Annotated in this window: 54 protein-coding genes and 1 pseudogene (1 of these 55 only partly in view); 33 read left to right on the top strand and 22 right to left on the bottom strand. The window is 54.3% G+C overall.

Features of this window, described 5'->3' with window-relative positions; translation table 11 throughout:
- The 4 genes from ACQ4N7_RS22815 to ACQ4N7_RS22800 all read left to right on the top strand — a co-directional run.
- Positions 1-458 carry the 3' portion of a strawberry notch C-terminal domain-containing protein gene (locus ACQ4N7_RS22815; protein WP_430713747.1) on the top strand. The gene continues 6,214 nt to the left of window position 1, outside the view, so the window shows 458 of its 6,672 coding nt (coding positions 6,215-6,672); the start codon falls outside the window, past its left edge; it ends in the stop codon at positions 456-458.
- On the top strand, positions 455-757 hold the full coding sequence (locus ACQ4N7_RS22810) for a hypothetical protein (protein WP_146152602.1): 303 nt from the start codon (positions 455-457) through the stop codon (positions 755-757). Before ACQ4N7_RS22815 ends, ACQ4N7_RS22810 begins: the two co-directional genes overlap by 4 nt.
- On the top strand, positions 729-2,255 hold the full coding sequence (locus ACQ4N7_RS22805; protein ID WP_106869167.1) for a bifunctional DNA primase/polymerase: 1,527 nt from the start codon (positions 729-731) through the stop codon (positions 2,253-2,255). The genes ACQ4N7_RS22810 and ACQ4N7_RS22805 overlap by 29 nt, the downstream gene beginning before the upstream one ends.
- 189 nt (positions 2,256-2,444) lie before the next feature.
- On the top strand, positions 2,445-3,044 hold the full coding sequence (locus tag ACQ4N7_RS22800; RefSeq protein WP_106869166.1) for a Uma2 family endonuclease: 600 nt from the start codon (positions 2,445-2,447) through the stop codon (positions 3,042-3,044).
- Between the two features lie 14 nt (positions 3,045-3,058).
- Here the strand turns inward: ACQ4N7_RS22800 and mobF are convergent, their stop codons facing one another.
- A complete protein-coding gene (mobF, locus tag ACQ4N7_RS22795) occupies positions 3,059-5,752 on the bottom strand; it encodes a MobF family relaxase (RefSeq protein ID WP_106869165.1) in 2,694 nt (897 codons plus the stop codon).
- 10 nt (positions 5,753-5,762) lie between these two features.
- Positions 5,763-6,080: a hypothetical protein gene (locus ACQ4N7_RS22790; protein WP_146153069.1), complete on the bottom strand. Its 318-nt coding sequence runs from the start codon at positions 6,078-6,080 to the stop codon at positions 5,763-5,765.
- 615 nt (positions 6,081-6,695) lie between these two features.
- Here ACQ4N7_RS22790 and ACQ4N7_RS22785 point away from each other — a divergent pair.
- The 4 genes from ACQ4N7_RS22785 (at position 6,696) to ACQ4N7_RS22770 (ending at position 9,496) form a co-directional block, all read left to right on the top strand.
- On the top strand, positions 6,696-7,829 hold the full coding sequence (locus ACQ4N7_RS22785) for a ParM/StbA family protein (protein ID WP_430713746.1): 1,134 nt from the start codon (positions 6,696-6,698) through the stop codon (positions 7,827-7,829).
- Between the two features lie 44 nt (positions 7,830-7,873).
- Complete coding sequence (locus ACQ4N7_RS22780; RefSeq protein WP_106869162.1) at positions 7,874-8,362, top strand: hypothetical protein; 489 nt, start codon at positions 7,874-7,876, stop codon at positions 8,360-8,362.
- Entirely contained in the window at positions 8,359-8,742 is a 384-nt protein-coding gene (locus ACQ4N7_RS22775) for a hypothetical protein (protein ID WP_106869161.1), read from the top strand. Before ACQ4N7_RS22780 ends, ACQ4N7_RS22775 begins: the two co-directional genes overlap by 4 nt.
- A 505-nt stretch (positions 8,743-9,247) precedes the next feature.
- A complete protein-coding gene (locus tag ACQ4N7_RS22770) occupies positions 9,248-9,496 on the top strand; it encodes a hypothetical protein (protein ID WP_106869160.1) in 249 nt (82 codons plus the stop codon).
- 67 nt (positions 9,497-9,563) lie between these two features.
- Here ACQ4N7_RS22770 and ACQ4N7_RS22765 read toward each other — a convergent pair whose 3' ends face one another.
- Entirely contained in the window at positions 9,564-9,875 is a 312-nt protein-coding gene (locus ACQ4N7_RS22765; RefSeq protein ID WP_106869159.1) for a hypothetical protein, read from the bottom strand.
- A 219-nt stretch (positions 9,876-10,094) separates the two neighbouring features.
- Between ACQ4N7_RS22765 and ACQ4N7_RS22760 the strand changes: the two are divergent.
- From ACQ4N7_RS22760 to ACQ4N7_RS22725, 8 genes and pseudogenes are all read left to right on the top strand, one after another.
- Positions 10,095-10,916: pseudogene (locus ACQ4N7_RS22760) on the top strand (MauE/DoxX family redox-associated membrane protein).
- A 308-nt stretch (positions 10,917-11,224) separates the two neighbouring features.
- A complete protein-coding gene (locus ACQ4N7_RS22755; RefSeq protein ID WP_275335470.1) occupies positions 11,225-11,818 on the top strand; it encodes a DUF3105 domain-containing protein in 594 nt (197 codons plus the stop codon).
- 20 nt (positions 11,819-11,838) lie between these two features.
- On the top strand, positions 11,839-12,531 hold the full coding sequence (gene rppA, locus ACQ4N7_RS22750; RefSeq protein WP_106870316.1) for a two-component system response regulator RppA: 693 nt from the start codon (positions 11,839-11,841) through the stop codon (positions 12,529-12,531).
- Positions 12,500-13,888, top strand: coding sequence for a two-component system sensor histidine kinase RppB (gene rppB, locus ACQ4N7_RS22745; protein WP_106870314.1), 1,389 nt, complete (start codon positions 12,500-12,502; stop codon positions 13,886-13,888). Before rppA ends, rppB begins: the two co-directional genes overlap by 32 nt.
- Before the next feature lie 326 nt (positions 13,889-14,214).
- On the top strand, positions 14,215-16,242 hold the full coding sequence (locus tag ACQ4N7_RS22740) for a heavy metal translocating P-type ATPase (protein WP_106870313.1): 2,028 nt from the start codon (positions 14,215-14,217) through the stop codon (positions 16,240-16,242).
- Between the two features lie 27 nt (positions 16,243-16,269).
- Positions 16,270-16,500, top strand: a complete 231-nt coding sequence (locus tag ACQ4N7_RS22735) for a heavy-metal-associated domain-containing protein (RefSeq protein WP_106870311.1) — start codon at positions 16,270-16,272, stop codon at positions 16,498-16,500.
- A 56-nt stretch (positions 16,501-16,556) separates the two neighbouring features.
- Positions 16,557-16,793, top strand: a complete 237-nt coding sequence (locus tag ACQ4N7_RS22730; RefSeq protein ID WP_106870309.1) for a DUF2933 domain-containing protein — start codon at positions 16,557-16,559, stop codon at positions 16,791-16,793.
- Positions 16,790-17,455 carry a methyltransferase family protein gene (locus ACQ4N7_RS22725; protein WP_106870307.1) on the top strand — a complete coding sequence of 222 codons (666 nt, stop codon included), beginning with the start codon at positions 16,790-16,792 and terminating at the stop codon, positions 17,453-17,455. Before ACQ4N7_RS22730 ends, ACQ4N7_RS22725 begins: the two co-directional genes overlap by 4 nt.
- Before the next feature lie 77 nt (positions 17,456-17,532).
- Here ACQ4N7_RS22725 and ACQ4N7_RS22720 read toward each other — a convergent pair whose 3' ends face one another.
- Both ACQ4N7_RS22720 and ACQ4N7_RS22715 read right to left on the bottom strand, forming a co-directional pair.
- Complete coding sequence (locus ACQ4N7_RS22720; protein ID WP_106870305.1) at positions 17,533-18,054, bottom strand: DUF305 domain-containing protein; 522 nt, start codon at positions 18,052-18,054, stop codon at positions 17,533-17,535.
- A gap of 305 nt (positions 18,055-18,359) precedes the next feature.
- Positions 18,360-18,704, bottom strand: a complete 345-nt coding sequence (locus tag ACQ4N7_RS22715; RefSeq protein WP_106870304.1) for a four-helix bundle copper-binding protein — start codon at positions 18,702-18,704, stop codon at positions 18,360-18,362.
- A 468-nt stretch (positions 18,705-19,172) separates the two neighbouring features.
- Between ACQ4N7_RS22715 and ACQ4N7_RS22710 the strand changes: the two genes are divergently transcribed.
- Entirely contained in the window at positions 19,173-20,675 is a 1,503-nt protein-coding gene (locus ACQ4N7_RS22710; RefSeq protein WP_106870302.1) for a multicopper oxidase family protein, read from the top strand.
- A gap of 157 nt (positions 20,676-20,832) precedes the next feature.
- On the opposite strand, the gene ACQ4N7_RS22705 is transcribed toward ACQ4N7_RS22710, so the two are convergent.
- The 3 genes from ACQ4N7_RS22705 to ACQ4N7_RS22695 form a co-directional block, all read right to left on the bottom strand.
- On the bottom strand, positions 20,833-21,321 hold the full coding sequence (locus ACQ4N7_RS22705) for a hypothetical protein (protein ID WP_106873486.1): 489 nt from the start codon (positions 21,319-21,321) through the stop codon (positions 20,833-20,835).
- Positions 21,322-21,393: 72 nt separating this feature from the next.
- Positions 21,394-24,528 carry an efflux RND transporter permease subunit gene (locus ACQ4N7_RS22700; protein ID WP_430713745.1) on the bottom strand — a complete coding sequence of 1,045 codons (3,135 nt, stop codon included), beginning with the start codon at positions 24,526-24,528 and terminating at the stop codon, positions 21,394-21,396.
- A 102-nt stretch (positions 24,529-24,630) separates the two neighbouring features.
- The gene (locus ACQ4N7_RS22695) at positions 24,631-26,277 is read right to left on the bottom strand and encodes an efflux RND transporter periplasmic adaptor subunit (protein ID WP_106869421.1); all 1,647 of its coding nucleotides are present in this window, start codon (positions 26,275-26,277) and stop codon (positions 24,631-24,633) included.
- A gap of 342 nt (positions 26,278-26,619) precedes the next feature.
- Between ACQ4N7_RS22695 and ACQ4N7_RS22690 the strand changes: the two genes are divergently transcribed.
- Complete coding sequence (locus ACQ4N7_RS22690) at positions 26,620-26,847, top strand: hypothetical protein (protein WP_146152627.1); 228 nt, start codon at positions 26,620-26,622, stop codon at positions 26,845-26,847.
- Between the two features lie 185 nt (positions 26,848-27,032).
- On the opposite strand, the gene ACQ4N7_RS22685 is transcribed toward ACQ4N7_RS22690, so the two are convergent.
- The 5 genes from ACQ4N7_RS22685 to ACQ4N7_RS22665 all read right to left on the bottom strand — a co-directional run bounded on the left by ACQ4N7_RS22685 (position 27,033) and on the right by ACQ4N7_RS22665 (position 30,866).
- Entirely contained in the window at positions 27,033-28,397 is a 1,365-nt protein-coding gene (locus ACQ4N7_RS22685; protein WP_430713744.1) for a TolC family protein, read from the bottom strand.
- A 96-nt stretch (positions 28,398-28,493) separates the two neighbouring features.
- Complete coding sequence (locus ACQ4N7_RS22680) at positions 28,494-29,222, bottom strand: response regulator transcription factor (RefSeq protein ID WP_106869414.1); 729 nt, start codon at positions 29,220-29,222, stop codon at positions 28,494-28,496.
- Positions 29,223-29,645: 423 nt separating this feature from the next.
- Positions 29,646-30,311, bottom strand: coding sequence for a DUF305 domain-containing protein (locus ACQ4N7_RS22675; protein ID WP_106869412.1), 666 nt, complete (start codon positions 30,309-30,311; stop codon positions 29,646-29,648).
- A 93-nt stretch (positions 30,312-30,404) separates the two neighbouring features.
- Positions 30,405-30,581, bottom strand: coding sequence for a MerR family transcriptional regulator (locus ACQ4N7_RS22670; protein ID WP_430713743.1), 177 nt, complete (start codon positions 30,579-30,581; stop codon positions 30,405-30,407).
- Between the two features lie 6 nt (positions 30,582-30,587).
- On the bottom strand, positions 30,588-30,866 hold the full coding sequence (locus ACQ4N7_RS22665) for a thioredoxin family protein (protein WP_106869410.1): 279 nt from the start codon (positions 30,864-30,866) through the stop codon (positions 30,588-30,590).
- 174 nt (positions 30,867-31,040) lie between these two features.
- Here ACQ4N7_RS22665 and ACQ4N7_RS22660 point away from each other — a divergent pair, with 174 nt between their 5' ends.
- From ACQ4N7_RS22660 to ACQ4N7_RS22635, 6 genes are all read left to right on the top strand, one after another.
- Positions 31,041-31,400, top strand: a complete 360-nt coding sequence (locus ACQ4N7_RS22660; protein ID WP_430713742.1) for a hypothetical protein — start codon at positions 31,041-31,043, stop codon at positions 31,398-31,400.
- Positions 31,401-31,514: 114 nt separating this feature from the next.
- Positions 31,515-32,582 carry a multicopper oxidase domain-containing protein gene (locus tag ACQ4N7_RS22655; RefSeq protein WP_106869406.1) on the top strand — a complete coding sequence of 356 codons (1,068 nt, stop codon included), beginning with the start codon at positions 31,515-31,517 and terminating at the stop codon, positions 32,580-32,582.
- Positions 32,579-33,736, top strand: coding sequence for a ZIP family metal transporter (locus ACQ4N7_RS22650; RefSeq protein WP_106869404.1), 1,158 nt, complete (start codon positions 32,579-32,581; stop codon positions 33,734-33,736). The genes ACQ4N7_RS22655 and ACQ4N7_RS22650 overlap by 4 nt, the downstream gene beginning before the upstream one ends.
- 438 nt (positions 33,737-34,174) lie before the next feature.
- Entirely contained in the window at positions 34,175-34,615 is a 441-nt protein-coding gene (locus ACQ4N7_RS22645) for a MerR family transcriptional regulator (RefSeq protein ID WP_106869271.1), read from the top strand.
- 812 nt (positions 34,616-35,427) lie between these two features.
- The gene (locus ACQ4N7_RS22640) at positions 35,428-36,378 is read left to right on the top strand and encodes an arsenic resistance protein (protein WP_106869269.1); all 951 of its coding nucleotides are present in this window, start codon (positions 35,428-35,430) and stop codon (positions 36,376-36,378) included.
- A gap of 305 nt (positions 36,379-36,683) precedes the next feature.
- Positions 36,684-37,313 carry a ZIP family metal transporter gene (locus ACQ4N7_RS22635; RefSeq protein ID WP_430713741.1) on the top strand — a complete coding sequence of 210 codons (630 nt, stop codon included), beginning with the start codon at positions 36,684-36,686 and terminating at the stop codon, positions 37,311-37,313.
- Positions 37,314-37,330: 17 nt separating this feature from the next.
- Here ACQ4N7_RS22635 and ACQ4N7_RS22630 read toward each other — a convergent pair whose 3' ends face one another.
- Complete coding sequence (locus ACQ4N7_RS22630) at positions 37,331-38,818, bottom strand: N-acetylmuramoyl-L-alanine amidase (RefSeq protein ID WP_106903109.1); 1,488 nt, start codon at positions 38,816-38,818, stop codon at positions 37,331-37,333.
- Positions 38,819-39,117: 299 nt separating this feature from the next.
- On the opposite strand from ACQ4N7_RS22630, the gene ACQ4N7_RS22625 reads away from it, so the two are divergent.
- Together ACQ4N7_RS22625 and ACQ4N7_RS22620 are read left to right on the top strand one after the other, a co-directional pair.
- Positions 39,118-39,906: a tetratricopeptide repeat protein gene (locus tag ACQ4N7_RS22625; RefSeq protein ID WP_106869266.1), complete on the top strand. Its 789-nt coding sequence runs from the start codon at positions 39,118-39,120 to the stop codon at positions 39,904-39,906.
- Between the two features lie 83 nt (positions 39,907-39,989).
- Complete coding sequence (locus ACQ4N7_RS22620; RefSeq protein WP_106869265.1) at positions 39,990-40,382, top strand: ArsR/SmtB family transcription factor; 393 nt, start codon at positions 39,990-39,992, stop codon at positions 40,380-40,382.
- A gap of 33 nt (positions 40,383-40,415) precedes the next feature.
- Here ACQ4N7_RS22620 and ACQ4N7_RS22615 read toward each other — a convergent pair whose 3' ends face one another.
- On the bottom strand, positions 40,416-41,258 hold the full coding sequence (locus ACQ4N7_RS22615; RefSeq protein WP_106869264.1) for a CPBP family intramembrane glutamic endopeptidase: 843 nt from the start codon (positions 41,256-41,258) through the stop codon (positions 40,416-40,418).
- Positions 41,259-41,273: 15 nt separating this feature from the next.
- A complete protein-coding gene (locus tag ACQ4N7_RS22610; RefSeq protein WP_275335442.1) occupies positions 41,274-41,888 on the bottom strand; it encodes a M23 family metallopeptidase in 615 nt (204 codons plus the stop codon).
- A gap of 181 nt (positions 41,889-42,069) precedes the next feature.
- Between ACQ4N7_RS22610 and ACQ4N7_RS22605 the strand changes: the two genes are divergently transcribed.
- The 6 genes from ACQ4N7_RS22605 to ACQ4N7_RS22580 all read left to right on the top strand — a co-directional run bounded on the left by ACQ4N7_RS22605 (position 42,070) and on the right by ACQ4N7_RS22580 (position 50,223).
- A complete protein-coding gene (locus tag ACQ4N7_RS22605; RefSeq protein ID WP_106869262.1) occupies positions 42,070-44,055 on the top strand; it encodes a heavy metal translocating P-type ATPase in 1,986 nt (661 codons plus the stop codon).
- Between the two features lie 351 nt (positions 44,056-44,406).
- The gene (locus tag ACQ4N7_RS22600) at positions 44,407-45,069 is read left to right on the top strand and encodes a hypothetical protein (protein ID WP_106869261.1); all 663 of its coding nucleotides are present in this window, start codon (positions 44,407-44,409) and stop codon (positions 45,067-45,069) included.
- 4 nt (positions 45,070-45,073) lie between these two features.
- Positions 45,074-45,994 (top strand): vitamin K epoxide reductase family protein, encoded by a 921-nt coding sequence (locus tag ACQ4N7_RS22595; RefSeq protein WP_106903110.1) that lies wholly within the window; start codon positions 45,074-45,076, stop codon positions 45,992-45,994.
- A gap of 16 nt (positions 45,995-46,010) precedes the next feature.
- Entirely contained in the window at positions 46,011-47,114 is a 1,104-nt protein-coding gene (locus ACQ4N7_RS22590; RefSeq protein WP_275335438.1) for a tetratricopeptide repeat protein, read from the top strand.
- A 641-nt stretch (positions 47,115-47,755) separates the two neighbouring features.
- On the top strand, positions 47,756-48,406 hold the full coding sequence (locus ACQ4N7_RS22585) for a M23 family metallopeptidase (RefSeq protein ID WP_275335436.1): 651 nt from the start codon (positions 47,756-47,758) through the stop codon (positions 48,404-48,406).
- 53 nt (positions 48,407-48,459) lie between these two features.
- Complete coding sequence (locus ACQ4N7_RS22580; protein WP_106866903.1) at positions 48,460-50,223, top strand: peptidoglycan D,D-transpeptidase FtsI family protein; 1,764 nt, start codon at positions 48,460-48,462, stop codon at positions 50,221-50,223.
- Positions 50,224-50,318: 95 nt separating this feature from the next.
- On the opposite strand, the gene ACQ4N7_RS22575 is transcribed toward ACQ4N7_RS22580, so the two are convergent.
- Entirely contained in the window at positions 50,319-50,864 is a 546-nt protein-coding gene (locus tag ACQ4N7_RS22575; RefSeq protein ID WP_275335432.1) for a hypothetical protein, read from the bottom strand.
- A gap of 15 nt (positions 50,865-50,879) precedes the next feature.
- Positions 50,880-51,422 carry a hypothetical protein gene (locus tag ACQ4N7_RS22570; RefSeq protein WP_275335431.1) on the bottom strand — a complete coding sequence of 181 codons (543 nt, stop codon included), beginning with the start codon at positions 51,420-51,422 and terminating at the stop codon, positions 50,880-50,882.
- 759 nt (positions 51,423-52,181) lie between these two features.
- Here ACQ4N7_RS22570 and ACQ4N7_RS22565 point away from each other — a divergent pair.
- Positions 52,182-52,490, top strand: a complete 309-nt coding sequence (locus tag ACQ4N7_RS22565; RefSeq protein WP_430713740.1) for a hypothetical protein — start codon at positions 52,182-52,184, stop codon at positions 52,488-52,490.
- Positions 52,491-52,949: 459 nt separating this feature from the next.
- Here ACQ4N7_RS22565 and blaOXA read toward each other — a convergent pair whose 3' ends face one another.
- The 4 genes from blaOXA to ACQ4N7_RS22545 form a co-directional block, all read right to left on the bottom strand.
- On the bottom strand, positions 52,950-53,864 hold the full coding sequence (gene blaOXA / locus ACQ4N7_RS22560) for a class D beta-lactamase (RefSeq protein WP_430713739.1): 915 nt from the start codon (positions 53,862-53,864) through the stop codon (positions 52,950-52,952).
- Positions 53,865-53,945: 81 nt separating this feature from the next.
- A complete protein-coding gene (locus tag ACQ4N7_RS22555) occupies positions 53,946-54,347 on the bottom strand; it encodes a RidA family protein (protein ID WP_430713738.1) in 402 nt (133 codons plus the stop codon).
- Positions 54,348-54,490: 143 nt separating this feature from the next.
- Positions 54,491-55,327, bottom strand: coding sequence for an alpha/beta fold hydrolase (locus ACQ4N7_RS22550; protein WP_430713737.1), 837 nt, complete (start codon positions 55,325-55,327; stop codon positions 54,491-54,493).
- Between the two features lie 116 nt (positions 55,328-55,443).
- Complete coding sequence (locus tag ACQ4N7_RS22545) at positions 55,444-56,337, bottom strand: AraC family transcriptional regulator (RefSeq protein ID WP_430713736.1); 894 nt, start codon at positions 56,335-56,337, stop codon at positions 55,444-55,446.
- Positions 56,338-57,045 lie beyond the last annotated feature (708 nt).

Genomic DNA, 57,045 nt, shown 5'->3' with positions numbered 1-57,045 from the left:
GGGACTGGTACCGCGCGGCCCGCGATTTAGGCCATGACCCGCTGCATCTAGAGCAGATCAAGCAGTTAGGCCTCTCAGCCAAACAAGCCAACGGCAACGGTTTTGGCCTCGCGCCAAATCTACAGCAGGCGATGGCTCAAGATCTGGCTCAATATCAGGCGTTGCAGCAGCGGGGAGAATATGTGGCCCAGGCTTCTCAAAAAATCTTGTCGGCGATCGGGCAGACCCGAGGCTCCCATACTCAATTTCGCGGCAAGGTTTATGAATTGAAGCAGACCGCCGACCGGCTGACCGTCCGCAGGGTGACACCTCACCCCCAGACCATTTTGGAAATGGCCCAGGGAAAAATTCAGCGCACGGTGGTGACGGCTGAAGACTGTCAGCGATTTCAGCGATTTGTGCAGCGCCTAGAATCAGACCGTGTGCCCACCCCGACCTCAGCAGGACTTGAACGATGATGACCCTGGCCCCCTTACCCGCCGACTACCGCCCCCAGTCCATCGTAATTTTGTGTGATGGGCAAAAGGCCGTGCATGTGGAGGGCAACGAAATGCAGCTCGATGTGGAGTGGACGGCGGAGCGCGAACCCGATCACCTGGAGATGTTTTGGGATGGGGTGTTGGTCTATGCCCTGGTGAACCAGAAACTCACGGTCAACCGCCTGGAACTGGTCACGGGCACTGTCCACCCCATGGAATGGATCTTTCAAACCCCAGAGGGTCAAGCCGATGAACCCCGCCCTTTGCGCCACATTTGATTGGCTGAGATCGCAGGGGCTGCCGCCGCTGCCCGTGGCTCCAGCCCAAGATCCGACGCGCTACCCGGCCCGCGATCGCGATGGCAGCCTTAAGCGCGATAAAGACGAGGCTCTGGTGCCCGCCTTCACCGGCAAGAACCCCAGCTATGTGGATAGTCATGGAATTCCCCATCTGATCCGGCATACCCAGTATCAAAATCGGCTGCCGACTCAGGCTGAGCTTCAGACCTGGTTCGCTAACCCTGACAACGGCATTGGCACCCTAGGTGGTTGGCACAACATCGTTTGGATTGATGTGGATGTGAAGCAGTTTGAGTCGCAGCAGGCCTGCGATCAGCGGATCGCCGATTGGCTGAGCCAATACCCGCTCTTACAGCAGACCTTTACTGAACGTACCCATAGCGGTGGCTGGCGGCTGGCAGTGCGAGTCCACGAAAAGACATTCACCAACTTTTCCCTGTATGGGGTGGGTGGTCACCACATGGGGGAGGCGCTGGGACAGGGGCGCTTCACGGTGCTTTCGCCGACGGTTGGCCCCAGTGGCAAGGCCTATGTCAATGTGCAGCGGGTACCGCCGGTTTGGGTGGAGCAGTTGGATGCGATCGGGCTGTACCCGGTGAGTGGTCGAAGAGAGCAGAGGCCATCCCGCCAGTCTCGACCACTAATTCAGCCACAGCCTGCTCAAGCAGGAGTCCTGCGGCTGGGGGATCTGGCCACGGCGAAGGCCCAGGCGGTGCTGCATGGAGATAGTCCGTTGGAATCGCGATCGCATTCGCTAACCTATGCCCTGCGTGAGTTCTATGGGTGGGAGAACTGGGCTGCCCAGAATCGGATACCGATTAGCGGCAATGCGGAAGAGCTGGCGCGAGCGGCAGGAGCTGCGCTAGGGATTGACGCTGAGCGGGTGGAGCGAATTATTGGGAGCATTTCTGACCCAGGCAGTTGCGCCCCAGCGGCGGTTTTTGCGGGGGGCGAGACCAGTGCTTGGAAGCGGGTGTGGAAGTTAGACCGAGGAGTCTATGAAGAGCTATGTCCTGACGCTACCAAGCAGGCTATCAAGGTTACAGCCAAAAGGAACCATCGCGTTCTGACCGTGGGCAAACCTCAAAAGAGGCAAAACGCTGTCATCAAGGCTTCAGCAGCCCATCAGTCCGAAATCTCAGCAGATCAGATTCAAACATTCGTGCGCCAGGCCCGAGAAATTCTGGTCCATGCCCACCAGCTAGGACAAGGGAAGGTGACTGGTAAGGGCTCAGCAGTAGATCCCAAATTTTGGGTACAGGGGCAAATTTATCAAATCGCCGCTGAGGGGCCGCAGCTGACTATAGAGGCACGTGGCCGGGGCGCTATTTTGCAGGCTAAGGGTGATACTGTCACCTTGGAAAACTTGACTGTAGTTGATCTGAAGCGGTTTCAGGCTGAGATGTTGAGGCTTCAGCAACGCCATCGCCATTATGCAACGGCTCCAGTGATTTCTCGCCAAGGTCAGGAGCGCTGAGTCTGCATTATTGATTGGTTAAGCAAGCCATGAACGTCTGCCGTAGGTTGACCTGGATCTCTGAAGATTTGGTTGTTTGGGTCAGGTTAACTAAAAGCTTTTATGCGGGGGGTAGCCTGGGCAGGCCAGGGATTAGGTAAAGTCATGCAGCGCGTTAGGATGAGAGCAACGTCTCCGGGGATAAAGGCTATGACCCAGGCTAAGGTAAAGCTCGCTTCCTTTGAAGAGTATCTTGCCTACAGTGATGAGACGCCGCTAGAGGGGCGTTTTGAATTAGTGCGTGGGGAGTTAGTCGAATTGCCACCCGAGTCAGAACCGAATAATTGGCTGGCTAACTACCTGCAATTTCTGCTGGTCGCGGCCAACGTCGCTCCCCTTCGATTAATCAAAATCCATGCGTTAGAACTGCAAGTGCCGGTCTTGCAACCGAGCGATGCGGCCAACCGCTACCCCGACCTGGTGGTTCTCCGTCCCGAGCATCTGGAACTAACCCAGAGGCGGTTAACGCTCACCCGCAACATGCCGCCGCCTCGCTTGGTGGTTGAGATTGTCAGTCCTGGCAAAACCAATCGAGACCGCGATTATGTCTCCAAACGGGGTCAGTACGCAGCACTTGGAGTGCCGGAGTACTGGCTAGTTGACCCCGCAGCCCAAACCGTCATGGTGCTGTCGCTAGCCGGTGAGACCTATCAAGAGGTTGGAGTGTTTGGGTTGCAGAGGGCTATTGCCTCAGTCGAGTTTCCAGATCTAACTCTAAAAGCAAGCCAGATTTTTGAGGCTGATCGATAGCTTCGGCCAATTCCCTATCGTTCAAAGCCTCTATTTTGTCTGTTGGAACGGCTGTCATGCATTGTGTGAGACAGGTTTGCCTGTTGACTGGCCATAGCAACTAAATTGTCCAAATTGGTCGGTAGCGGCAAATCAGCGGGCTGAGAGCGTCCACTACTGATACCCGTAACATCTCCAGGGTTTTCCTTCGCCCTAGATCGCTCCACCCGCTCAATCAGCCGATCCAAATCTTCTGAGGCATACAGTCGTAAATCCTGCTTTACCCGGCTCACCGCCACATAAAAGCTCTCCCGCGCCACATGGCGATCCAGCGCCCCAATCACCCGCTCCGCCGACTTGCCCTGAGCCGAATAGGTGGTGCTGACCAGCGCGTAATCCAGATGCGCCAGCTCCGAACTCTCGAAGCACCCTGCCTCTCTCCGCCCCCAACGAATTATTACCTGTCCATCCTCCATGCCCACCACCTCAAACTCCTGGCCATTGCGCCGCCCCAGGGCATGGTCATTGCGCGTCCACCGCAGGCGATCCCCTACCGCAATCTCCATCTCCTCCACCTCATAAACCGACTTCCGCTGAATCTGAGCTGGATCCACCTGCAACGCCGCCCCCGATTGCCCCCGCAGCATCAGCCCATTACTGTGACTATCCGTCGCCAGCACCTCGTAGCGCTGCCCCTTCTCCAACCCCAGTCGCTTGTAGCTGGCCTGGGGAATCAGCACATTCCCCGGCTGAAAATGGTGGGCATAACTCGCCTGGGTCTCCGTCAAATCCCTCGCCTTCAGCCGCTTCACCGTCAGGCTCTGGCCCAGAGTTCCTTCTACCTTCAGTCCCTCCCGCACTAGATGGGTGATCATGAGCCGCTCTTGGTTGGTGCCCGCCAGCAGCAGGGTCTTCTTTCTCTCATCTGGAGCCAATGCCAGATAGTCACGGGCGATCGCCGCCGCCCTCGCCTCCTGACTACTCACTTGCTGAATGTAGGGCTTCAGATGCTGCACCCCCGCCGCAATCTCCCCAGCGGCAATCAAGTCAACACCCACCTTAATCTGCTGATTCTTCTGCCGAAGTGATTGGGTAAGGTAGGCCGTTGCCATCCCCGCCTGCTGCAAACTCTTGAACGGGTTCCCCGCCTCCACTGCCGACAGTTGCCGGGTATCTCCCACCAAAACCACTCGCGCCTGCTGCACCTGGGCTTTGGTCACAAGGGCCAAAGCATCCTTCGCACTCAAGAGCCCGGCCTCGTCCACGACCCAAATCTCAGGCTGAGCCGGGTTGGGTTCCACTGGTTGAGCACACAGCAACGCCGCGACTGTTTCCACCGGCTGAATTTGGGCCGAGTCGCCCAACGACTTCGCTGCTTCCGCACTGGGGGCAAAGCCCCGGACAGTGTAGCCCTGGGACTCCGCAATCTGGCGAAACTGATTTAGGGCGTAGCTCTTCCCCGCCCCGGCCACCCCTTGCCAGGCGGTGACGCGATCACGGGTGGTGGTCGCCAACATCACCCCCTGCACCTGCCCCTCGGTCAGACCCTGATCGCGCAGATGTGCTTCCACTAAGTTTGGTGAGGCGATCGCCCCCACATCTCCTCGGCCATCCAATACCGTGCGAATGGTGTCTAGCTCCCGCAGCACCGCCGTCTGAGTGGTCAGCCGCTGATCATGGGTGTGAATTACCTCCGGATCGGTATCCAAGGTCTGTTGCACGTCATCAAAACACTGCTGCCCCAGATGGTTTTCCAGGGCAAACCGCTCTACCTGCTCGCGATGGAACACCGCCTCCCGCTCGGCGCAGTGGGTGAGCCCGGCTTGGGTGGCTCGCTTTGGCTGGCTTTGCCAATCTATTGGTTGGGTTTGGGGGTGCTCCAGCTTCAGCGCCTGGGCCTGCTGCTGCCAGTAGGTGCGCAGCTCTTCTCTGGGAATTTCCTTCCCCTTGGGCGCACGGGTCATCAGGGTTGCCAGCTCCCGCGCCTGGGCCGTCGCATTCTCCTCCACCGCCGCCAGAATCTGCTCCCGCCGTTTGGAGAATGCCTGGAGGTCTTCGGCTTGATACCCCCGGAGTTCAAACTGTCCATTTGCCCTGGGCTCAATGCCATAGCCCAGGCGCTGCACTTCCACCGCCAGCTCGTTTTGGTAAATCATCCCCAACAGCTTCTGCTGCTTGAAGAGGATGTCATTGTGGAGCGCCTGCCAACGGCCATTGTTCAACTGCGTGGCATTGATCACCACGCAATGCGTGTGCAGCTGCGGATCCTTCTCGCGGGAGGTGTCGTGGTGGAACTGGGCGACGATCAGGTTGCCGGTGCCAACTGCCTGCCGCCCCTCCGGCGTCCGCACCCGCGTTTGGGCATAGCGCTCTTCGATGATGGCCAGGGTGCGCACCACCGCTGTGCGATGGGCCTGCTCGATCGCCTCATTTCCCCCAACCAGAGCCGCCAAGCTGATGCTCTTCGGCGCACTAAAGGTCAAATCTAGCCCGGCTCGATGACGCTCTGGGTCAATCTTTCGACCCGATAGGGTTTGGTGCCCTTGGGGATGAGAACCATGAAGCAGGTTTTTGAAGTCGCCTCCCTGCACCTGGCCCGCTAGCCCCAGGCTTTTCGCCCCCTGGCCCCACCAACCAGAGTGGGCCTGGTTCTCTTCGCTGGTGTAGTAGTTCTCGGCGGTGTAGTAAGTTTCGCCCTGGTTGGCGCTGATTACCGTCAGGCTGAGCATGACTGACCTCCTATCCTTCCACCAAGCCCTGACGCTTGCGGATTTCCTGAATCAGCGCCTTGCGATTTTCCACTGCCTGCGGCCCCCGAGCATTGGCCTGCTCTAAGGCAATGGTCTCTAGCAAAATCTGGAGCCCCTGGAACTGCACTTGCAGCAGCTCTATCCGAGTCTTCAGGTCATCCACCTGCCGTTCCAGTTCGCGGCGCTGCTGACCATCGCGCATCATCAGGCGAATGATGCTGGCGGCAGGTAGCCCCAGCCGATTGGCCTCTTTTTCGACAATCGCCGCTTCTTCGAGGGGCAGCGAGACGCTAAATCCTTTACCCATGAGCTTTTCCGTGAATTCGTCAGTGAGTCGAAAACGACCGGCCATTGGCTCCTATGCCTGGAGCCCCTGATAATGCTGGGTTTCAGCAACCCCCTGGCCCAGGGCTGGGCGTGGTGTGTGAAACGCGGAGCTACGAAACGCAGTGGAGTGGCGTAGCCCCCAGGGCAGCCCCTCATGCTTTTGCCGAGGCATTCCCTGGGGAGAATACAAGGGGCAATACTCTCTGTTTTAGCCCACAGAAAATGTCAGTTCTGTTCAGCCTGGCGAGCTGCAAAGTTTGTTTTTATTCATCACTTAAATGATTGATTTTCGTCTCCCATAGAAAGGCCTCAACCAGCCAGTCGTTATTAAGTCGTTATCAAGTCGTGAATGATTGGGTGATTCCAGGCTTGTCTTGGATTCTGGATAGACAAGTCGTTATCAAGTCGTGAATAAGTCGTGAATGAAATTCACCAGTCATCAAAACGATGATGGATTTTGCTGAAGATGACAATTCAGTCGTTATTAAGTCGTGAATAAAAACGACAGCTCAGAATACAAATATCGATCAACCAGCTTGAAGGCATTCTTGCATCTTCAAGATGTTGATGAAACGCTGTCATTGGCATTCAAACTATGACCCAAATCATCCAGACCTACATCGACATGGGCAGCTCCGCCACCAAGTGCCTCTACTGGCAAAGCCAGCCCTACCTGCTGCACCTCGATCCGCAAGTGGCTCGATTGAACCCCGCTCGGCTTGACCGGCTGATGCTGGGCGGGCTGACCAGCCAGGAACCGGAGGACAGTGCCTATGTGATGGTGGGCAATAGTGCCTATGCGATTGGGGCTTTGGCGATCGCCCAAAAAGGTGACTCAGGCCTGGCTCTGCCCAAGCGCGATCGCGCCGTCTACAAAATCTTGGCTACCTTGGGGGTGATCGCAGAAAAGACTCTGACAGCTCAGGACTCCGACAGCTCGGGCTGTGAGTTCACCGCTCAACTTGGTCTGCTGCTGCCGCTGGAAGAATATTGGCAAGACCGCAAGGAGTTGAAGGCTCAGATTGTGGGAGTGATCTCAGACTTCAGTTTTCGGGGTCGGACTTTGTTTGGACAGCTAGAGCGCATTGAGATGCAACCAGAGGGGGGCGGGCTTTACCTGGCCAAGGGGTTACAGCTGGCCAGAGCTGGGGTGGGCATTCGCGACTCCACTGTCGTTGTCCTCATGTTTGGCCACCGCAATCTCTCTATCCTCACGTTCGAGAAGGGCAGCACGCCCCAGGAAACCAACAGCACTTCCCAAGGGCCAGGGTTTGTGGAATACCTGAAGCAGTGTGCCACCGAGCTGCCGGGGGTCGCTCCCGATAACCCAGCTCTACTAGAAGCGGTTTTGCAGGGCCACCCCACTTTCCATGTCCCAGGCCGTAAGGAAGCTCTCGATCTGACCAGAGCCTGTAGCTATGCCCGTGAGTTTTATCTGGATCGGGTGAACCAGTTTCTGGTGGAGTGGCTGCCCTCGGCTGAAGTAGAGGTAATTGTCGGCGGGGGTGCTGCCTATTTCATTCGGCCAGAACTGGAGCAGTTTTTTGACCAGCGCGGGCTTGTCCAGCAGATTACCTGGGCCGAGGCCCTGCGACAGGAGATGACCGATGTACTGCGGGGCCAGGATGGCACGGCTGAACCCGACTTGATCACCAGCGTCCGCTGGGCCGATGTCTATGGGTTGTTCAAGACGTTTATGTACAGCGCCAAGCCAACCCAAACTCGCTAGCATCGCGGCCATCTCAAGCACACCCAAGACAAGGAATCAGAGGAATGACCCAAACGTCAGAAACAAAGGCCCGGATTCAGTACTCCAGCCGAGATGAGTTGGATGTGGCGGTGATCGGTTATTGCCGTGGGCGATCGCGCCATGACCTCCATGCCCGGATGCGATCGGCGCTCAATGGCTGCTATGGGCCGTTTGCCATGGCAGCGGTTCAGGCTTCCCAGGATGAAATCCAGCGGCAGGCTCTACGATCAATTCAGCAGTTGACGTCCCAGATTCTAGAGATCAAAGAGCGGTTTCTGCCAGAGCTGAAGGGTCTTGATGCTCCGATAATGCCGCCCAGGGAAACACTCATAGGGGGCGATGCACACCCACGCCACTTACCATCAGCCAAGGGATCTACGGCATCCACCCCAACAGCACCCATCAAAACCCTGCCCAACTCAGGGCCGGTGGATCAGCCCCTGCGGGAGTTCTTGGGTGATGATGCCGCCATCATGGCGGGGCTCAACCCTTTCATCAATGACTTAACGTGACTCCGCCGCGCCCCAGAACACCTATCCCCATTGACCGCCAAACCCAGGAGCAGATTGCGGGGACGGCGGTGCTGCTCCTGGAGCGGTTTTGCCGCGACCAAGCTCGGGGGCAGCGGGTGTTTGAGGGCAAGCAGTTCTACACAATTGTGGAGCGGGGGCACGACCTGAATATTGAGTTCCGGGGCGATGCTCATCACCTGCCAGAGACGATTCTGACATTGCGATCGCACCAGCAGGGTGGACAGACATTCTACAAAATTGACGCCTGGCTGACCCAGGCAGATGTGCAGCGGTTTGCCCTGATTCGGCAGGAGCTATACAAAGATATGGGGAATAGCCAAATGCCCTCAAGGCAAACGAACGGATCAGTTCTAAATTGACGTATCATGACATAAAAGTTGTCACCCGTGCATAATCACGTTCTTGCCATGATAGCCGCTCAAACCCCAACCAGACGACACTGGGAACTGTTCAAGGCTTACAAGGCTAGGATTTCGAGACAAATGGGGCCGGAAGAGTTCCTTGAGTACTGGGTGGTCACCTACGACGAATTAGCGGAATTATGTGGGCGCTCTAAGAGCACTGTGGCCCACTGGTTCTCGCAAGGAGAGCATCGCCGTGAGCCATCCGAAGCAGATAAGCGACGGCTGTCCGAAGTTCATGCTCTCTGGAGCCAGTTTGAGAATGAGCCGTCCCACCTCCGGGAGATTTGGGAGCGAAAGCGGAAGCGAAAACGGGATTGAATGTTGTCGCCAGTGCATTATTTTGTTGCCCTCAGGGCAACTTCAAAAGTATCGTGGTCTTAAAGCAACTCAAGCCGCTGGGCAGAGGTAAAACGCTCAGTACCCTTAATGCCATTTAGTACTCCTCACATGGTGAATCACAATGACCCAACCTCCGGCAAACTATCCACAGGATCCCCGCTCTCCGCTTTTTCCCATTGCGATAGAAGATGTCCCGTCTGGGCGAGAGCCGTTACGCCATCTGCTGATTGGCTCCCCGAGGGGTGTTACTAGCACCATCCATAATCTCTATGGGCTCGGCTATGCCGAAGTAGGAATATGGAGTCCACTCTTACCAACCCCTAATCCTGGGGAGGTCATGTCTATTCTGACTCGGTATATTCTTCCTTGAGAAAGCACGTCAATTAAAGGAAGCACTCCTGCTAATTGTTGTTCAATACTCAGTCAAGGCGTGTTCGTTAGTCCACCAAATGCTGGGCTAAAAACGGCAGCAAAATAGCTAGTGCTTCCTCCGAATATTCTTCCCCCAGGCCCAAAGAACCCGGTGCCATGGCAGACTCCACTCCAGGCATAGCGCTCAGCATCTCCATCTCGGCTTCAGACTTAGGGGGGCTTTGTTGTGCGACGATGACCAGCTTAGATGTCGCCACCGCCTGCACCAAATCTAGCCCGTCGGCGCGCTGCTGCACCGGATCTAAGCCACCGGTTACGAAAGCAGCCGAGGCAAATCGGGCTCCTTTAGCCTGGGTAGCTTGGTGCTTGGCCTCCATCAGTTCCGGAGTGATGTGGGCGGCACAGCAATCGCTAGCCCCGCCGGTTTTGCAAAAGCAATCACTGGCATATCCTAAACCCTACAGCTACTAAAGAGTCGAGGGACTAAAAACACCTCCACCTTTCTGCATCCTACCCCTTGACCCTCCAGTGAACTGGAGGTTTTAGCATAAACGCATTCAACATTTTGATGCTTTTAAGCCAAACGAGGTGAACCGATGACCACTACTCTTTCGACCCCAGCCGGAAAACAAATCGAACTCCAAGCTCCGGTCAAGCTTTACCGCATGTCGATGCCTGAACACGAATGTCCTTGGGGACTGCGGGCAGTGAATTTGCTCAACGAGAAAGGGATTGCCTTCGAAGATATCAAGCTAACCTCTCCAGAAGACGTGGCGGCGTTTAAGGCCTAGTATAACGTAGCAACGACGCCTCAAATCTTTTTTGGCGATCGCCGTATTGGCGGTTATACCGACCTGGCTGCTTACCTAGAAGTAGACGCTGAAAAGGCTGACTACTCGTATACCCCTGTCGCCGCTCTGTTTTCCACTGCCGGGCTGATGGCTTTGGCTACTTCCCTTGGCTTCCCTGGCTTCATGGGTATCTCTCTATCCATGCTGGCCTCGCTTAAGCTGATGGATCTCAACGCCTTTGCTGAAAGTTTTGCCAAGTATGACCTGGTGACGCGACGATTTAAGCCCTACGGCAAGGTCTATCCCTTTGCGGAGTTGGCGATTGGCTTAGGGTTTCTTTCGGGAGTTGCGCCTCTCGCGACGGGAATTGGTTCCCTGGTTGTTGGAGTCAGTGGGGCCATCTCAGTATTCAAAGCTGTCTATGTTGACAAAATGGCATTGAATTGTGCCTGTGTTGGCGGCAATTCTAAAGCGCCATTGGGTGTGGTGAGCTTTACCGAAAACGCCATCATGGCGCTCATGGGTGCAACGCTGATTTTCTCAGCGGTGGGCGCTCGTGAGGTTGAGCCGCAAGCCGTCCTGTCTCCTCATGACACGGTGATCGTAAAGGTTCAGGAGATCGAGTAGGCGGTGCGTTGGTGCCGCCTGCCAGAATGGGGCTCGCTCTCAATTTCACTTCTATTTCATGATTGTACGTCAAGCTAGTGAGCTGGATGAACGCAGATCTACGACTCACTAGCTAAACCCATTTGACTGTGGAGGTATAGATGAATCATTGGTTGCTGACACAAAAGCTTGACACTGCGAGGATCGCGGTTCCCGGCATGCCCATTGGCTCTCCCAGTATGGCGTCTGGTGATGTTGTCGAGTCTTATACCGTCTCTCTCACTTAATCTGGTGAAAGTGTCCCTTTCGCAGAGCACTCCTGATTAGCTATGGTCGAACGTTCTAAGTCTAGACGCCGTAAGGCTCAAAGCTCTAATATTCTCGCTATCGTGCTTGGCCCAATTGGCATCGCGGTGCTGATGGTAGCGGTAATTGGCACGCTCTGGTATCGCAATCGGCCTGAGCAAGTCGCCTTCGAACCCAATACCACCCTTGGCGAATCTGCCCTGGCGGCGGTACAAACCTTTCCTGACCAGGGGCGCAATCACGTCACCCCCGGCCAGCCTGTGAACTACGACAGCGACTTCCCCACCTCTGGCCCCCATGACCCCAACCCCGTAATGCCGGGAGTCTACACCGAAGCGCAGCGCCCTGAACAACTGGTGCATGCGCTAGAGCATGGCAATATCGTAATTTATTACGACCAGCCCACAGCCGAGGCGATGACAACCTTGAAGAGCTGGGCCGACCAGTTTTCTGGCCCCTGGGAGGGAATTGTCGTAGTGCCCAAAGCGGGGCTGGGTGGAGAAATTGTCCTGACGGCCTGGACGAAGAAGCTGGCTATGCCAGAATTCTCTCCTCAGGCTGCGGCCGCGTTTGTGGATGAATACCGGGGGCGTGGGCCAGAGAATCCGGTGCGTTGACCTGTTATGAGCAACTGCCTGTGCGTATTTTGCTGGTGGAAGATGAACCCGACCTGGGGCGAGCGATTAAGCGCACGCTCACGCAAGAAGCCTACGTGGTGGACTGGGTGCAGTCTGGGGATGAAGCGCTGGTCTATCTGGAGAGCAGCAGTGTCACCTACGGACTGGGAGTGCTGGACTGGATGCTGCCAGGGCGATCGGGGCTGGAGATCTGTCGCTGGCTACGATCGCGGCAGAATGCTCTGCCGGTGCTGATGCTGACCGCCAACGATCGCATCGAAGACCGGATTGCGGGGCTCGACGCCGGGGCCGACGACTACTTAGTCAAACCCTTCAGCATGGCTGAACTGCTGGCCCGGCTGCGGGCCTTGAGACGACGCCCCGCTGACTTCAAACCAGCTCAGATTCAGGTTGGGCCACTGACGCTCGATTGCGATCGCAGAATAGCCCTGCTGCACAGTGACACCGCCGCTGAACAGACCGTTGAACTGACCCAAAAAGAGTTTCAGCTCCTGCAATATTTGATGGAGCACCCCAACCAAATTCTCACCCAGGAGCAGGTGCTCAACCAGCTGTGGGAATTTGGCTCTGAACCCATCAGCAACGTGGTGGCGGCCCAGGTGCGGCTGCTGCGTCGTAAGCTGGGGCAGTATGGCTATGACGCTATGATCGAAACCGTCTATGGCATGGGATACCGGTTCAAAACTGAATAGACTGTTTCGTCGCAGCCGCTGGCAGCTCACCGGTTGGTATACCGGCGTCATGGCCGTGGTATTGGCGATCAGCGCGGTGGGCATGTATGAAGCCATTGCCCATGCCCATCGGGTGGCAGCCGATCGAGAGCTGAAGTCGGTAGCCGAAGCCGTTCACGATTCCCTGGAAAAATCGCTCACGACCAACGGTCAGCTTAAAAGCGATCCATCTGATCTGCTGCCCAACCTTTGCCTCACCGGAGACCCCTGTCTCGCCCCCTTTGAGCACAGTGGCAACCACTATCACCCCGATGACCTCTATTCCAGCAATTACTATATTCAGGTGCTAGACATTGAGGGCGCTGTCATTACTACGGCTGGCAACTACCCTCCAGGTCTGTCCAACTCTGACCCCTCATCCATCTGGCAAACCCGGCGCGATCGCTCAGGTCAGCCCTACCGACAGGTGAGTTTGCCCCTGTACGCGTTAGACAATCAACAACCCTTGGGCCAGGTAGTGGTGGGTCGCTCCCTCAGCGACTTTGCCACCTACCTGGCAACGATTCGCTGGAATATGGCCCTGGCGCTACCGATCGCGATGGCGCTGATTGCTGGAGCTGGGTGGTGGCTGGCGGGGGTAGCGCTGGAGCCTGTACGCATGTCTTACCGCAACATTCAGCAGTTTACAGCCGATGCTGCCCACGAGCTGAGAACTCCTCTCTCTGCCGTTCAGGCCACTACCGAGTCAGTGATTCGACTGCCGCACATCTCCGATGCCGAGGCCCGCGATACGCTCCAAGTGATTGCCCGTCAGAATCACCGGCTGGCTCGCTTGGTCAGTGATTTGCTACTGCTGTCTCGGCTCGATATTCAAACCTCAGCGCCGGGTGTGGCCTGCTGCCTACAAGATCTCCTGGCCGACATTGAGGAAGAGATGGCGGCTTTGGCGATCGCCAAGGGCATTGACCTACTGCTCGATCAGCCTGCAACCCCGCCCTTAGTGGTAATTGGTCACGAAGAGCAGCTCCACCGCCTGGTGCTAAATTTGGTCAGCAATGCTCTACAGCACACCCCTGCCAACGGCAAAGTCGTTATCCGCCTCAGAGCCTTGGATAAGTACGTCCTGATTACGGTAGAAGACACCGGGGTGGGCATTCACCCCGACGATCAGTCGCGAATTTTCGATCGCTTTTACCGCATTGAAAAAGATCGATCGCGCCAGAGCGGTGGAGCGGGGCTGGGTCTGTCGATCGCGCTGGCGATCGCCCAGGCCCACGGCGGCAGCATTCACGTCAAAAGTGCCGTCTCAAAGGGCAGCACCTTTACTATTAAGCTTCCCCTAGCCAGTGCGGGCATGCCCCTAGGCCAGCTTCGCTAGGTTATGCCTCGACCGCATTATTGTGGTGATTTTTCTGCGCTCTCAAGTTAGCCTTCTCTGCCTTCTCTGGCTATTGAGTCGGAGGGATGTTAGGCATCGCCAGGATCTAAAGAAGTAATACTTTTCATCCTGGTTTCATATTCATTCGTCAGGCTATAGCTATACCAAGTTCAGATCGAGATCTGTGGTTTTCCTACAGACAAAGCTTCATTTCTGAGCTGGGCTGAGCTTTGCAAAGGGATTCCATCTTTCTATTCAATAAGGAAAAAGGCCTAGGCACTTCTAATTGATGGCGTATCGCACAATCGAGTATAGAGAGACACAAAATGGCCCACGATCATACGCATCACTCTAAAACACATCATGTCCATGTAGGCCATAGCTCTTCTTCTGTCCATGATAAGCATGCTGGTCATAGCCCTGAGATTTTCCGCAGACGGTTTTTTGTCTGCCTGGTGCTGACCCTACCAGTTCTGTATTTTTCGCCTTCTTTTCAGCAGTGGTTTGGCTATCAGGCCATTCGGTTTACTGGCTCTGAATTAGTGAGCCCTCTTTTAAGTGTTGTGATCTATGGCTATGGCGGCTGGGTATTTTTAAAGGGTGCCTGGATTGAGCTACAGAGCAAAATCGGGATGATGACCCTGGTTGCTTTAGCCATTACAGTTGCATTTGTCTACAGTGTGGCTGTTTCTTTTGGGTTAGAGGGTGAGCCATTCTACTGGGAGCTAGCTACCTTAGTCACCATCATGTTGCTAGGCCATTGGATAGAAATGGCTTCGGTGCAAGGGGCTAGCCGCGCCCTAGAGCACCTAGCAAATCTGGTGCCAACAACAGCCCATCGTTTTAGGGCAGGCAAGATCGAGGAGGTTTTAGTCGAGAGTTTGCAGCCTAGCGATACCATTCTCGTCAAACCTGGCGAACAAATCCCGATTGATGGCGAGGTGATTGAAGGAGCCTCTAGCATTAACGAAGCATTTTTGACTGGCGAGTCTCGTCCTGTCATCAAACAGGTCGGAGATGAAGCTGTAGGTGGCTCTGTCAATGGCGAAGGGGCACTCACCTTAAAAATCATTCGGACAGGCGATCAGACGACGCTGAGCCAAATCATGCGTCTGGTAGAAGAGGCACAGTCATCGCGAAGCCGATATCAGGCTCTAGCGGATCAACTGGCCTATTGGCTGACCTTGACTGCGATCGGAGTCGGCGTACTGACCTTTGTCGTTTGGCTGTCGGTAGGCCCATCATTGACTTTTGCGATTAATCGGGCCGTAACCGTACTCGTTATCACCTGTCCCCATGCCTTAGGCTTGGCCATTCCCCTAGTAATTGTCAATGCCACGTCCCTATCGGCAAAGCATGGCATCTTAGTGCGGAACCGTGAAGCGTTTGAGCGGGCACGTCAGATTCAGGTGATCGCCTTCGATAAAACGGGTACCTTAACCGAGGGTAAATTTGGGGTTCGCCATATTTTCACAGACGCTGTGGATGAACCAAATGCGCTGGCGATCGCAGCCTCACTAGAAACCTTTTCAGAGCATCCGCTAGGAGCAGCCATTGTGCGGGAAGCAGAAGCCAAGCAAACCAAGTTGCCTGGTGGCACGGACTTTCGAGCGGTGGCTGGCAAAGGGGTCGAGGGTACAGTAAACGGACGTCGCTATCGGGTTGGGCGACCTGAGTGGGCCGAAGAACTGGCGCTATCGGTAGCAGACTCGCTACAGGCCGGGCTAGTGACCATTGAGCAGCGTGGAGAAAGCGCGATCGCGCTGATGGACGACAAGCAGCTTCTGGCACTGTTTGGGCTAGCCGATAAAGTCCGTGCTCAATCTCTCCGGGCGATCGAGCAGCTACAGGCCATGGGATTGGAGGTTGTCATGATCACAGGCGATGCTGAAGCCGTCGCTAAATCAGTGGCCGATGAGTTGGGCATTGATCGCTACTATGCCCGAGTCTTACCGCAAGATAAGGCATCTCTCATCCGCAAACTGAAATCAGAAAAGCCCGTTGCGTTTGTCGGCGATGGCATCAATGATGCACCAGCCATGCTTGAAGCCAACTTAGCTCTCGCCATTGGGGCTGGCACCAACGTTGCGATTGAATCTGCCGATCTGGTCTTAATCAAGAGCGATCCAATCGATGCAACCTATGCTTTAAAGCTGGCCAAAGCAACTTACGGCAAGATGATCCAAAACTTGTTTTGGGCAACCGGCTACAACGTAGTTGGCATTCCGCTTGCAGCTGGAATCGCCTATCCCTTTGGCATTTTGCTAACCCCAGCCGTAGGGGCAATTTTCATGAGCGTTTCAACTGTCGTAGTGTCTATCAATGCGATGTTACTACGCCGAGTCAAATTATAAATGCATTGTTTACTAAGGTGAATATTTATGCATATTAGCACGCTCGAAATAGAAGGAATGATGTGCAGTGGATGTGGCGAAATTATTGAGAGGGCAGCCAAAAAAATTCCTGGCATTGAAAAATGCACAGTCGAGTTTTCCAAAAGTCAGGCTACGGTTGTTTACGATCCTCAATTGGTGACCATGGAAACTGTGCAGAGGGCTCTGGCAGGGGCTGGATATAGTACCCAAGTTGTAGAGAATTCTTCTGTCGCTTGAGTCGATCAATATGCCGAACGACTGAAAATCAAATTAAGTGAGGCAATAATAAACCTATGACCAACGACTCTTCGACAAGTTTTCGGTGGCAATCTCCGTCTGGGATTGCGCTGCTAGTATTTTTAGGAATTGCCGCGTTCTTTCTATTCACCGAGCATCTCGCTCACATTATTCCTGTGTTGCCGTGGCTGTTTCTATTGGCCTGCCCCTTAATGCATGTTTTTATGCACGGTAGCCCCGGAGGACATCACGGGCATAGCCGTCACAATTTGCCTCAAGGAGATGAGAAATGAATAACGCTCCTGCCTATGGCCTTTGGTCGTTAGTGATGATTAATTCTCTAGTGTTCATCATTTTTGCGGTTAGCTTTACGAAGCCAAAGAGTGCTCGTGATTGGCGATCGTTTGGGGTATTTTCTGCCTTCATCGTCGCGCTTTTCACCGAAATGTATGGCATTCCTGTCACCGTCTATCTGCTTTCAGGCTGGCTACAGAGCCGCTATCCTAGCTTAGACCCTCTATCCCACGATGCCGGACATCTCTGGTGGACAATTTTAGGACTCGGAGGCAACCCTCACTTTAATCCCATTCACCTGCTTAGCAATTTAGTAGTTTTGAGTGGGTTCATCCTGTTATCTTCTGCTTGGAGAGTACTCTATGGGGCGCAGCAAAACCATCAGCTTGCGATCACCGGCCCCTACTCAAGGTTGCGACATCCTCAATATGATGCATTTGTCTTGATCATGTTTGGCTTCTTGCTGCAATGGCCCACTATTCTCACGCTGCCGATGTTTCCCTTTTTAGTCTGGATGTATGTCCGTTTAGCCCATCAAGAAGAGCGTGAAGCCTTGACGGAATTTGGCGAGGAATATGCTCAGTATGCGGCCAGGGTACCTGCCTTTTTCCCACATTTTGGTGCCGCTGACAGGCAAGGTGAAGACTTCCCACATGTGTAATTACAGGAGTAACCATTATGGAAGGCAACAACATGGATCGTAAGACATGGCTATCTGGTTCAGTGGGCTTAATCGTTCTATTCGGGAGCTGCTGTGAAGTCTGGCAACGGTCTTGCTTCTAACTCAGCTTGTGCAGTAACCAAACCGTTGTCTCGAATGTCAGAAATTAGCCATTCCATCTCGTTGATCTCTCGGCGCTGGGCCTCGATGATGCTATCGGCCAGTTCGCGCACCCGCAGATCTTGGATCTGGGCTCGCTCGCTGGTCAAGATGGCAATTGAGTGGTGAGGAATCATACCTTCCATGTAGTCTACATCGCTCACCGTTACCTGACTGCGCACCAACCAGAGGGCCGCTCCGAACAATACAATGGCGCTCACGTAGATGGCTACATTGGCGCTGCGGCTTTTATACATGTGCAGCATGTACGACAGCATGATTACCATCATCGCGGCTCCCATAATCAGGGCCATGAATACCCGCGTTTCGCTAAACCAGGCGTGATCGAGAATTTGATAGGAGTGCAGATACATCAAGAAAAACATCACCACAATTGAGGTGCCAATCATGGCGAAGAACCGGACGTAAGCACCTCTCATTCCGGAGTCGTGATCGGCGTTAGTATGGCTTCCCATGGCCTGCTCTTTACTTGTCATCGGTTTTCCCTAAACTCAACATGTCGAAACGTGAAACTTTACAGGTCAAAACATTTTGAACTAGCCGCAGATCAATATACCGTCGAGGCCAGCCCTACAAGCCGCTGATTAGGCACCAGAGAACCGTCGCAGCCATAGTCGCAACCCCATCCCTTCGTCGCTAACGGCAGACGTCAAGAACGAGGTAGGGGATGGGGCAAAACTCTGGGGTAGAACTCCAACCACTGAGCAGTTAGATCACCGAGCAGTTAGGCCCTTGCCATCGCCGCCTCAGCAATTTGACGATAGGTAGCTGCCGCCTCACGGCAGGCTTGGGCACACTTCTTGCAGTGTTCGGCGTCGTGCTTCTCACATTCGCTGGCGCAGGTGTCACAGATTTCTGCACAGGCTTTTGCCATAGGCGCAATAAAGTAAGATCCTCGCACCATGAAAGTGGCCAAGGTGCGGCAGCTGTCGCCGGTATCTAAGCACATACGAGCGCATTTCATCATGCTGGGGTTGCCCATACAGGCTTCAGCGCAGTGCTCACACTCCACAGCGCAGGCCATAGCTTTGTCAAAACTAGACTGGTAGTTTTCGCGATTTAGCAGCATAGGAGTACCTTGGTTTTGTCATAGAAGTAGCCTAGTTGAAGCTATTGCTATCTTCACCTCTCTCAGGTACTAAGGTTAACTTCCTCCCAATGAAATAGGTTGATTTCATCCTGATTTCATCAGTTGGTGATAATGGGTTTTCAGACTGACGGTTATTGTTTTATGCGGTCTCAATTTCATTGGTGGTTCATCTTCCAGTCGTAGCATAACTGCTGTAGCGTTAACTGTTGTTTCACCGCCTTGACTCTACAGTTCACTGAAGTCTCTATCGTCATAGTTAGTAAAGAATTAGCTTTTTTAAGCCAATAGTCCGGACATTTGTCTGGGCAAGCGCTGAAACCCTTAATCTCTCATTGACTAGACCACTGTGGAAGAGGGCTGAAACTCCCATTCTGCCGTTGGCTCCCAAAAACTGTCCGGAGTGTTGTTAAGCAGCCACCTGAGTGAGTTATTGAAAGTTGAGTATCTATGCGCTCTATCAAACGACGAGAGTTTTTGGGTCTGGGGGCAGGAGCCACGGCAGCTATCCTGCTCTCTCAGTGTTCTAAAACACTACAAGGTTCTACTGCCAGCCCTGCGCTGCTGCAAGGGCGCGTTGTCAACAGCCAGGGAGGATTACTGAGCCTTGATTTGGAGGCAGGGGTTCAGCCGGTTTTGGTGGGCGATCTCAGAGCTAACCTCCTGACCTTCAACGGTCAACTGCCTGGCCCCCGGCTAGAGGCCAAACCGGGTGATACGGTGCAGATTCGCTTTGCCAACCGACTTAATCAACCCACCAACCTGCACTACCACGGGCTGCACGTTACCCCCCAGGGCAATGCTGACAATGTCTTTCTAAGCGTGCCTCCAGGGGAGCGTTTGACCTACGAGTTTACCCTTCCCGCCGATCATCCAGCGGGCACGTTTTGGTACCATCCCCATCACCACGGCCACGTGGCTGAACAGCTGTTTGGCGGGCTGGCCGGGCTGTTTATTATCCGGGGCGAGCTAGACGAGATTCCTGAAATCAAAGCCGCTCAAGAAGCCTTTATGGTGTTTCAAGATTTTGATGTTACCAACACCGGGGCGATCGCCGCTCCCGATATGATGGCCCGCATGATGGGCCGCGAAGGCCCGCTGATCACCATCAACGGGCAGCTCAACCCTGAGCTGTCCTTGGCCCAGGGCGGGCTGCTGCGGCTGAGGCTGTTAAATGCGTCTCCGTCTCGATTTTATCGTTTGCAGCTAGAGGGCCATAGCCTACAGCTGATAGCAACAGATGGGGGTGCGATCGCCGCCCCCGTCGAACTCTCCGAACTGCTGCTAGCTCCTGGCGAACGGGCGGAGGTACTGGTACAGGGCAACCGCGAACCGGGTCAGTACCGCCTACTCAATCTCCCCTACGATCGCGGCGGCATAATGATGATGGGGGACGGTGGCATGGGCGACATGAACCACAGCATGGAGGGCGGTGGCATGGGTGGCATGATGCACCAGGGCAGCTCCGCCTCTCCCCAAACCCTAGCGACGGTGACCTATCGTGGTTCGGTCGCCGCCCTGCCGCTGCCCCAGCGATTGGGCACAGTCGAGCTATTGCCCAACCCAACCCTCAGCCGTCGCATTGAACTCGATATGGCTATGGGGTCGGGGATGTCTATGGCATTCCTATTCAACGGCAAAACCTTTGATGCCCAGCGCATCGACATCAACCCCAAACTCAATACTGTCGAAGAATGGGAACTGGTCAACATCGATTCTGACCGGATGGATCACCCCTTTCACTTACATGTCAACCCGTTTCAAGTCATTAGCCGCAACGGACAGCCTGAACCTTATCAGGCTTGGAAAGACACGGTACTGGTGAAAGGTAACGAAACCGTGCGCATCCGCATTCCGTTCCGCACATTCACAGGTAAAACGGTTTACCACTGTCATATCCTCGACCACGAAGATTTGGGCATGATGGGCACTGTGAATATTCAGCCCGCTTAGGCGCTATCAGCAACGCTATTAATCTAGCTTTATAAAGCTAGATTAATAGCGTAGTCTAAAACTCTTACTCGTTTACTTCCAAATCCAAGTCAGGTGATTAGCCGGTCGTCCCGATTACAATCTGCTTGATATCGGGTTGATTGAATATAGGTGGGCGCTACTTGGCAAAGGTAAACCGTCCATTCACCTTTTCACCGCCGATATCAGACAAAATGGCTACGTTATAGTCTCCTGCGGCGGTGACAGGTACCATGGCTGTGTAGTGTGCACCATCGGCGTCATAGCTCAACTCGATAGACTCTTGGGTGCCGTCGGGAGCCTGAATTTGGGCCATGACCTTGGCATCGGCGATCGCCTCGTGAGTATCGCCCTTTTGTAAAAAGAAATCTAGGTGAACTCCGGTCGGTTCATTGGCCGTAATCAGCTCTAGGTGGTAGGGGCCAGACTCAACCACTTGTCCCCCTTGGGAAGACTGCATTTCAGCGGAGGGGTCGGGAGCCGTTTGAGCTTCCGCAGCGGGTGCTTCGGCAACAGCCTCTGTGTCGGCGGGAGCGCTGCTTTGCTCTTCACTGCTGCCACAGGCTCCCAGGGTTAGAGCCAGGCCAAAGGCTACTACAGTATAGGTCAGAGTTTTTTGGACGGTCATAACGGTATTCCTTATAGAGAGAAGACAGAAGGTTGCTCAGAGGCAGCCTTGGGGCTGCGGATCGAAACACTGTTACTGCACCAAAGCAGTATCTCGGGGCTCGGGTTCAAACTCGTTAGACGTCAGAGGGTTCGCTACCTTGGGAACCAAATGCCGCCCAAACAAAGAGTAGAGCGCTGGCAGCACCAGCAGGGTCAGCGCCGTTGAGGTAAACAGGCCACCCAATACGACTACAGCTAGGGGCTGCAAAATTTCCTTGCCCGCGCCGCTGCCCAGCACCAGGGGCACCATACCCAGGGCTGAGGTGAGGGCTGTCATGAGAATAGCCACCAGCCGCTCTGAGGAGCCTTCAACGATTACCTGGCGCAGGGGCATGCCCTGGGCCAGTTTGGTGTTGTAGTTGTCAACCAGCAGCAGGCCGTTGCGGGTGGCTACCCCAAACAAGGTAATAAAGCCGACCAGCGACGCCACTGACACCACACCGCCACCCAGGGCAATGGAGGCAATGCCCCCTACCAGTGCCAGGGGCAGATTGACCATAATCATCACCATGCCCAGCACTGATTTAACCGCAAAGTACATCAGCACCGAGATGACAACGATCGCCAGTCCGCCAAACACCAGCAGGTTGCGGCTGGCCCGCTGCTCTGACTCAAACTGCCCACCGTACTGAATGTAGTACCCTGACGGCAGCGCTACAGAGGCGCTAACGCGATCTTGAATCGCGTCTATCACCGAGCCCAAGTCGCGCCCCGCGACGTTGGCCGACACCACAATTAAGCGAGAGACATTTTCGCGGTTGATGGTGTTTGGCCCGGTGCCGTAGTCAATGCGGGCCACCTGAGCCAGGGGAATTTTCTGGCCCACTGGGGTATCGATCAGCAGGTTACTGATCGCCTCTAGGTTGTTGCGGGCGTCATCTTTGAGCCAAACCAGCAGGTCAAACAGCTGCTGCTGCTCTAGCACCTGGGAGACTACGCGCCCATTGAGTGCCGTTTCGACCACGCCCGCAATTTGCCCTACAGTGAGGCCATAGCGGGCGGCTGCGGGCCGATCGAACTGAATCTGCACCTGTCGAATGGGCACCTGGGGTTCCAGTTGCAGATCTACCAGGCCATCGATATCGCGAATGGCGGCTTCCACATCGCTGCCGATAGTGCGCAGTTGGTCGAGGTCGGGGCCAAAGATTTTGATGGCGATCGCACTTCTCACCCCCGACAGCACCTCGTCCATACGGTGCGTAATAAATCCGCCCACGCTGGGTGCAATGCCGGGAATGCGGGCAAACTCTTCGCGAATGGTTTCGATCGATGCCTCGCGATCGCGCAATCCCTCTTGGCTCAGCTCCACATCTAGGTGGCCCAAGTTGACCCCACCCGCGTCGGCATCCCCCGGCGCTCTCCCCGCCCGCAGCTGCACCGTCGCAAAACGGGGGTCGTCTTTCAGCGCCTCTTGCATCGCTAAACCCGCCTCGTTGGTGGCCGCTAGAGACGACCCTGGATATAGCAGCATTGCATTTACCAGCGATGGCTCCTGAAACTCGGGTAAAAACACCCGCCCCAGACTCGAAAACACCACCAGCGACGCCACCAAAGCCGCCATCGCAATAGCCAACACCAGTTTGGCGCGGGCCATGACAAACCGCAACGCCGGTCGATACAGCCGCTGAGAAGACCTGCTAACCCAGGTTTCATCACTTGGCAGCGGGCAGCGGGCCAGCAAGATGGCGCATAGCGCTGGAGAGAGCGTCATGGCCACCAGGGTAGAGGCAAAAATCGATACCAGGTAGGCCACCCCCATGGGGGCAAAAATTCGGCCCTCTACTCCGGTTAGGCTAAAAATAGGGGCAAACACCACCGCAATAATGACGGTGGAAAAAATAACGCTTACCCGCACCTCGACCGATGTGTCGTAGACCACCTTAAACGGGTGTTCTGGGGTGCCTGCCAGCTGGTTTTTGCGCAGCCCGCGATAGGCGTTCTCCATATCCACAATCGAGTCATCGACCACTGAGCCAATGGCGACCGCCAACCCGCCCAGGGTCATGGTGTTGATGCCCTGGCCAAAGGCATTGAGAATGATCATGCCCACCAAAATCGACAGCGGAATGGCGCTCAGCGTAATCACCGCCGTGCGCCAGTTCATCAAGAACAGCAGCAAAATAACCGAGACGATAATAATGCCGTCTCGCAGGGAACCCAGCACGTTTTCGACCGAGGCCTCAATGAAGTTCTCCTGCCGAAAGGTTTCGGTGACAACAACATCCTCAGGTAGAGCTGCTTTGAGTTCTTCCATGGCGGCTTCTACCGCCCGCGTGACGGTGGGGGTATCGTTGAGGGGTTGCTTGTTGACCACCATCACCACCGCCCGCTGGCCCCCCACACTGCCGTCGCCCCGCTGAAGCGCGGCTCCAATGCGCACATCAGCGACATCTTGCAGCTTGACGGGGCGGCCATCTCGGGCGGCTACCACCGACTCTTGCAGTTGCTCAAGCGAGTCGAGACGACCTACACCGCGAATAATCAGCTCCTGGTCGGGAGTGTTGAGGAATCCACCTGCGGCATTGACGTTGGCCGCCTCAGCGGCTTCGGCCACCTCTTGCAGCGAAACGTCAAAGGCCACCAGCCGCTCTGGGTCAACCAGCACCTGGTACTGCCGCACGTCGCCGCCGTAGGCAATCACCTGAGAAATACCGGGCACCGCCAGCAGCCGGTTAATCACATCGCGATCCACCAGTCGCCGCACCTCCATCAGGGGGGTGGTTTCCGCCGTAAAGGCGTACATTAAAATCGTGCCGATGGGTGACGAAATCGGCGAAATTTGGGGAATGCCTACCCCCTCCGGGAGCCTCTCCTGCACCTGCTGAAGGCGCTCTGTGACCAGCTGCCGCGCCTGGTAAACGTCGGTACCCCACCGAAAAATCACCCTTACGACCGAAATGCTGACTGCTGAAGACGATCGCACCGTTTCAACTCCAGGGGTGCCGTTGACGGCACTCTCAATCGGTAAGGTAATGAGTGACTCAACCTCTTCGGGGGCGAGTCCGGGCGCTTCGGTTTGAATTTCTACCTGGGGCGGCGCAAAGTCAGGAAACACGTCCAGCGGCATTTGGGTGAGGTTGTAGATCCCCAGAAACGTCACCACGATCGCCCCGATAACCACCAGCCACCGCTGGGCGATCGACCACTTGAGAATGTTATCTAGCATTGTTGTTGTTCAAAAGTTGGCAGAGTAGGTTAGCTCACCATAACCGTCGTAGGGTGGGCAATGCCCGCCATCTGGAAAGCGTCTTTCCAGACATCCTCATAGCTACTTATGTGAGGGCTCTCCCTCTTCGACCAAAGGAGCAGCAAGGGATGGTCCAGTGCCATAGCGAGGATGCCCTTGTGATGAGGGCGAAACCGCCTCGTCACCGATCGTCAGAGCGTAGGCCGGGCGCTGTCGCCTGGCCCACCAAATTCCGGCAGCAAAGGTGGTCATGGCGATCGCACCACTACCCAACCCCATCGCCCACCAGGGAACGCTTGGAGCTGCGACCGCCTCAACGGGTGCGGCAGTTTCCTCTGTTGCCTCAGCACTCCCGCCCCGCAACGACTGAGCATAGAGCTGATTAGCCCGCTGGGTGACAATTTCATCGCCCTCAAATAGGCCGCTCAGCACTTCGACCTGATCGCCCGCCGTTCGCCCCAGGGTGACATCAACCGGCTCAAAGGCGTTGCCGTTGCGCACAAACACCAGGGTTTGGCTGCTGGCTTCGACCACTGCCGATTGAGGAATGGCCATCACCGCTTCTGAAGTGCTCTCGGTTAAGACTTCTAGGGACGCAAACATACCAGGCTTGAGGGTGCCTTGAGCATTGTCGAGTTCTGCCTGTACGGGCACGACCCGCGTTTCACCATCGACCACCGAACCTATCGTGGTAATTTGGCCCTCAAAAATTTGATCGGGCAGGCTGGCCACGGTAATTCGCACCCGCTGGCCGGGGGAGACCTGAGGGAGGTCTTTTTCAAAAATGTTGGCGGTGGCTAGCACCGTGCGGTTGTCCACAATGGTCATCAGCACGGCTCCGGCATCCTGGGCAGATTCCCCCAGGGTTACATCGCGATCGGCAATGGTGCCTGCGATCGGCGCTTTGATGGTGATAGTGCCGTCTGGGTTAGCCGTGGCCCCGAGCTGCTGTAGCCGGGTTTGGTAGGTCTGTGAGCTGAGCTGAGAGCGGGAGCGGGCAACGTTGAGGGCGGTCTGGGCCTGCGCCACTCCTGTGCGAGCACTGAGAACCTCTAACTGGCTTTCGGCCTCTGCCAAAGCCCGCTTGGCATCCGCCAAACCCGCCTCAGAGGCCAGCAGTTCGCGGCGGGCGATCGCCCCTTCCGCCGCCAGTTCTGCGTCGCGATCGTACTGCTCTTGGGCTACTCGAACATCCGTCCGGGCCGCTTCAATGGCCCTCAGGGCAATCTGCTGCTGTTGCTGGTAGCTCTGTCGGGCTAGCTGCAAATCGGCCTCGGCCTGCTGTACGTCTCCCTGGCGCTCAGCAGAGTTTTCGAGGGCGGTCACCCGCAATTCGGCCAGCTCGCCGCTGGTAATCACCGCTAGCGCCTGACCTGCCTCTACCTGCTGCCCCGGCTCCACTAGCAGCTTGGTTACCGTACCGCCGACTGGGTTCGTTACAGTCACCTGTCGCCCCGGCGAGGCTTCAATTTGCCCCGTTGCCTTCACCCCAAAGGCCAAAACCTGACGCTTGACCGGCTCTACGATCAAACCAATACGGTCAGCGACTTCTGCATCGACGGCAATGCCCGCTGGGTGCGTTCCCGCTCCGCCCCCTTGAAACTCATCTCCGTGACCGCCATGGGCCAAGGCAGCGCCCGCAGGAGTTAGTAACAGTATCAGCAAAGCAAGCCGGGGGAGCGATCGCCCCCTGGCCACAATACACAAGCGATCGGAGATAGCTGTCATAGGCGTGCCCTTGAACCACTCAGTTACAGTCTACGGAGAAAAATGCCATCAGCCCCCCAAACATCCCACAGAAAAATGAAATCGGGATGAAATTGGTTAGCTTTAATTGAGAAATCAATAATTCGCCCAGAAAAAATCCCCCATAAGGCTGAGCTGAATTGCGCTAAGCATTACATCTAACAAAAACTATTTGGAATAAAAATCGGGCTGCTGAATTCACTCAAAAAGCTAAAGATTTCGCAAAATTTCTAGGTGATAAAATGCACTCTAATTTTTCTAATGAAAATTTCATTCTTAGCTTAGGCAACTATCAGGAAATAGCCCGATCATCAAGCTACTATAGTGAAAGATCCGCAACCAAGCGCGGATGTAATGGTACTCATGGAGAAAATGATGAAGAAGTACTTTCTTTCTATGCTTGCGATCGCACTGGGCTCAATGGTTTTAGCTCCTGTAGCTAGCGCTTCAGGGCAGACTAACTTTAACGACTTGTCTGCCGATCTGAACGGCGATGGCGTTGTCACCCTCGTCGAGCTTAAGCAACACAACGCTGACTATAGACAAAGCTAATCAGCAAGTACCTCTGGAGGGATTAAACCTCTTCAGAGGTAACTAATGCATATCTTAACCTCGCTCTGATACACTTCAAACCCTACTACGAACTAGTTCGTGGTGGGGTTTTATTATTGGCTTAGCCTGACAAAAAATAGTCAAACCATCGACATAGTCTACAAAGACGCTCTATTCATTCTACTTTAATTGGGTTGTGCAGTGAATTGCTCGGTTGCTCTATTAATTGCTGCTAACGACCGATTGTAGTCTATGATTGCGTTTGCCAAATTGCCTTCTGCTTCAGCTAAATCTCCAATGGCACTTAATACATCTAGTTGAGTGCCTACACCTGCATTAAACCTTAAGTTGGCCAATCTAAGTGCCTCCTGCGCCTGCTGTACCGCTACAGTAGCCGTAGTGATATTTTCTTGATTAGCCGTCAAATTAAAATAAGCATCTTCAACTTCCAAACGAATACTGTTGCGAGTTTGGGAGAACTGAGTTTCTGCAATTTCCGATTCCTTATCTTGCTGAGCCGCCGATGCTGAAGCAGCACCCCCATCAAAGAGTTGCCACTGTAATCTAGCGCCCACGCTGAACCCATCATTCAGCGCGGTTGAATTGCCACTTAAAGCCTGCTGAAGGCCATAGTTGGCGACTAAGCTAAGGTTAGGTCTTACCGCTGCCAGGGCAATTTGTCTCTGGCGTTGGGCAATTGTGCGCTGGGCCAAAACCTGCGATAGCTCAACGCGACTTTGATAGGCCAGTATAATACTCTCCTCTAAGGTTAGCGGCCAGCCTCCAGCAATTTCTACAGGCAACGTATCAACATTTACTGAAGCTGGTAAATTCAGCCTGCGTGATAGTTGTCTCTGCGCAATTTGTCGCTGGCTTTGCACCTGCGTCAAGTCTTGGCGGGCATTGGCCACCTGCACCTCCGCCCGGAGCACGTCAAACTGAGTGCCCACGCCAGCACGTTCTCTTAAAATTGTGTCCTGTAGATTTCGCTCCGCTTCATCTAGAAAGGCCTGGCTAATACGAATTTGCTCAACAGCTAGCTGTAAGGCGTAATAATCATTGGCGGTATCGAGCAGAAGTTGCGCCCTACGCCGATTGATGTCTAGTTCAGCAATTCGAACTTGCTCTTCGGCTACTTGTATTCTGGCCTGTCTACCTCCTGACAAGCCCAAGTCATAAAGAGCCTCAAGGTCTCCTCTTAAAGTTGTTTGGTTGTCATTCTCTTCGCTATTACTTTGCAATGTTGATGCCAAGCCAACAGTTGGATACAGTTCTGCTCTAGCTTCTCTAAGCGCAAACTGACTGCGTTCTAGCTCTAGTAAGGCAATCTGAAGATCTTCGTTGTTGCGCAATGCTAGCTCAAAAGCTTCTTCTATAGAGAGAGTCTTTGTCGTAGTAATTTCAACAGCTTCTGGCTGAGTTGGCAAAAGCAGTAGATTAGGCTCCGGAGAAAGACGGTCAGGTCGTGAGGTATCTTCTTTTGACTGAGGCAAAGATTGAGCAAGGGCTCTAGATGCAGTCAGGGGAGCAACGTCTAACACAATAGCCATGGCCAAACTGACTAGGACAGATGTAGAAAGTCGGAAATTTTGGCGCATATTTAACAAAAAAATGAGTACTCTTGACCGATTAAATCAACAGACAAACTAGGCCAAGGCTAGAGATAAGGAATTTCTGGATCGGCCCCTAGCAGCAGTCTTGAGAATATATCCAAATCCTCGGATGGTGTGAATTAGCCGTTCTCTTTGGCCGTATTCCATCTTTTTTCTCAGAGAGCAAATATAAAACTGAAGTACGTTGCTTTCATGACCAAGATCGCAGTCATAGCTCCAAATGGCATCAATAATCTGCGACTTCTTGAGCGCTTCTTTAGGATGCTCAAGAAAGTAAGCCAGCAAATCAAACTCCTTAGCTGTTAGAGCTAATTCATGACCGCCTCGATATACCGTCCGGCTGTAGTGGCTGAGTGTCACATCAGAGAAAACAAGTATTCTCGATGCATCTTCGCTATCGTTTCTTCTTAGAAAAACTTTGATGTGCGCCAAAATTAAATCTAGGCTTATAGGTGTAGTGATGTAGGCATCAGCCCCTGCTTCTAGAGCAGCCGCTTGCTTTTGAGGAGTAGTGTCTTTATCGATATACAAAATGGGGACTGGATTGCCTGTAGTCCTGAGCCTTCTGCATATATCAATAGCTGTTAAATCAGAAATAGACGAGCTAATAATTAGTGCGTCTGGCTCAATTTGGCGAATGTTGACAAGCCCGCTGAAGCCATCTTCAAAGACGCTAACTAGGTAGCTCTCCTGAACTAGTTCTGACTCGATTAAACGAGCCAAGCTAGACTCATTCTCTATTACAAGAATATGTTTTGCCATACAAACCCACCTCACTCTCTAAACTGAAAGCACCAAAAACAGAGCAGAGCCTATTCTAACTGCCAGAAAATAGGCTTCTCACTAGCATGTTAGGTACTAGGCTTTTTTCGCCTTTCAGTGTTTGTCGCTACAGTATGGCAAGCAAAAATGAAATGAACGTGAAAACTCTACCCAATTTAGAACGTATTTTTAGGTGGCTTGTCCAGTCATTATCATTAAGGCCGTCGCGTACCAAGCTTAGTATTGTTGGCCAGATGGTATCTAGACAAGGTACTGCGATAGGTTTCCCGCCTATAATCATTTAGTCACATCGATAGATTTTTATGCTTGCTGAGTTCTAAAAATTAAGGCTAGAAAATATTCCATGCAAGACAGGCCCCAGCTCTTGGAGTGAGACCTGCCGAACTTTATTCGCTAATGAAATTACTGGCCGTACCAGTCTTTTCGCCACTGCTCCATTTGATCAATTTCGACCTGCTGGGTTGATAAAATATCTTGGGCGAGTTGTTGAACGTCTGGTCGGCTACTTTTCTCTAGGGCGTCTTGCGCCATAGCTAATGCCCCCTCATGGTGGGGAATCATGCCATTGATAAAACGTAGGTCAAATTCATTATCGGCAGCGCCCAAGTCGCCACTCATCATCATGGTGGCCTGCATATCAGGCGTCATGGCCATGGAATGTCCCATGGCTGAATGATACATGACGGGCTCTTCGCTGGCATTTGGGTACCACGCTTGCCGCCACTGCTGCATACGGTCAATCTCGACCTGCTGGGCAGCGATAATCTCCTCTGCCAACTGCTTTACTTCATCGCGCTGCGAGTTTTGCAAAGCCGATTCAGCCATGGCGATCGCACCCTGGTGATGCAAAATCATGCCGTCAATAAACCGTAAGTCGAACTCCTCGTCACTAGGGCCGAGATCCATCATCATGGAATGGTCGCCCATTGGTTCATCTCCCATGGGCATAGCGGCAGAGTCTGATTCTTTAGGGGCCGAGGATGACGTATTGCAAGCGCTCACCATTAAAGGCAGGGACACCAGTCCACCCACTACTATCCACGAAGCCAATATTTTTCTCAAAGTCATCGGATGTCAAACCTCTTTTCCATCACAAAGGCGGTTGCTCGCTTTCAAACGCGCTGACGCGCTCGGCACAACTGTCGGTTCTAAGCTTGACACTCAAAAATGAAATGCGAGTGAAATGGAAGAGGTCTGATCACCCTGGCAAGGTTCTGCGATCAGCAATGGATTCTGGGATTGGCTGTGCCGAGGCGCGTCGAGCAGGTCTATCCGCTCGTGATAGCGAATGGTAGAAGCTGGCACCTCGGCTTGGCGACTCAGGTCATGAATTAACATCTGTGCCTATTTTGACCGCCCAACCCCTGCGGCTGCCAGAGCGTCGCGGGAAATCGGCTGCTGTTGACGGCAACAGTCCACCAATGCGCCATCGACCACCACGGCGGGAAGCCGATGGATGCCGTAGTCCTCCAGTTTTTGGCGAGCGGTGGCCGTGATTTGCTCACTGCGTACATCCCACACTTGAATCTGGCAAGCTGTACAGCTCATCTGCTGCACCAGAGCCACGGCCTCGTCGCACCGAGGGCACCCGGCTACAAAAATTTCAACTTGTCGTTGAGTCATTTCATTACCTTGGAAGTTGTGTTCACTCTAAACCTTGAACCTAGCTTCAAGGTCAAGGGGGAGGCTAAACTCCGATTCGGTATGACAATTTACCAAACGCCCTTGACTCTCTAACGACTTTAGGGTTTAGCCTGAGATGACGGTTAATGCAGCAACTGATGCGAGGCCTCTATTGTGGATCCTTTGGATATAAACCCTTCAGATCTTAGAATCTCAGCAGACCTGGCTCCAGAAGTGTTGGCGCTGGCAGCGCGACTACAGGCTGAGCAGCAAAGCAGCTACTCTCTGGAGGAATTAGTTGACGCAGGAGCTGAGGCTAACATTGAGCCGGAGTATATTCGTCAGGCAGCGCAACAGATTCAATCACAACAGATTCAGGCGACATCGCGCCCCGCCAGCTTCTCTTGGCTAGCTAAGGGCGGTGCGATGGCGGCAGTAATTGTGGTCGCGCTATTCGGTACGACGCTAATTGGCGGCTCCGCCGGTATAGGTTGCCATGCCAGGATGGATGCGGTAGAAAGCCATCGCCGATGACCCAAAGCTAGCCGCAGACCTAACTTAGCGACTGCGGCGTCTCAATTATGAAATAAATATGAAAGTGCCTCGCTATCCACTATGCTTTTGATTATGAAACAATTATGAAAAGTAATGGATTGGCATGTACAACGGCGATCGCTCCTTGGAGCCGGGCTTCTGGGGGCTGGCACCTGGCTGAGTAGCCGGTTTAACCAACCGGCGTTGGCTCAGGAGCGTGCCCCGACTGCTCCGGATCTTCATCACCAGGGCATGACTACGCTAGGCGAGGTTGATCACCTTAGAAATGGCTTTGACCCTCACGTACTGCTGAGCCAGTGGAATGGAGGACGTGTCTCAATGCTGCCTACTGGGCAGCGCCTGCGAGAGTACGATATCGCCGCCGTTGAGCGAGAGATTGAGGTGGCTCCGGGGGTGTTTTACCCCGCCTGGACGTACAACGGCCAGGTGCCGGGGCCAACCATTCGGGTCACGGAGGGCGATCGCATTCGCATTCGCTTTACCAATCAGGGTACGCACCCACACACCCTGCACTTTCACGGTATTCATGGAGCCAGGCAGGATGGCATTCCAGGGGTGATGGAAGCTGCGCCGGGGCAAACGGTGACCTACGAGTTTGATGCAAAACCCTTTGGCTGCCACCTCTACCACTGTCATTCTGTGCCGTTTAAGCGCCATCTCCACAAAGGGCTCTACGGAGCGTTCATTGTTGATCCTGACCCACAGCGGCACCCTGACCAAGTAGATGTTGCCCGATCGCGCCTGCTGGGTTCTTCAGAAAACCAGCGCTGGCAGGAGTTGTTGATGGTGATGAATGCTTTTGATACCAACTTTGACGAGGAGAACGAAGTCTACGCGGTTAACTCCATTTCCCATGCCTACATGAAGCAGCCGATTCGCATTGAGCGCGATCGCCCAGTGCGTGTCTATTTGATTAACGTAACCGAGTTTGACCCGATCAACTCCTTTCACCTGCACGCCAATTTCTTCAATTACTACGACCATGGGACGACGCTGACGCCGACTTCCCGTACTGTCGATACGGTGATGCTCTGCCAGGGGCAGCGGGGCATCATCGAATGCTCCTTTGCTGACTTTGAGCCAGGGCTCTATATGTTCCACGCCCATCAGGCTGAATTTGCCGAACTGGGCTGGATGAGTGCTTTTGAGGTGGTGGCATGAAGGCTTTGCCCTGGCGCTGGGTGTTGCCGCCCCTCCTGTTGGCCGGGCTGGCTGCCCTGCTGCTGACCCTGAGCCCGGCTCGGTTGCTCAACTTAAATGCACCGCCGCTGGAGTCCCTGATTGTGGAGCGTACCGTGCTAAATGATCAGGGCATCACCCTCAAGGTGCGGGCAGAGGGTTCAGCTCCCATGACCATTGCCCAGGTTCAGGTGGATGGTGCCTATTGGGCGTTTACCCAGCAACCCCCTGACCCCATCCGACGGCTGGCGACGGCGACGGTTCAAATTCCATACCCCTGGGTAGAGGGCGAAGCGCATCACGTTCAGTTCTTGACCAACACGGGTGTTGTCGTTGCCCACCCCATTGACGTTGCTCTACCTACACCCGCTCTGTCTCTGGCAACGCTGCTGGGCTACGGCTGGCTGGGGCTCTATGTGGGGCTGGTGCCGGTGGGGTTAGGCATGTTGTGCTACCCCTATTTAAAGGTGCTGGGCCAGCGGGGACTGACCTTTGTTTTAACGCTGACCTTAGGCATGCTGGCCTTTTTGCTGGTAGACACCTTGCAGGAAGGGTTGGAGCTAGCTGGAAAGGCAGCAGCTGCGTTTCAAGGCCAGGCCTTGGTCTGGTTTGCAGCTACAGTGGCGTGTCTGGCCCTATTTGCCGTGGGCCGACGCCAGGGCAAACCGCCCGAAGGCACTGCGCTCTCTACCTATATGGCTTTGGGTATTGGCCTGCACAATCTGGGCGAAGGGCTGGCGATCGGCACCGCCTTTGCCCTGGGGGAAATTGCCTTGGGCTCATTTCTGGTGATTGGCTTTACCCTTCACAACTTGACCGAAGGGCTGGGCATTGTCGCACCGCTGCTGCGTAAGCAAAAACTGCGCTGGCAAACCTGTGTGGCGCTGGCCGCCCTGGCTGGACTCCCCGCAGTGATAGGGCTATGGGTGGGGGCTTTCGCTTTTTCTCCCCACTGGGCGGCCTTATTCTTGGGCATTGGTGCAGGGGCAATTTTGCAGGTGATTATAGAACTCGGCACCTACCTACAGCGGCAACTGCACCTGTCAAGGCTCTCCGGCTTGGCGGGGCTGAGTTTAGCTGGCTTTACGACCGGGCTACTCGTGATGTACAGCACAGCGCTGCTGGTGAAATTTTAGCCAGACAACCTAGCCATCACCTGGTTTGAGCGCTATGAGCGTATTAGACCTGATGTGGGCTAGGTTGCGTCTAGAGGGGTGAGTCCGTTCTCTTAAACAGATTTGTCGCGCCCCAGCTTAGTCGCAGTTAGAGGGGGGGCAATCAGGGGTGGGGAACAGGCAGGGGGCGGCAGCGGCAACGCCAGCCACGGCAGTGGTCAGAACAAGGGCAGAAACAGCTGCCAAGGAGAGCTTCTTGATCTGAAAAGCTTTGAGCATTGGAAGTGACCTCTTTGATAAGGATGGTGAACCAAACAGCCTCTAGACGAGACTTTCCATAAGGTAAACCCTGAGGTTGGCTTGAGAGTCACCCCCCCAAATTTGCACTAAGCTAGCTCTAGCGACGATGGTTGCGCATCCCCAATCGGTCTTTTTTTAGAAGGATGGCCTACTCAGACAATGAAGAAACTCCTCAAAATAGGCGAGCTGGCCAAACAGGCCCACGTGACGGTAGCCACCATCCGCTACTACGAGTCGCTGCACCTACTAGAGCCGATGAGCAAGGCTGAGAATGGCTATCGCTATTATGATGACGAAGCCGTTACTCGTCTGCTATTCATTAAGCAGGCCCAGACATTACAGTTTTCCCTGGCCGAAATTCAGCAGGTGTTTGATGTGCGCAAGCAAGGGGAGCCGGTCTGCACCCTGGTTAAAACGCTAATCGACTGCAAAATTGCAGCCCTGGAGCAGGAAATTCAGCAGGCTACTGCCCGTAAAACCATGCTAGAAACCTACCGCACGAGTTGGGCCGCCCGCCCCCTAGATAATCCATCCGACGTTAAGGTTTGCAGTCTTATTGAAGAAGTAAGACTAACCCTGAATCGTTTAGAGGCTATTTGAAAAACTGTCAAAATAGGTCTGATTTATTCTGAATGCGGCTAACACCATGAACCGCCATAGTCCCTTGAATTGGCTAAATTTGCCTGAGTTCAACATAGTTATATTTTCGTTTTTGCTGTCTTTCTTTTGGGAAATTCAGCAAATGTGGTTTTACCAAATTCCGGCTGGATACTCCCACTTCGATATAGTCAGAAATTGCACCCTCGCTACAGTCGGAGATGTCGTAATTATATTGATTGCATTTTGGGCCGTTGCAGCTCTATCGAAGTCTCGTCAATGGTTACGTTACCCAAACCGTAGCCGAATGGGTGTTTTTATCCTTGTAGGAGTGGTAATCACCGTTGTTATCGAAGCCTTGGCTACTGGCCCCCTCAATCGGTGGACTTATGCCGAGTCCATGCCAACAATTCCGATTTTAGGCACTGGGTTAGTGCCATTGTCAATGTGGTTTCTAGTGCCTCCGCTCACCATTTGGTTTACCAGGCGTCAAATTCAGCCTGTAAGGTCATAACATTCAGATCCAATCGTTCGAGATTTGACCAGAGTGAAGGATAACTAATACTGTCCCAGATTCATAGTGAAATACATAGTTGCTAACCTTTCTGGAAGAGAATCGCTGAGAATATTACAAGGCTCATGATAATGAGGTATACAGGTTTCTTTGCTATGGTGAATCTTACGCGTTATGGTGAGACTCCTGTACATGAGATAGTTTGGTCTGAGTGTTGCGATGACCCCACGGGAGAAATGCAGGAGTCACTGCGGCATAATCACTAATCGACCGCAAAATTGCAACCACAGATACCCTAACCATGACCTGGTTTGAGCGATCGCAGCCCCTGCTAATTCTGCTTTCGGTGCTACTGGGGCTAGGTTTGGCGCAGATTGACGATGTTGCTGCCCTGGCAGACCATCTCATCACACCGCTGTTGATGGGGATGCTGTACGCGGCGTTTCTACCGATTCCGCTGCGGCACCTGGGTAGAGCCTTTGGCAACTACCGCGTGACTGTTGCCAGCTTAGTGATGAACTTTGTCTGGACACCCCTGCTGGCCTGGGCGTTGGGGGCGCTGTTTCTGCGTGATGCGCCCGATTTGCGGGTGGGCTTGCTGATGCTGATGGTGACCCCCTGTACCGATTGGTATCTGGTGTTTACCGGCATCGCTAAGGGCAATGTGAGCCTAGCAACGGCTTTGCTACCGCTAAATTTTGTCTTGCAGATGGTGTTGTTGCCTGTCTATCTGGCCGTTTTTGCCCAGTCGCTGGTCACGCTTGATCTTTGGGTGTTGGGAGGCAAAATAGTCACTGTTTTATTCATTCCACTGGCCTTAGCGGTGTTGTCTCGCTACAGCATTAATTGGCTTAAGGGGCCAACCTGGCTACATGAAAAGCTGCCGCAGGTGGCGATGATTCAACTCCTCTGTTTGAATCTGGCCATTGTGGCCATTTTTGCGGCTAAGAGTGAGGCGTTACTGCAACGTCTGGAATTGTTGCTGCTACCCATTGGTTCGTTTTTTGTGATTAATTTTGTGCTGGCTCAGTGGCTGGGGCAGCGGTTGCGACTGGCGTATCCAGAGGTAGTCTGCCTGACTTGCACGACCCTGGCGCGGAACTCTCCGGTAGCGCTGGCGGTGGCAGCAGCGGCCTTTGGCGATCGCCCCCTGATTGCCCTCACCCTGGTAATTGGCCCTCTGCTAGAGCTGCCGATTCTCGCTCTGGTAGCTCAGATCCTCTTAAGACTCAGTTACCGAACTTCGCCGTAATCATTCGAGAAATCAGCAATGAGCGCTGATGCTTTGACAGCGTATTCCGCAATGAATCAGCGAAAGAGGCCTGAAGAGCCAACCTTCCGCGTGATGGATGTCTCCTGGCAGGATGTCGGTGAAAATTAATTTTTCCGAAAGGGCCTGAAAGTAGACTTAGCTTTCAACCCGCCGCAGATTTTCCTTGGAACCAGGACGTAATGAATAGTCAGCTTATCAGGGTAATTGGCTTGGCGATTCTGCCAGCACTGGGAAACTTTAGTGGTGGGGTGCTAGCCGAATGGCTACGTCCCTCTAAAAGAACGTTGAACCATGCCCTTCATGCCGCTGCCGGGATAATCATCGCGGTGATTGCTGTAGAGGTAATGCCAGAGGCTTTGCAAGGGGCCTCTGCCTGGTTGCTGGCCCTGGCGTTTTTACTGGGCGGGTTCGCCTATCTGACAGTCAAAAGCCGAATTGAGCGGTGGCAGCACAAACAACCTAAAGGAGCTGGTACCGGTGCCTGGATGGTCTATGTAGCCGTAGCCACTGACTTGGTGGGAGATGGCCTGCTAGTTGGCAGCGGATCTGCGGTATCCAGCAGTTTGGCGCTGGTCCTGGCCCTAGGGCAGGTGCTGGCTGATATCCCCGAAGGATTTGCGGTCAACGCCAGTTTTCGCAACAAGGGAGTCGGTCGGGCCAGGCGGATGCTGATATCGGCCTCCTTTGTCATTCCAGTAGTAGGCACTGCTCTAATTGCCTATTTCGCCCTGCGGGAACGCTCGGAGGCGTTGAAAATGGCCGCATTAGTCTTTGTGGCAGGGCTTTATAACCTGGCGGCAGTCGAGGATATGCTGGAGGAGGCACATGAGTCTAACGAAGACACCCAGTGGTCGGCGATTAGTTTTCTGGCGGGGTTTGCCCTCTTTTTGTTGATATCAGGAGGAGTGAATTAGCTGAGTTGAAATCTTTATTAAAGCGATCGCTGGGCGTACTGCAAAATGCCAGCGGCAATGCCCTGGGCCATGCGGCTGCGCCAGGCTGGGTCGTTGAAATTACGGGCATCTTGAGCCCCGGTGACAAACCCGGTCTCGACCAAAACCGACGGCATAGAGGTGTTTACAAGAACGTGAAAACGAGCCTGGCGCACCCCGCGATCGGGCATGGCCACCAGACTCAAAACAGACTGATGAATCACCTGGGCGAGACGATTCCCTGAACTGTGGTAGTAGGTCTCAAGCCCGTTTACCTCGGGCCTGCTCAGGCTGATGGAGTTGGCGTGAATGCTAACAAAGAGATCGGCATTGGCCTGCTCGGCAACTTGCACCCGAGGCTCTAGGCCGATTTCTCGATCATCGGAGCGAGTCAGAATCACCTGCGCACCGCTTTGTTCTAAAATTCTGGCGACTTCGTAGGCGATCGCAGAGGTCACATCTTTTTCTCGCAGGCCACCCACGCCGATCGCCCCCGGATCGCGACCGCCATGGCCTGGGTCGATTACAATCGTGACGGCCTGCTTGGGAATGCTGCTGCCCGGTGGTGGCACCGCTGGAGTAGCCGGGATTGCGGGCTCAGGCTGGGGTGGCACCACCGGAGCTTGAGGCGGTGGCTGTACGGCAATGGGGGGCGAAGCTGCAGTCGGTGCCTGAGCCGGTGCCACGGCTGGGCTGGCTGGAACGGCGGCGATGGCGACTCCCCGAGGGGGCAAAATTACGATGCCGCTGCCGTTGCTCACCGAAGCCTGCCAGTCAGCGCTGTTGGCGGGCACCGTCAGGGTAATTTGTAGGGTCGGTACCGCTGCGCTTACTGGCTGAATATCCCAGGCGGTGACCCCGAACCTATTGGCAGGTAGTGTTTCGCCGGTTAGAGCCGCTGCCACGGTGGCATTTTCGATCTGGAGCACCACCTGAGTATCACTGACTCGCTCTACCGTCAGGTTAGGGCTCACTCCAGACGTGCGAATGAAAAAGCCGTCGGGGGTGGTGCGCACCCCTTCGACCTGGGTGGCGGCCCCAGCGACTGGGGTGGCATTGACTCGGCTGGGGGTGGCCTGAGGGGGCGTTCCACCCTGAGGCGGGGGCAATTGCACCACCCACTGCTGCGGCGTTTCCCCCCGTACCACGACCTGGTCTGGATTTAGGGTGTAGCCAGGGGCTAGCTCAATGACCAGCCGGGTAGTTTGGGCATCGAACTGCCCGATGCGAATGGCTTGAACAGCGCCGCCAACGGCCTGGTTAATCGTCCGCTGCTCTAGGGTGGTGTCGGGCAAATCCACCACAATGCGGGTGGGGTTAAACAAAAGCTGCGCCCTGGGCAGCACGGCGGCATCGGTCGAAAACTCTAGCCGGTTTTGCTGAGGGTCAAAGCGCCAAGTCCTAAACTGAGCTGCTTCGACTGGAAGCGCCAGCAGTAGCCCACCTACCATGCCGATTAGGCTCACCAGAGGTCGGTATTGTTTCATGCAGCATCTCACAGTGCGCTGGGTCGGCCTTTGATTTTGCCTGATTTTACGGCATCGAGATCGCCTCTTTCATCTTGTTTCAGAGAAAATCTCATCCTCAAAACGGTCGCTACACTGGAGGGGGGCCAGGCTCTACCCCAAGCGTGAAGGCTCGCCTCAGAAACGCCACAGGCTCGGTTCAGGGGGTTAGCTCAGCTTGTAAAGCGTCACAGGGCGCTGGTATTAAGTTGTGCCTGGGGCTTACGGTACAGGCTCACGGTTCAGACCCATAGCTCAGTCGTGCGGTTAGGAGAGAAGCCATGCAGATCCAGAGAACGTTAGCGATCGCCCTAGGAATGGCCGTTGTGGTAGCTCCTGGAAGTGCAGTGGGGATGCGGCCTGCCCATGCGGTGGAGCAAGCTGCCGTCAATCTCCTAAATCAGGGCCGCCAGCAGGCGGAGCAGGGGCAGCTAGAGGCGGCGATCGCCACCTACAGCCAGGTGATTCAAGCCGATGCCACCAGTGCCGAAGCCTATTTCTATCGCGGCATTGCCTACCACGACCTGGGCGATTATCAGCTCGCCATCGCTGACTTTTCGCGAGCGCTTCAGCTTCGCCCCGACCATCCAGAAACCCTATACAACCGGGGTGAGGCCCACGCTCACATGACCAATGCCGAGGCGGCGATCGCCGATCTGACCCAGGCCATTGCGCTCGCCCCTGACGTTGTCCAGCCCTATCTAGATCGCGGCCTTGTCTTCGCGGCCACTGGCAACTTACCCCAGGCTCTCAGCGACCTAGACTCCGCAATTGCCCTGGACCCCGACAACGCCGATGCCCACTACAACCGAGGCAAAATTTATACCGAACTGGGCAATGGCGCAGCCGCCCTCTCAGACTTCAACACAGCGCTCCGCCTCAATCCTGAGCTGGCTGAAGCCTACGGCAATCGCGGTGTCTTGCAGTACCAGCTCGGCGACCCTCAAGCTGCTATGGTCGATTTGCGCCAGGCGGCGGCGCTATTTCAGGCCCAGGGTGATCGCCAAGGCTATCAGCAAACCCTGTACTTCATGCAGCAGGTGCAGCAGGGAAGCGGGCCAACCCCGTGAGGCCAACGCCCTCAATCCTCTGAACAGATGTTCAGTGGTAACGATTCTCAGTATCATAGAGAAAAAGCCAAGGAACCTAATCGATGGCTAATTCTCGCTCTACAGAGAACTCTACAATTCAAGCCGTTGATGCCCCCAGTTGTGACGAGTCGCTGGTGCATTTAGACAACGTGCGCCAGGTGCAGCCCGAGGTGCTAAGCACCGAGAAGGCCCAGCGAATGGCGGAGTTTTTTAGCGCTCTCTCTGACCCCCACCGGCTCAAGCTGCTGTCGGCCCTAGCCCAGCAAGAACTCTGCGTGTGCGATCTGGCCGCTGCGGTGAAGATGGGTGAATCGGCGGTGTCGCACCAGCTGCGGGTGCTGCGATCGCAGCGTCTAGTCACCTACCGTCGTCAAGGCCGCAACGTCTACTATGGCCTGGCTGACGATCATATTATGACTCTCTATCGGGAAGTGGCCCAACACCTGGATGAGTAGCATGATGCGTTGCCGCTCCATAGCCAGGTTCTTTCACTTGTAGTCAGCACTCCGATCAAACGCCTTAGGCCAGTACCGTAGGCCCATGGCAATAAGAGATAGAAACAAGACGCCCATTGCTCCGGCTAGCGGGTTTTGGTTCAGACCCGTCACCCATTCCGGCACTCGCTCGGTGTAGATCGCCAAATCGCCCACATCGATCAAGTAATAGCCCGCCACCAGCCCCCCATGCAGCCCAAGGGCCAACCCCAGGCGTCCGGCAGTGCGCTGGCGTGCCCAGCCCAGAGTCAGCCCCAACAGCAGTAGCCCCGGAAAGCTAGGCAGCTCTTTCACAATGGCCTCCCAGGGTTTGATAAAGTGCAGCGCCGCATAGATCGTGCCGCTGGCCCACAGTGCCGGGGTAAAGCCCCAGTCGTAGCGCAGTTCATCCAGCAGCCAGCCGCGAAAGAGCAGTTCTTCGGCCAGGCCAACGCCTAGGCCCACCAGCAATCCCTCCAGGGCAATTCGCCCTAGGGTGGGCGGTGCCGGTTGCCAGGTGAGCCAACCGAGCCAGCCCTCTAGGGTAAACAGCAGCCCCAGGCTCACCAGACCCACGCCTACCCCAATCGCCAGCTCTCGCCCATAGCGGGCCGATGCCTCCAGACCGTGGGCGCGTAGCGGTTGAGTTTGCCCATGCACACGGTGACCCCATGGCACCAGCCCAACCATAAACAAGACGTAGAGCAAAACTAACGGAATAACGCTCAGAGAGCCATCGGTGCCCAGCCACGCGTAGAGAGGCAAGGCGATCGGTACCCAAACCAGCGCTAGCAATAGCAGAAAGCAGAAAATCCTCACCGGGGCAGGATAGCGAACTAGCTGATGCAGTTGAATCATGCCAAAGGTGCCTGTTTAACCTGCTTGCTGAGCGTCATACATGGCCCTTAGCACCAACCCAGGGTCAACCCAGTTGCCGTCGTATTTCAGCATCCAGTGGAGGTGAGGGCCAGTGGTGCGCCCCGTCATGCCGACGCGGCCCAGCCGTACCCCAGTGGGCAAGTCTTGTCCCTGCTCATAGCGAATGCCCCCGTCTGAATCGACCAAATAGCGCTTGCCGTTTGAAACTTCGACTCGACCGCTCATGTGGCAATAGCGGTGCTCCCACTGGCCCGACCGAATGACGGCAGAGGTGCCACAGGTGGTGTGGTCTGATACCTCGATCACCTTACCGCTCCACCAGTTGCGCACAAAGCTGCCCTGGGGCGCGGCCAAGTCTAACCCGTAGTGAAACTGAGAGCCCCCGCCGCCAGTGGGAGAGGTTCTGTAGCCAAAGGCAGAGGTGTAAGCCTGAAAATTTTCGACGGGGAAGGACGCCTGCCGCCAAAACGTAACCGTGTCTTGGGCGAGGGCCGGAGCCGATGAACTAGGCCAGTGCAGGGTAAGAAAGAGCCCCAGGCCAAGACAAAACGCTACCTTCAAAAACCTGAGGCGACGCCGGGGATGGTTTAGGTTTCTCAGTGGTGTCACAACACATCTTCTCTCCATAGGGTTCGTCAGCAGCCTATTCATCGCCCAATTATGCATCAATGATGAGTCGGTGTCTCAGACCTTCCGACTGCTGCAAGCAGCAAGTGTGGTTTGATGGAGCATATCATGTATCATCTGAATAACACTTCAGATGTTCATTAGGCGCTTGCCAGGTACCCCTATGGCAGACTCTCACTCCCATGCTTGTTGCGATAGCTCCGGCCCGATCCCTAAGGATGAGGTGGCCGCCCATGACGGCTGCTGCGGGTCTGACCACGGCCACAGCCACGATTCAGCAGAGTTTAACCTGCGGCAAGAGCTAACCCCGATCGCGATCGCCGCCATTCTCTTCCTCATTGGGCTAATTTTCAATGAGCGGCTGCACAACACCCCCTTCGCTGTTGCCGAGTACGCGGTGTTGATTCCGGCTTATCTCATCAGCGGCTGGACTGTGCTGACTACGGCGGGGCGCAACATTCTGCGGGGGCGCATCTTTGACGAAAACTTTCTGATGACGATCGCAACTCTGGGAGCGATCGCTATCCACGAAATTCCCGAAGCCGTGGCGGTAATGCTGTTCTTTCAGGTGGGGGAACTGTTTCAGGGCTACTCGGTAGGGCGATCGCGCCGCTCGATCAAAGCTCTGCTAGAGGTACGGCCCGACACCGCTAACCTCAGCGTTGACGGCGACATTCGCGCGGTTGCCCCCGAGACCGTGCGGGTTGGGGATGTGATTGTGGTGCGCCCCGGCGAAAAGGTGCCCCTGGATGGCAACATTCTGGAGGGCAAATCCCTGGTCGATACCTCCGCCCTGACGGGTGAATCGTTGCCCCGCACCGTTGCCCCTGGCGAAACCGTGCTGGCCGGGATGATCAACCAGTCGGGGCTGCTGACGGTGCAGGTGACCAAACCCTTTGGCGAGTCGTCAATCGCCAGAATTTTAGAACTAGTCGAAAACGCTAGCAGCAAAAAAGCCGACACCGAAAAATTCATCACCCGCTTTGCCCGGTATTACACCCCGGTGGTGGTGTTTCTCTCCCTGGCGGTGGCGATTTTGCCACCCTTGTTCATTGAGGGGGCTACCCAGGCCCAGTGGGTCTATCGCGCCCTGGTGCTGCTGGTGATCTCCTGCCCCTGTGGGTTAGTGATTAGCATTCCCCTCGGCTACTTTGGCGGCGTGGGCGGTGCGGCCAAGCGCGGCATTTTAGTCAAAGGCTCCACCTATTTAGACACCCTGGCCCAGGTGAAAACGGTTGTGTTCGACAAAACCGGCACCCTCACCCAGGGCAACTTTCGCGTGACGAATGTGGTGACCCACAACGGCCTGAAGAAGCACCAGCTACTGGAGTTAGCCGCCCAGGTCGAGTCGCAGTCCACCCATCCGGTGGCCCAGTCAATTCGTCAAGCCTACGGGCAGACCGTCGATATCTCCGGCGTACAAGACTACGAAGAAATTGCCGGTCATGGCATTCGGGCACAAGTCAATGGCCGGACGGTACTAGCCGGAAATGATCGCCTGTTGCACCGAGAAAACATTCCCCATGATGTTTGCACCGTAGACGGCACCGTGGCCCACCTGGCTGTGGATGGCGAATATAGTGGCCGCATTATCATTGCCGATGAGCTGAAAAAAGACGCCGTCGAGGCCATTCAGGCGCTTCATGCTCAAGGTATTCAGACAGCGATGTTGACTGGCGATAGTCAGTCGGTGGCCGATAGCATCGCCAAGAAGCTGGGCCTCGACCAGTATCGAGCCGAACTGCTGCCCGAAGACAAGGTAAATGCCTTAGAAGAATTCTTGCAGCGTGCCAGCCAAACTAAGAGCAAAGTGGCCTTTGTGGGCGACGGCATCAACGATGCCCCAGTCATCGCTCGGGCTGATGTGGGCATTGCTATGGGCGGGCTTGGCTCCGATGCGGCGATAGAAACCGCTGACGTGGTGATAATGACCGATGCGCCCTCAAAGGTGGCCGTAGCAATTCAAATCGCCCACAAAACCCGGCGCATTGTTTGGCAGAACATTAGTCTTGCCATGGCCGTCAAAGCCCTCTTTATTGCCCTGGGGGCGATCGGCTTGGCCACCCTTTGGGAAGCCGTGTTTGCCGATGTGGGCGTGGCTCTGCTCGCCATCCTAAATGCGGGTCGAATTATTCGGCACCCTCAATAACGAGTTGAGATGATCATTCTCCAAAGAGTTGCAGCGTTCCCCCCTTACCAGCACCCACCGTGGTGGTGTCCGCCGTGATGGTTGATCATCACCGTATCAGCGATGTCTGAGTAGTTAACCGCAGCAGGATTAACCTCCCCCCAAGCAATAGCTGGTATTGAAAGTGCGATCGCAGCGGCGACAGCTGCACTAATCGTAGAAGTCCTAGAAGTCCGTGTCATGGCGTCCTCCTTGTGTGTTGAGTATTTATACTCTGATCCTAGCTCTCAGGTAGGATCAAAATCCTCATCTGAGCAATTCGTCATAGGATGTCACCCTAGTTCATGTTCTGACCGAGACCCATCTCTATCCATGTCTGCCTCCCTTCAAATCGTGCTGGGCACCTTAGCCCTGAGCCTGATTCATCCGCTAATTCCCAGCCACTGGCTACCGTTTGTAGCGTTGGGCAAGGCCGAAGGATGGTCTCGGCAAGAAACCCTGTGGATTACGGCTCTGACCGGATCGGCCCACACCGTTAGCACGCTCTTGATTGGAGTGACCGTAGGGCTACTAGGCTACCAGTTTGCCGACTACTACGAGATCGTGACGCACCTGGTCGCTCCGGCGGTGCTGATGGGGTTGGGCTTGGTTTATCTGAGTAAACCGCTGCGTCAACGCTGCGTCCCATGCTGCTCTCTGGACGAATCTCACCCTGTTGCGGCCACAGTTAGCCCCTCTGGCCGCAGTAAGGTAACAGCGATCGTGGCCATTGCCAGCGCTATGTTTTTCTCGCCGTGCCTGGAAATTGGTGCCTTCTACCTATCCGCAGGGGCGCTCGGATGGCGAGGCATTGCCCTGGTCTCGGGGGTGTACCCCATTGTTACAGTGCTGGGCATGGTGTTGGTCGTGAATTGGAGCTGGCAGCGGGCAAAATCGTTTTCTGCCGCAATCCCTACCTGGAATCTCAGTGGCCATGCCCTAACAGGTCTAATCCTCGTAGTTCTCGGTTTTTTGACGTTTTTTATTGATATGTAGGAAGATGCCGCGTAAACAAGCTACTCCCTGGATTCATCGCTATGCCCGCCCTCTGATGGCGGGGTTAGCGGCGGTTGGCGCTGTCATCACCGCCTACTTAACGATCAACAAGCTCACGGGTAGCGCCACGGCCTGCCCTACTAGGGGCTGTGACATTGTGCTCTCTAGCCCCTATGCCACGGTGTTTGGCCAGCCGCTGGCCCTGTTTGGGTTTCTGGCTTACGTGGGCATGGCGGTGATCGCGATCGCCCCGCTGCTGGTCAATGGGGCTGAGCAAAAAGACCTCAGAGATAAACTCACTCGATTGACCCAACCCCTGCTGCTGATCGGCGGCACCGCCATGATGGTCTTTAGCGGCTACCTCATGTATCTGCTTACCGCAGAAATCAAAGCCGTATGCCTTTACTGCGTCGGCTCAGCTCTCCTCTCCACCAGCCTGTTTTTGCTTGCCCTCATCGGCCAAAATTGGTCTGATCTATCTCAACCCTTCTTTATTGGCAGCATTACAGCATTCTTGGTGGTAGTGGGCACCCTGGGCGTCTATGCCAATGTCAACAACCCAGTCGCCGAGGGCGGCTCGGGCGATCAGCTGGGGCCTGCCATTACCACCCAGTCTGGCCCGGCTGAAATGGCCTTGGCCCAGCACCTGGCCGACACTGGTGCTATTTTCTATGGAGCCTGGTGGTGCCCCCACTGCCACGACCAAAAGCAGTTGTTTGGCCAGGAAGCCAGTCAGGTTATGCCCTACGTTGAGTGCGCCACCCCCGAGGGGCAAGAGCAAACTCCCGAGTGCCAGGAAGCTGGCATTACCGGCTATCCCACCTGGGAAATTAATGGTGAACGCCTGTCGGGGACGCAAACCCTGGAGGAACTCGCCCAACTCTCGGGCTATACCGGCTCCACCACCTTTCAAAATTCGATTTAGCGCAGAGGAGAATCCCTTGAGACGTACAGGTAAACAATTGGGCCTGGTTGGCGTGGCGATGGGAGGTCTGTTGGCCGTAGCCTTTCCGGTAGGTGCCCACAGCCCCGGCCAGGCGTTCAGCGAGCAGGCCCAGCGCGATGAACTCGCTGACTTGCTAGAGTCGGGGGCAGAGCTGGTCGAAGCCGGGGATTTAGCTGAGGCGCTATCTCGTTATCAGCATGCGGTTAGCCTGGATGAAGACAATGCCAAAATCTTCTCGGCCATTGGCTACCTTCAGGCTCGCCAGGGCAACTTTCGAGAGTCTATTGCCGCCTTTCAAACCGCCATTGGGCTAGAGTCTGACAATCTGGCCTTTTATTTCGGCTTGGCCTATGCCCAAAGCAGCTTAGGCGAGTACGATGCAGCAGGCAACGCCTACCGGCAAATCCTACAATTGCAGCCCGATAACCAGCAGGCTCGGTTGGGGCTGGGGGCGGCGCTGTTTCAAACCGCAGCCTTTGAAGAGGCTTTAGCAATTTACCGGACGGTGTTGCAGCAAGACCCCAACCACCCGCAAGCCGCCGAATCTATCGGCCTGATTTTGCTCCAGCAGGGCAATACCGATGCGGCGATCGCGGCTTTAGAACGGGCCGCTGCCCTGGCACCTCAGGCCAGCCAAATACAGATGAACCTGGGCCTGGCCCACCTCAAAGCAGGGGATATGGCGTCTGCTCTCACCTCATTTAACACGGCAGCGGCAGAAGACCCCCGCAACGCCGATATTCGCATGCAGATTGGTTACCTACTCTGGCAGCAGGGGAATCTAGATGCCGCCCTAGAAAGCTATCAGCAGGCGGCCCGGCTTCAGCCTGACTCGGTAATTGCCCACGATGCGATCGCCGATCTCTACTTCGAGCAGCAAGAGGTGCTGATGACCATCGTCGCCCACCGCGAAGTGCTCGAACTAGATCCTGATCATGCCCCTGGTTACTACCATCTGGGCGTTGCGCTAGAGGCGCGGGGCCGTCGAGCAGAGGCGATCGAGGCGCTGCAACGGGCAAAGACATTACTTCTGGAGCAAGAAAACAGTGAAGATGCCCAGATTGTTGATCAGCTGCTGCAAAAACTCCAATCGTCGTAGCCTGCCCAAGCTAAATAGACTGCACTTTCCACAAACTCTGCCGATAACGACATTGCTGTACTACGGAACGTTGAACCATGGCGACTGACAGTAGCAAAAGAGAATTCAACCCGTTCTTGGGGTACAGCTACTCTAGGCGGCTGGTAGAGCTAGGGCGTGTCGTCCTGCTGGTGGGTGGGTTAAACAGCGGGTTGGCGGTTGTACCGGCCTTGGCCACGACCGACATGAGCCCAGCCCCCCCCATTCCAGCAGAAGCGTTGCTCCCAGCGGCAGCCAGTCCGTCCGGAGTCGAAAGCGTACCTCAAGCTCCTGCTCCTGCTTCAATACAGGGTTCGGTAGACGTGTTGCCCGGTGCGAGCGTTAGCGCACCTGCTCAAACATCCGAGCAGACCCCACCCAGCCAACTGCCTGCTAGTGCCCCTGTTCCAGCTGGTTATAACAGCGTCTTTATTGACCCAACTGATTACAGCCTTGGGGCAACAGCGGCTCCAGGAGGGGCTTCTCCTAATCTCGTGTTTGCAGAACGAGCAACGGGCTGTCAAATCATCGTAGCAGGGTCGCAAATCCCTCCCCAGTCTTCCTGTCAGGCAACCGACCCCGACTCTACCAGCCCACCTGCGGATAGTGGCGATAGTATTCAAGTGGGGCCTGTTACTATCAGCTCGCGCGGCGTTAGCTTAGGCGACACCACCATCGTTAGCCGAGCCCAGCTAAATGAAAAGCTGCGGCCCTTAAACATCCTCCGGCGCGGCAATGAGGAATATGTTTTCCCCCTGTCTATTCCAGCTCCAATCACCTCGCTGTTCGGCTGGCGGATGCATCCCGTCCATCAAAACTGGCGGTTTCACGCTGGCACCGACTTGGGATCTCCTGCTGGCACCCCGGTTTTAGCAACCCGCTCAGGCAAGGTTGCAGTAGCCGATCACCTTGGCGGCTATGGTCTAACGGTAATTCTGCGCCACGATGATGGAGATTTGGAGTCTCGCTATGCCCATTTGTCCAAGCTGGCCGTGCAGGCTGGGGAATGGGTTGAGCAGGGGGAGGTGATTGGTCTGGTGGGCAGCACCGGCACGGCGACTGGCCCAAACCTGCACTTTGAAATTCGCCAGCTAACTAGTCAGGGCTGGATAGCAGCAGATGCCAAAAATATCTTGGACGACGGCATTGCTGACCTGCTCAACGTTATCAACAACCCCTTGCAGGCATTGGGAGTGGATACCGCCGATGAAGCCAGTGGTTCACCGGCTCCCGCCGACTATCCCTTCCGCCCGGCCCAGCCAAACGCCAGCTAGTGCCCTGGCTACAGCATCTGTCATATCCAAAAGCCCTTTCCCCCTTTGCAGCAATGGCCACCCCTACTCGTGCTTCTGCTCGGCGCAACCAGAGACTAGCTCAGCAACGTCAACTGTTGGCCGCCAAAATGCAGGTGGTGGCGTGGCGGCGCGTCGTTGTCGTCTGGCTGCTGTTGATGCTGGCCTTAGTCGGGATTGGCGGGCGGCTAGTCTACTTACAACTGCTGCAAGGGGAGACCTTGAGCGCTCTAGCCGAACAGCAGCGATCGCTGCCGACGCTGGTTCGCCAAGCTCGTTACCCAATTGTCGATCGTTTCGGTAGCGTCCTGGCTACTGACCAGGTTGCTTACACTCTTTATATGCATCCCAAGCTGTTTAAGCAGTCTCTCGTTGAGGTAACCGAGGCATTGGCCCCTGTGGTGGCTATGCCACAGAATGAACTCCTGACTTTACTTAACCAGCAACCCTCTGGTATTCGCTTTCCGGGTCAACTGTCAGAGGCGGTGGGCGATCGCATTCGGACATTACGCATTGATGGCCTAGAGTTGGTGCCTCAGCAACAGCGGTTTTACCCCCAGCAAGAACTCTTTGCCCCGATCTTAGGGTTCATCAATCTCGATGGGAAACCTCAGGCCGGGTTAGAGATGACCTATGCCGAACAACTTGCGATCGCTGCGCCCCCATCGGTCGATTCGGCGGTGCCGTCATTAGTGCGTGGGTCATCCCCAAACGCAAGCCTGCGCCTGACGCTTGACAGCCGCCTGCAGCGCATTGCCCAGCAAGAACTAGAGGCGGTGGTTCAAGCCTATGACGCCCAGCGAGGTACCGTAATGGTGATGGACGCCCCTACTGGAGAAATCTTAACCCTGGCCAGCGTGCCCACCTATGACCCCAATCGCTACTACGAAGCCGACATCAGCGCCTTTCGCACTTGGCCAGTGAGCGACACCTACGAACCTGGCTCGACCTTTAAGCCGATCAATGTTGCGATCGCCCTAGAAGATCAAGTGATTTCCCCTGATGACGTGATTAACGACAGCGGACGCATACAGTTTGGTAAGTGGTTGATTAAAAACAGCGACTACAGCGAGGTCGGAGCCCGAGGCCCCATTTCAATTACCGATATCCTCAAATATTCCAGCAATGTGGGCATGGTGCAGATCATGCAAAAAATGGCGGCTTCCAACTACTTTAGCTGGCTAGAACGCCTGACTTTAGGGCAGCCTACAGAGATTGACTTGCCGTCGGAAGCCTCTGGGCAAATGAAACCCCGAGACAAATTTATCAACAGTCAGGTCGAAACGGCCACTACTTCATTTGGTCAAGGGTTTGCGCTGACACCGGTAAAAATGCTGCAACTGCTGGCCACCTTAGCCAATGGTGGGAACCTGGTAACTCCTCACATTGTCGAGGGTATGGTGGCAGAAGACGGTACCTATCTGTGGCAGACCGAACATGCCGCTCCTAAAGCTGTCTTCTCCCTACAAACCACCCAACAGGTGCTCGCCATGATGGAAGCAGTGGTCGCTGAGGGAACCGGTAAACCTGCCCAAATTGAGGGCTACCGGATTGCTGGAAAAACGGGCACAGCCCAAAAAGTTAACAACTCAACTGGTTATAGTTCTGCCCGCATCACTAGCTTTGTGGGCATTGCGCCCGTAGAAGCCCCACGCTATGTGGTGTTAGCGGTCATTGACGAGCCCATTGGCGAGAACGCCTACGGCTCGACAGTAGCAGCTCCTCTGGTTAAACGGGTGATGGAGTCGCTATTGGTGCTCCAGGGAGTATCTCCGAGTCGCCCTAGCGAAATTCAGTGATGACAAGGTTAATCTTAGCTATGCCGGTGCATCCACTTTCCTGAAGGCTTCTGAACAGTCCTGTTCTCAGTACTAAGAAATCTCGTACTGGTTCATCAGATAGTAAGGGTAGGAACCGCTGATTCTTGCCCCATCCGTAAAATGTCTTTCGCCATCGTTTGAGAGGCAACATATGCGATCGCCTGCCAGTCCTCGGGAGTAAATATTTGAGCGAGCATAGCGATCGCTTCAGCCCGAATCACCTTCTGTTCGTTGGGTAACGCCTGCTCTCCCTCTGTCAACAGCATCTCAATCCAGGTCATTTGTTCGGGGGTGAGATGCCGCAGGTGACCATATAAGCATTTCTGCGCCTCCATGTAGACAACCTCTAGACTCCGCCCGAGCTGCCACGACTCTAACCACCCCCTCAGCTCCGGTAACAAGATGGATAGTACTTGCACATACCACCGCTGCCGCTGCAGAGCTTCCGGCGAGGCATTCTTGAGTAACTCCACATACAGCTGTAGACCCAGACCAGCCTCAACCGTCCCTTCCTCACTGGCGTGATCGGCATCAGTTTCACGGATCCAAGCCTCGTCATTGAGCAGATCCATCAGGTTGCCCGTTTTTCTCAGTTGCTCAGCCAGGGTTGCATCATTCATAAGCGATTGGATGAGTTAGAGCGTTAAAGCGGCGTACTCGAAGTATACCAATCCGTCTTTGTCAGGGTCAGGGCCGTAATCCGGCATATTGTAACGTCGATAGAAAGCTTCCGCGCCCGGCAGTGCATGGAGACCGACGCGACCACCGTAACCTAACTCCACACTGCGCTGACGGGCAAAGAGTACGAGTGCCCGTCCGACCCCAATCAGATAGGGAGGATCTTCAAGTAACCGGCGATTCCACGGCGCAGAGGCTAAGTATTCGACGTAGACCAGAGGAAACCGTTGCGGTAACCAGGAACGGTGCCATTGCGTTTCTAGCAAGATGACGCCTTGAAGTAGCGCCTCAAACTCGATGCCGTAAGCCTCATAGCGATCATCATTGACAGCCAGTCGTAACTTATAGGCCCAGTCCCAACTGGCGTCAGACTGCTGTGTCTCCCGCAGAATGCCTGCCCAGATGTCATCAATTTGCCCGCCTTGCTCCTGAGTTAACAAGCCGATTGTCGCTGTGACGATGTCGTTTGGCGGCTTCATTAATCGAATAGGACGATTCATGGGCATCACACAGGAGTGCCCTAAAGCTTATCAGTGACTGTTCTACATGCCATCAGATGGGAAGCGAGATAATCGCAGCCCTCCAGGAGCACCACACATCGCTGGCCTATGGTAGAACGACAGCCTTATGGACTGTGTAGCAATCAGCAAACTGAAAACTGGTATAGACTTGGTACAAGTCTGAAAACTCTTGCCTACAAGTCTTGTATATCAAGGAAATGTGTCAGCTTCCCAAGCTGAATGTCGTCGGTTCGAGTCCGATCACCCGCTTACAAATAGTCCATTAAAGAATTATTTGTCCAGCTTTAAAGGATTAATGTCCATATCAAGAGTTGAAAGCTGAGGTGTTCCGCGTCTGGTGCTGGATACATAGGTCAAACATGGCACATGTTCAGCCAGAAAACTTCGAGCCAGAGGTTCGCCACCTGTTTGGCGACCTGCGACTAAAGCACCCTTGGGAAAAGGCCTATAGTCACTTCTTTATGGGTTGGCTCATCGCGTGTATTTTTGATGGCGACACCTACTTCAAGGTTCTAGACCCTAGTAAGTGGACTGACTGGGAGAGGGAGTTACGGTTCTTGACCTATCAGGCCCTGGCCGCTCACCCTAGCACCAAGTCGCTCACCTCAAGGAGAACCTCAACCATCTGCCCCATCAGAGGTGAAAGTAGATCTGCCAACACAGCCATTGCCATCCCCTACGGTTCCAGTAATAGTCCATCAGGGGCAAGCGGCAGCAGATGATCCAGCGCTGGAGACTGTGCCCGAACCGTTGCCGCGTAATGCATTAGACACCTTGCGTGACTGGTACCGTGCTGCCCGCGATTTAGGCCACGACCCGCTGCACTTAAAACAGATCAAACAGTTGGGCCTCTCAGCCAAACAAGCCGATGGTAATGACTTTGGCCTCGCGCCAAACCTACAGCAGGCAATGACCCAAGATCTGGCCCAATATCAGGCGTTGCAGCAGCAAGGAGAATGCGTGGCTCAAGCTTCCCAGGAAATTTTATCGGTAATCGGGCAGACCCGAGGCCTCATACCCAGTTTCGCGGCAAGGTTTATGAATTGAATCAGATCGCTGACCGGCTGACCGTCCGCCGAGTGACGCCTCAGCCCCAGACTATTCTAGAAAGAGCCTAGGGAAAAATTCAGCGAACGGTGGTGACGGCTGAAGACTGCCAGCGGTTTCAGCGATTTGTGCAGCGTCTAGAATCAGACCGTGTTCTCACCCCAACTTCAGCAGGACTTAAACGATGATGACCCTGCTCCCCTTACCCGCCGACTACCATCTCCAGTCCATCGTGATTTTGTGCGATGGGCAAAAGGCTGTGCATGTGGAGGGCAACGAAATGCAGGGCCGCATACCCCTACTAGCAATTAGGAGAATTGATAGCTTAAGCGAACCCCAATGAATTGATTTTTTTGAGCAGCAGCATCTCATTTGAGACAGTCAAGGAAAATCTCGATGACGTCCCAATGTATAGGGTTCCTCAATTGTACTCAAGAAAGATGTCCTGATAAGCTAACGCTATTTGGGATTTTCCTCCGCAGGCAGTGCATCAAGGGATTGCAAGATAGCGCGTGTAATTCCCTCTCTTTTATAGAGGTCGTCCAGTCGGTTTGGCGTATCTATATTGAGAGCAAAAAACACAGGGCCTGTTGACCACTCGACCCATCCTACCCACCAGCCCCAGCGCCCTTCCCAGCCAGTTTTAGCCCGTAGAATCCAGTCCCGCTCTGCTTCAACGATCATAATATCCTTGACTAATCGCTGGTGCTCAACCTTGAAAGGGAGTTCGTTCTGATACAGCTTTTGTAGAAAATAAATTTGCTCTTGTGCCGAGATAGCTAGCGCTCCATCAATCCAATAAGCCCCTTCGCCAGTGCTTGGGTCTGCGTTTCCGTAGTCAATTTGCGTCAAATACTCTCTTGCTTTCGCTTCTCCGATTTCGTTAGCAAAAATTTCGTAAACCCAAACGGCTGAGTTTCGCATCGCTGAGCGCAACGTTTGATCCTGATTGTGTGGCGCGAAGTCTCTCTCTACTCCATCCCACTCAAACACTTGAAATTCATCTCGAACAACGCCCGCATCGAGCGCAAAGAGAGAGTGCGGAATCTTAAACGTTGATGCTGGAGAATAGGCTCTGTCAGCCCGTTCCTGGTTGTAGACCCACAACTGCTGAGCATCTCCGCGCTGATCTAATACCACGATAGTTCCTTGAGCCTCAGCGCCGTCGAAGAAACTAGCCCAATCCGGTCGCTCTTGCCTTTCTAGACTGCCCAAAGAGCTATCATCTACGGTGGTCGAAATACTTATCTTTGGTCGCTGCGCAATCTGCGGGGTATGTAGTCTATTACTAAGCTTTGCTGAGATAGGTGAAGTAAGCAATATCCCTGCACTACCTATGACCCAAGAAATAAGTAAAAGGAAACGATGATTCATAATGCCATCTTGCTGCGATAAAAAGTTTCGTTCTACGCATAGGCGGCAGCGCTAGCAACACTGCTGCCGCCTATGCAAAACTCATGGAACAATTGCAGTCACGCGGATTTCAATCCGCATCGTTGGCAGTCCAAGCGCCGCAACGCCTACCTGTGTCCAAATTGGGGCATGGTTGGGCATGTAATGGCGATATAGCCTGACCATCACATCGTTCACCTCTGGGGGCAACCCGCCAACATGGTAAGAATTGACGTGGACAACGTGCTCCCAACCCGCCCCGGCAGTTGCCAGGGTTCGCTCTACGTTCCGAAACGCCTGGGTAATCTCGTCTGCGAGCGATTCGGGAATTTGCAGGTTGTCATCCCAACCGCCTTGACCTGATGTCTCCACGCGATCGCCAATTTTTAGCGCTTGCGAGTAGTGCAAGTTATTCAGCATGTATTCCCCATAGCCGGGGGTAACAAAAAACTCGGGCTTATTCATAGTGTTCCTTTTTTTGGGAGCAATTAATTCTTTTGGTTCAGGTGCTAAACGTTCAGCCTATGCCAGTCAGCCACCAGGATCGGAACCGTGAACAGGCTAAATTCGCAATTTTTTCACCAGTCAGAAATGCGGCAGATTACTGACTATTTCTGCTGAAGAAAGTCCAGCAATATGGGATTGACCTGATCAGCGTGAGTCCAGTTGATGGCGTGCGGCCCACCAGGGATAATCTCAAGCTGACTGTTTTTAATCAGTTTCGGGAGTCTGGCGGCGGTGGATTCAAGTGGCAAAATGCGATCGGCATCGCCATGAATGATTAGGGTAGGTATATCAATCCGGGGCAGATCATCACGGAAATCGGTGAGCCAAGACGGAACACAATCCAAGGTTCCTTTAGCAGAAGCCCCGGCGGCTACATTCCAGCAGGCTTGAATAGCATAGTTGCTGATGCGTTCGCCCAGCAGCACATCCACATTAAAAAATTCTCTGAAAAATTCAGAAAAGTAAGCGGGGCGGTCTTTAACGATCGCTTTCATAATGCCATCGAAAACGCTCTGGTCAACGCCTTCAGGATTATCAGCGGTCTTCAGCAAAAAGGGCGGCACTGGAGCCATCAGCACGGCTTTTTGCACCCGCTCTGAGCCGTATTTGCCAAGATAGCGTGTGACTTCGCCGGTTCCCATCGAGAAGCCGACCAGCACAGCATCTTGCAAGTCAAGTTTGGTCATCAGCGTGTTCAAATCGGCTGCAAAGGTATCGTAGTCATAGCCGAACGAGGGTTGGCTAGAGGCACCAAATCCTCGGCGATCGTAGGTAATCACTCGGTAGCCCGCATTTAGCAGCACCAAGACCTGCTTTTCCCAAGAATGGCCGTTGAGGGGAAATCCATGAATAAGAACAATGGGTTGACCGGCCCCAAGATCTTCGTAATAGATATCAATGGCTGCAGAATTTTCTTGACCAACAGTCGCATAAGGCATATTGACCTCCTAATGAACATCGCAAAATGTTCTGATCTGATTTAACCGAAGTATAGTGAGTTCTAATGCTCGGCTTCTTTCAGATTCTTAGGGTGAATTGTCAGATTCTTAAGGTGTTAGCGAACCTGTTTCGGTGTTACTCCGGTGAGTCGCTTAAACTGTTGCGTCAGATGGCTTTGACTGGAGAAGCCGACTTGTAGAGCGATGTCGGCGATCGCCAAATCTGTTCCCTTCAACATTACTTCTGCCCGTTCCACTCGCTGTTTGATCACATACTGATGCGGCGAAATCCCCATTACTTTCTTAAACAAGCTGGCAAAGTAAGTCGGGCTGACATTAACGACGCTTGCCAGTTCAGCCAAGGATAAATCTCGATTTAAATGAGCGTGGATGTACTCGATCGCCTGCTGCAACTGGGTATGGGTTAAGCGGTTGTTGGGTAATGCAATCGGTTTCGCCAGGGTCGAATAGCGTCGTAGTAAATGAATTACTAAAGCCTGAGTGAGGGATTCAATATATAACTGCCCCAGCATCCCGCCCGACTTCAACTCAGCCAATATCAGCATACCAATCTGATGAAGTTGCACATCTTGCCGACCGAAACCATGCACAAGCTCGAATCGTGTTGAATCAATGTCAGAGGCTTCAGCAACTTGTTGAATCAATTCCGGTTTTAAGCAAATGTGCAGCGGAGCACAAATGATATCACTCATATCTGGTGCTTGACACCAATAGCTCGGTTGTCCAGCGGGAACCAAAAGGCTGTCCCGTTGATAGAGGGTCGATTCGTGCAGGCGATCGTCGCGTTTTTGAACTAAAGGGGCAGGATTCCCCGTGTGAAAGTAGAGCCAGTGATCGGCTAAAGCAGGGAGTTCCATTTCAAACGCTGAAGCAGGGCTTTGACATTGCTCTACTAAAATGCCATTCCAGTTCATTTGGCGACTGGAGAACATCAGCGTCTTATTCCACTGGCGGCTGAGTTCGAGCGAGTTGAGCTGGTTGCTGGCCATAGAGCTTACTCTCACCGATTTCTTGCAGTTATGAAAATCAGACTTTTTTCGAGTCAACCATGGCACAGAAAAGCGTTTGTCAGTCAGGAAGCCAAGATGACAACAAAAATGTTAGACCATCAGCTAGCAATCACTGCTTCTCTCCTTAGACAGGCTGTTTCAACTCAGTCAGGAGCCGATCGTTCAGTAAAATTGTTCCTGTCTATTACCTCTACGCTATCAATTTTATCAGCTTGTACTTGTAAATGAGGCTTCTAGCCACATCCGCATCGCCCGAAAGCTAATGCACATTTTAGATGCAATTTTCTTGCGCTTATCCTGGAATAACTTTATTGTTCTCTGACATCTGAATCTTTCCTGTGCATCCCCGATGAAATGCTTGGCCCTACCGGGGTTGATGACGCAGCAGCCATTGTAGGCAAATTCCGGTAACGATGCCGTAGCTTAGCCACCCTGAACTATAGATCAATGCGGTCGGGAATGGTGCTGGCAGTAGCCCTGGCTGCAAAATGTACGCGACAGTTGAGCCGCTTGCTCCTTTTAATGCACCTCCTAAAGCGCTGACCAGAATCCACCAATGCGCAGGGCCATTTCATTCTCAAGGAAGGCTGAAGATGCTAGAGTTTCAGGCTGATTCATCTTTTCCTTAGGCTCTATGCATCTTTCTCCTCCATCCCCTGCTACGGTTCCCCAAACCCACCCTGAGTC

It is taken from the genome of Nodosilinea sp. AN01ver1, assembly GCF_050565655.1.
Classification (GTDB): domain Bacteria; phylum Cyanobacteriota; class Cyanobacteriia; order Phormidesmidales; family Phormidesmidaceae; genus Nodosilinea.
This window is presented reverse-complemented; position numbering and strand designations above follow the sequence as displayed.

Excerpts from the sequence above, each read along its gene's own strand:
- ACQ4N7_RS22810 (WP_146152602.1), top strand. The coding sequence starts at position 455 with ATGATGACCCTGGCCCCCTTACCCGCCGACTACCGCCCCCAGTCCATC.
- ACQ4N7_RS22805 (WP_106869167.1), top strand. The coding sequence starts at position 729 with ATGAACCCCGCCCTTTGCGCCACATTTGATTGGCTGAGATCGCAGGGG.
- ACQ4N7_RS22800 (WP_106869166.1), top strand. The coding sequence starts at position 2,445 with ATGACCCAGGCTAAGGTAAAGCTCGCTTCCTTTGAAGAGTATCTTGCC.
- mobF (WP_106869165.1), bottom strand. The coding sequence starts at position 5,752 with ATGCTCAGCCTGACGGTAATCAGCGCCAACCAGGGCGAAACTTACTAC.
- ACQ4N7_RS22790 (WP_146153069.1), bottom strand. The coding sequence starts at position 6,080 with ATGGGTAAAGGATTTAGCGTCTCGCTGCCCCTCGAAGAAGCGGCGATT.
- ACQ4N7_RS22785 (WP_430713746.1), top strand. The coding sequence starts at position 6,696 with ATGACCCAAATCATCCAGACCTACATCGACATGGGCAGCTCCGCCACC.
- ACQ4N7_RS22780 (WP_106869162.1), top strand. The coding sequence starts at position 7,874 with ATGACCCAAACGTCAGAAACAAAGGCCCGGATTCAGTACTCCAGCCGA.
- ACQ4N7_RS22770 (WP_106869160.1), top strand. The coding sequence starts at position 9,248 with ATGACCCAACCTCCGGCAAACTATCCACAGGATCCCCGCTCTCCGCTT.
- ACQ4N7_RS22765 (WP_106869159.1), bottom strand. The coding sequence starts at position 9,875 with ATGGAGGCCAAGCACCAAGCTACCCAGGCTAAAGGAGCCCGATTTGCC.
- ACQ4N7_RS22755 (WP_275335470.1), top strand. The coding sequence starts at position 11,225 with ATGGTCGAACGTTCTAAGTCTAGACGCCGTAAGGCTCAAAGCTCTAAT.
- rppB (WP_106870314.1), top strand. The coding sequence starts at position 12,500 with ATGGCATGGGATACCGGTTCAAAACTGAATAGACTGTTTCGTCGCAGC.
- ACQ4N7_RS22740 (WP_106870313.1), top strand. The coding sequence starts at position 14,215 with ATGGCCCACGATCATACGCATCACTCTAAAACACATCATGTCCATGTA.
- ACQ4N7_RS22735 (WP_106870311.1), top strand. The coding sequence starts at position 16,270 with ATGCATATTAGCACGCTCGAAATAGAAGGAATGATGTGCAGTGGATGT.
- ACQ4N7_RS22730 (WP_106870309.1), top strand. The coding sequence starts at position 16,557 with ATGACCAACGACTCTTCGACAAGTTTTCGGTGGCAATCTCCGTCTGGG.
- ACQ4N7_RS22725 (WP_106870307.1), top strand. The coding sequence starts at position 16,790 with ATGAATAACGCTCCTGCCTATGGCCTTTGGTCGTTAGTGATGATTAAT.
- ACQ4N7_RS22720 (WP_106870305.1), bottom strand. The coding sequence starts at position 18,054 with ATGAGAGGTGCTTACGTCCGGTTCTTCGCCATGATTGGCACCTCAATT.
- ACQ4N7_RS22715 (WP_106870304.1), bottom strand. The coding sequence starts at position 18,704 with ATGCTGCTAAATCGCGAAAACTACCAGTCTAGTTTTGACAAAGCTATG.
- ACQ4N7_RS22710 (WP_106870302.1), top strand. The coding sequence starts at position 19,173 with ATGCGCTCTATCAAACGACGAGAGTTTTTGGGTCTGGGGGCAGGAGCC.
- ACQ4N7_RS22705 (WP_106873486.1), bottom strand. The coding sequence starts at position 21,321 with ATGACCGTCCAAAAAACTCTGACCTATACTGTAGTAGCCTTTGGCCTG.
- ACQ4N7_RS22700 (WP_430713745.1), bottom strand. The coding sequence starts at position 24,528 with ATGCTAGATAACATTCTCAAGTGGTCGATCGCCCAGCGGTGGCTGGTG.
- ACQ4N7_RS22695 (WP_106869421.1), bottom strand. The coding sequence starts at position 26,277 with ATGACAGCTATCTCCGATCGCTTGTGTATTGTGGCCAGGGGGCGATCG.
- ACQ4N7_RS22685 (WP_430713744.1), bottom strand. The coding sequence starts at position 28,397 with ATGGCTATTGTGTTAGACGTTGCTCCCCTGACTGCATCTAGAGCCCTT.
- ACQ4N7_RS22680 (WP_106869414.1), bottom strand. The coding sequence starts at position 29,222 with ATGGCAAAACATATTCTTGTAATAGAGAATGAGTCTAGCTTGGCTCGT.
- ACQ4N7_RS22675 (WP_106869412.1), bottom strand. The coding sequence starts at position 30,311 with ATGACTTTGAGAAAAATATTGGCTTCGTGGATAGTAGTGGGTGGACTG.
- ACQ4N7_RS22670 (WP_430713743.1), bottom strand. The coding sequence starts at position 30,581 with ATGTTAATTCATGACCTGAGTCGCCAAGCCGAGGTGCCAGCTTCTACC.
- ACQ4N7_RS22665 (WP_106869410.1), bottom strand. The coding sequence starts at position 30,866 with ATGACTCAACGACAAGTTGAAATTTTTGTAGCCGGGTGCCCTCGGTGC.
- ACQ4N7_RS22655 (WP_106869406.1), top strand. The coding sequence starts at position 31,515 with ATGGATTGGCATGTACAACGGCGATCGCTCCTTGGAGCCGGGCTTCTG.
- ACQ4N7_RS22650 (WP_106869404.1), top strand. The coding sequence starts at position 32,579 with ATGAAGGCTTTGCCCTGGCGCTGGGTGTTGCCGCCCCTCCTGTTGGCC.
- ACQ4N7_RS22645 (WP_106869271.1), top strand. The coding sequence starts at position 34,175 with ATGAAGAAACTCCTCAAAATAGGCGAGCTGGCCAAACAGGCCCACGTG.
- ACQ4N7_RS22640 (WP_106869269.1), top strand. The coding sequence starts at position 35,428 with ATGACCTGGTTTGAGCGATCGCAGCCCCTGCTAATTCTGCTTTCGGTG.
- ACQ4N7_RS22630 (WP_106903109.1), bottom strand. The coding sequence starts at position 38,818 with ATGAAACAATACCGACCTCTGGTGAGCCTAATCGGCATGGTAGGTGGG.
- ACQ4N7_RS22625 (WP_106869266.1), top strand. The coding sequence starts at position 39,118 with ATGCAGATCCAGAGAACGTTAGCGATCGCCCTAGGAATGGCCGTTGTG.
- ACQ4N7_RS22620 (WP_106869265.1), top strand. The coding sequence starts at position 39,990 with ATGGCTAATTCTCGCTCTACAGAGAACTCTACAATTCAAGCCGTTGAT.
- ACQ4N7_RS22615 (WP_106869264.1), bottom strand. The coding sequence starts at position 41,258 with ATGATTCAACTGCATCAGCTAGTTCGCTATCCTGCCCCGGTGAGGATT.
- ACQ4N7_RS22605 (WP_106869262.1), top strand. The coding sequence starts at position 42,070 with ATGGCAGACTCTCACTCCCATGCTTGTTGCGATAGCTCCGGCCCGATC.
- ACQ4N7_RS22600 (WP_106869261.1), top strand. The coding sequence starts at position 44,407 with ATGTCTGCCTCCCTTCAAATCGTGCTGGGCACCTTAGCCCTGAGCCTG.
- ACQ4N7_RS22595 (WP_106903110.1), top strand. The coding sequence starts at position 45,074 with ATGCCGCGTAAACAAGCTACTCCCTGGATTCATCGCTATGCCCGCCCT.
- ACQ4N7_RS22580 (WP_106866903.1), top strand. The coding sequence starts at position 48,460 with ATGGCCACCCCTACTCGTGCTTCTGCTCGGCGCAACCAGAGACTAGCT.
- ACQ4N7_RS22575 (WP_275335432.1), bottom strand. The coding sequence starts at position 50,864 with ATGAATGATGCAACCCTGGCTGAGCAACTGAGAAAAACGGGCAACCTG.
- ACQ4N7_RS22570 (WP_275335431.1), bottom strand. The coding sequence starts at position 51,422 with ATGAATCGTCCTATTCGATTAATGAAGCCGCCAAACGACATCGTCACA.
- blaOXA (WP_430713739.1), bottom strand. The coding sequence starts at position 53,864 with ATGAATCATCGTTTCCTTTTACTTATTTCTTGGGTCATAGGTAGTGCA.
- ACQ4N7_RS22555 (WP_430713738.1), bottom strand. The coding sequence starts at position 54,347 with ATGAATAAGCCCGAGTTTTTTGTTACCCCCGGCTATGGGGAATACATG.
- ACQ4N7_RS22550 (WP_430713737.1), bottom strand. The coding sequence starts at position 55,327 with ATGCCTTATGCGACTGTTGGTCAAGAAAATTCTGCAGCCATTGATATC.
- ACQ4N7_RS22545 (WP_430713736.1), bottom strand. The coding sequence starts at position 56,337 with ATGGCCAGCAACCAGCTCAACTCGCTCGAACTCAGCCGCCAGTGGAAT.